This window comes from Mongoliibacter ruber (genome assembly GCF_003003005.1).
Taxonomy (GTDB): domain Bacteria; phylum Bacteroidota; class Bacteroidia; order Cytophagales; family Cyclobacteriaceae; genus Mongoliibacter; species Mongoliibacter ruber.
This window is the reverse complement of record NZ_PVTR01000014.1, coordinates 1-57,671: the sequence shown is the minus strand read 5'-3', so window position 1 is coordinate 57,671 and position 57,671 is coordinate 1. Positions and strand designations below refer to the sequence as shown.

The window sequence follows — 57,671 nt, the reverse complement described above, 5'->3', positions numbered from 1 at the left end:
CAACAAAAAATTTACTTTATGGGAGATTCCGGTAAAGGTCCTCATTTTGAAGACATCAAAAATACGCTTGGTGCACCTGATTTTTGCCTGATGGGAGTTGGCGCTTTTAGGCCAGAGTGGTTTATGAACCAATCACACATCAGTCCAACTGATGCCATTGATGCCTTCAATGTGATGGAAGGAAAGTTCTTTATACCCATGCACTTTGGTACTTTTGACCTTTCAGACGAACCAAGGATGGAACCCTGGGATATTTTGGTGGAACATAGTGAGTTGATTCAAGGCCAGCTGATTGAACCCATGATAGGCCAAAACTTACTGAAATCGGAGGGACAATAAATAATCAGGAATAAGTTCTTCAAGCTTAGTCCTAAAAAAATAAAAATTAATCAATGAAGAATATCAAAGTAATTGCATTTGACGCAGATGATACATTATGGGTAAACGAACCCTACTTTAGAGAAGCAGAAGATAAATTCTGTGAATTGGTAAAAGATTACCTGCCCAAAGAAGAAGCCAACCAAGAGTTGTTTAAAACTGAAATCAATAACCTGCCTTTGTATGGCTATGGTGTGAAGGGATTTACACTTAGCATGATCGAGGCGATAATGAATATAACTGATAAAAAAGGTCCTCTGCATCTTGTAGAAGGGGCTTTGGCAATTGGCAGGGAGATTCTTGGCAAGCCAATCGAGCTGTTGGAAAATGTGGAAAAAACACTAAAATCTCTAAATGGAGACTATAGACTGGTCATGGCCACAAAAGGAGATTTGCTTGACCAGGAAAGGAAATTATTGAAGTCAGGCTTGGCCAGGCACTTCCACCACATCGAAATAATGAGCAATAAAAATAAGGAAGATTTTCAAAAGTTGATCCGTCATTTGGATTGCGCACCTGATGAATTTCTCATGGTAGGCAACTCACTTCGGTCTGATATCCTACCTGTTTTGCAGGCAGGAGGTTCTGCTGTATATGTTCCTTATCATATCACATGGGAACATGAAAAAATCGATCATCACATTGAGCATGACAATTTTCATCAAGTCGACACTATCAATGAAATTATTCCACTTTTAAAAGGTGAGGATTGTTTGAGTAGAAATTGATTGCTGTTTTGAAAATGCTGATTTGATCCGTTGATCAATTTTCTTTTGGGCTACTTCATGAATTAAGTTAATTTACGTTTATGAAGTCAGCCCTCTTTTTATTAGCAATCATTGTGCTATGGACGCCAATCCAAGCTCAAAACATATTGATATACACCCACAATGGTGAGGGTTATGTTCATGACAACGTTGAGGCCAGTACCCAGGCATTGTTAGGGATCGGAGAATCAAACTTCTATACGATGCAGGTAAGTGACGATCCTGATTTTTTCAAACCTGAGAATCTCTCTAAGCTTGATTTGGTAATTTTCAACAATACCAACAATGAGGCTTTTTACACAGATGCACAGCGAAAGGCCTTTAAAGAATTTATAGAAAAAGGCGGGAGCTTTGTAGGCGTCCATATCAGCACAGGTTCCGAAAGAGAATGGCCTTGGTTTTGGGAAATGCAAGGGGGTAAATTCCGAAGCCATCCAGCTTATCAGGCTTTTGACATAAAAGTGATCAACCCCCAGCATCCAGCTACAGCGTTTTTGCCAGACATTTGGAAATGGGAGGACGAATGCTACTATTTTGACCATCTAAATCCTGCCATCACCATCCTATTGGCGGCTGACCTCAGGACCATTGAAGACCCGCAAAAAGATACTTATCCAGGTAGTATTTTCGGCAATTATACCCCACTTTCCTGGTACCATCATTTTGGAAAGGCTAGGGTTTTTTACACTGCACTGGGACACAAAAGCGAGCATTACAGTGATGCGACTTTTTTAAAACACCTGACTGAAGGAATCAAATGGACATTAAGCAAATGAATAGGATTTTGATTTTTGTGTGTTCCATCAGCATTTTGGCCTGTTCTATGCCTGAAAAGGAGGGATTAGGGCATAAGGTCATTGGATACATACAACTTGAAAACTCCATCCTTGAAATCACTGAAGTCATTGACAGTCTTACTGTGCCTTGGGATATAGAAACTGCAAGATCAGGAGAGTTGTGGTTTACAGAAGTAGCAGGAAATGTATACAGGTATGATTTAGAGACGGGTGAAAAAAAGCATGTCCTGACTGTATCTGATATCCTGGCTAAGAAGTCTTATGGATTGTTGGGGATGACAGTACATCCTGAGAAAAACTATGTATTTATACACTATACCTTTGCTATCCCGAGGGAGGGTATGGATGAAAAAGTGAGTTCCAGGTTAGTCCGATATGAAATTGGAAAAGACACTCTGACCAATCCCCGAATCCTACTGGACAGTCTTCCCGGTGCGACCTTTCACAATGGGTCCAGGTTGGTAATTGGTTCAGACGACAAGCTCTATTTTTCTTTGGGAGATGTGGGTAAAACTGACAGGACCCAAGACCTTGATTTTTTGGGAGGTAAGGTCCTCAGGATAGAACTTGATGGAGGCATTCCTGAAGACAATCCTTATCCAAAGAATCCAGTTTGGGCCATGGGATTGAGAAACACACAAGGTTTGGTATTTGGGAAAAACAACCAACTCTATGGTTCAGACCACGGCCCTCTCAATGATGACGAGGTCAATTTATTGGTAAAAGGTGGCAATTACGGTTGGCCTGATGTACAAGGTTTTGCTGATTCTGAGGAGGAAAAAACCTACCAAAAGGAGCATCAAACAATAGATCCACTAAAGGCCTGGACACCGACTATTGCCACTGCCGGGATTTCTTACTTGAAAAAGGGAATCATTCCAGAATGGGACAATAGCCTTTTGCTTGTCAGCATGAAAGGGATGTCATTGCGGGTTTTGCACTTGAATGACGAAGGAACAGCTATTACCGAAGAGGGCATTTACTTACAAAAATATTTTGGCCGGTTGAGAGATGTTTCCATAGCAGAAAATGGCGACATTTTCATCAGTACCAGTAATAGAGACTGGCACCCAAGGTTCCAGCCTTGGATGTATCCCGAGCTTCCTGAAGGGCCAGACAAAATACTTAAAATTAGGATACTACAAGCTGAAAACGCGATAAACCATATTCTCCCCATCTTTCAAAAAGAAAAGGAAACAATGGTCTTGATGGATGAAAACTGGTCTTTTGAGGTCAGTGAGGACCTTGAAAAAGGAGCACAACTCTATACCCAACATTGCCTTACCTGTCATGGTCCCGATGGAAAAGGAGCAGAGGGATTGATACCTCCATTGGCTGCTACAGAATGGGTTACAGGTGATAAAGGGCGCCTGATTCGGGTAATGCTTCAAGGCCTATCGGAAGAAATAACCGTCAATGGACTTGACTACCACCAGGAAATGCCTTCATACCGACACCTCAGCGATGAAGAGATTGCGGAGATCCTGACTTTTATTAGAAACAGTTTTGGCAACAATGCAGGAGCCGTGATTCCAGGGGAAGTTTTCGAAGAAAGAAAAGCACTTTAAAAATTTGTGTTCCCATGATTTTATGCTAGAAGCTAATTTAAGCTAGTCTTTTCAAGATTTCGATATTGGTGGATATTGGGCATTCCTCCTATTGATTTAATTATCAATGATTTAAATGAAATTTAGACTTTGCTGGTATAATTCAGTATTTGCATTTATAAAAAGTGCCGCTAAAAAATAAAGCGGCAGAAGGATAGGTTTCCCAAAAGTTGTGTTCACCCCAAACCGACGGTGGTTTCCCCATTTTACCGTCTGTTCTTAACCATATCCGCTATGCTTAATTATGTTACCTGATTTTGGAAATCTTTTAAAAAATCCTGCTCCTGATTAAATATACATTCTTCAAAAAAGAATTGAAGGGGATAACTGATCTAAGAGAAATGCTTCTGAGTTACTTTATCAATTTACTTTTCCGGCTATTCATCCAGGAATATAAAAAGCCCAGACAAACGAAAAGCACAAACATTCCAAAAATCCAAAAAAACCTCTTTCCTGCTTGAGCCGGCATCATTACCTCTGCCCTGCCGACCAATACATTTCCTGCCCAAAAATAAGGAAGCTGCATCACTGATTCATTTTGATCCATAAATTCCAATTTGGCTTTTTGCATGGCCACATCAGCTGGCAAACCTTTGCTCAGGTATTTGTAAAACAATTCGGTAATCTGATAAGTAGTTTTACTTTCTACTTCCCAAAGTGTTGTCACGCTTGATGGAATTCCGGCTGCGGCAAAACCCCTCGCCAAAGAAAAAATTCCTTCCCCACTTATATTTTTCCCTATTCCTGTATTGCATGCAGCCAATACGATCAGCTGAGTTGACAAGTCTCCCAACAATTGTAACTCTGACAATGGCATAGATTCATCATAAAAATATAGCCTGGGTTCAATGCCTTCAGCATCGGCTACAGCATGGGAATAGAGCTGAACAATAGAGTATTGGGACAAATTATCCAGAAAACTCTGCTTTGTGGCTTTTTCATGCGTCACAAAATGATTCCTTGGAAAAAATGTATTGATCCTTTTCAAGGACAGGTCAGCCCCAAGCAGACTAGCTTGCTGAAGTTCTGCTTTGAATTCAACAGGAGCTAGGCCGAAAACCTGGTGTTTGGCTGTGGGTTTCATGTGCTTTTGCAAGAATCCTGCAGAGTAGCTATAACTCAATGCATGACTTTGAACCATATAGGAATCAGGGTCTTGACGGTCTTTCATCAATAGCTCGAATGGAACAAAATATTCATCTGGCGAGATAATCAACCGGTCAAAATCCTCAGCTGATTCGGGTACTAATTGAAGGTAAAGTTTCGATGCCAATTCCTGAAAACTTGAGAAGTTCTGATTTAACTTTCCTCTGTTTGACACGAGTGCATTTAATTGCTTGATGTTTTCATCCAAGCCAGACCTTTCTTTCTTTTCAAGCACCAACTTATTTTTGGCTACAAGCAAAGCATACTGGGCATCATCACCCAAGAAGTAAGAAATGAAGGCCTGACCATCCCCCAGAACCTGATGCTGAAACTGATCCAAGGAAATGACAGCCGTATCATATTTATACTGGTAGTAATTGGGATAACGGTTTTCCAATTCTTTGATAAAGGCTTCATAATTGGATTGGGCCTCAAACCAATTCACGGAAGCTGTGTAGAATGCCTGATCTTCCTTGTCTGTAGATTCCAAAACCGCTTTAAAAGTCAAAGACTCTTTTTTCAGTTGCTTTTCCCTATAAATATCTTCATCAGATAAAAACTTCAAAGCCCCCATTTCACTGAGCTTATCATTGAGCATCACGGCCCTGCTTTTTTCCATAAAATAAAAAGCTGCTCTGGGGTCATTTTTCTGGTAGGCAGCCTCCAGAGCCATTTCATAAACCGGTTTGGTATAGCCTCTCCAATATGCTTTGGTATTTTCAGCCTGCTGATCCCAGCGCATCAGGTCTATCACCTTATCGGCAAGCTTCAGGGTGGCAAGTGCATGTCTAAGCTGCTCTTGAGACCCACCATTATGCTGAAATTTCCTCAGCATATTTTCTCCCTTATTTTTTAGAATCATGGCAATTTCCATAAAATTGCTTGTCTGCTGGATTTGGGAGATTGTGGGATTTTCGTAGGGGTCAGCTGGGTCAAAATCTTTTACTGCAAGGCGCAGTGCATCTTGAAGGTGTGGTAATGCTTCATCAAAACGTTGCAGACGGATAAATGAAGCCCCTATATGATTGAGTGTGGAGAGGTGCTCTCTAGCTCCTTGGTAAGGTTCCAGATATTTTTGTGAACGGCGAAGGTAAGTCAATGCTTTATTGTCATCCTTTTCTGCCCAGGTGAAATACAGCTCGTCTAGGACATTGAGTACATTTCCCAAGTAGTCCATGGCAAGATAAATTTTTAGTGCCTTATTGAAGTATTCCTCTGCTTCCTCAGGTCTTCCACTCGTGGCAAGGTAAATGCCATAAGAATTATAAGCGAAAGCAGGGTACTCACCGGAATATTCACCACTTTCAAAAACCGCTATGCTTTGCAGGTATAATTTTTCGGCTTGTTCAAACTCCCCCAATTCCAACAAGGCTCTGGCCTTTTTGATCTGCAATAAATTTTCCTGCACAGTTCCCTCTAAACCTTTGATAAAACCAAAGGCATAATCTATGAGGTCCACTGTCCGCTGATACTCTCCTTTATTGAATGTGTAAACCGTCTTCCTGTCAAAAGTCACAAAAGCAGGTATAAAGGTTTCATCAGGAAACCTGCGGTGCAGGTGAAGAGCACTGTCATAATAAGCCTCAGCTTTTTCCTGCATACCAAGCTCCTGATAGGCAATTCCGATGTTACAAAAAGTAAAAGTCAGGTACAGCTCCTCTGCATGTGCTACATTGGATTTGTTGATAGCAATGGCTTCCTGCATCAGATTGATCGCTTCCTGAAATTCCCCCAATATCCGCTTGTAGTCAGCCAATCGGTGGATAATTTTGGCATAAACTCCGTTTTTGTCGTTTTGCATCAAAAACTGTTGCCTAATCAATTCCACTTTATCCTGCTTTTCCTCCCAGCTCAATTCGGGATCAGCATGTATGATATTCACCTGATCCAACCAAAAAGCAGGTTCGTCAACTGACTGTGCCAGCAACAAACCCACTTTTAATAGAAAAATAAAAACAATAAATAATATGCTTTTTAGAAAGTTCACATCAAGGCTGATTGTTTAACCTAATATAGGAAAAACCTCTGTTAACTTGTGAATTAAGTTCTTGATTTTCACGCCTGTCCGGAGGAAAAATATCATCTATCCAATCATATTTAGATTGATATGAAAAATCAATTCTTTCACGCTCGTTATTCCATTTAGCGGCAATTTTACCTGTGAAAATTGCCGTGGCAAAAGATGACCCAATCATCTCCTGCTGTTCTCCCCTCAGAGAAAAAGGCAATGCAAATCCAAAATTATCGTCAAAATCCGAACGAATAGCAACATCAACATGCCTGGGGCTATAATTTTGTTTTGGACTTACATAGTTTCCCTGAATATCTGAAGTAGTTACTGATATGACGTTGTTGATTTTTACTTTCTCATTTTCGCTTAGCACAGCCGGATAAAATGGGTTTTCTTCTAAGTTCCGGACAGTTCCTTGATCTTTTACTTCATTACCGGCAGCTGTAACAAATAGTATTTTGCCTTCATTTGCATAAGTGTTATGCAGGTAGTGCATGATAGGATGCCTACCATTTGTAAATTGAGAATATTCTGTACTGTCATAAAAGCCAAGACTGGTATTTATAATCGAAGCACCCTGGAAAACAGCATAATGAACCCCGCACACAAGAGAAAACAAAGTTCCTTTATTGTCCTCATTTAGCACTTTTACATTTAAAATTCGTGGGACATTAGCTGAATTGGCGTACAATTGTTCCAATATATATAGATTGACCAATGTTCCATGCTTATATGATGTGTTATCAGCAATATCAAAGGCTTCTCCATCTTCTGTAAAATTCCAACCATATTTTTCATTGGGAAAACAGGAATCATCATTTTTTGACTGCCACAGGTATTGATCCCCAAGAGTCTGACTATCTATTCCAGAGTCTAAAACAGCAATTATCAAATCGTCATTGGCTTGTAAACTGGATGTAGAAGCATAGGAATGCTGACTCTGAAATTCGGCAGTTTCATACAGCTCTGTAATGTAATTTAAAGAAATAGATACATTTTCATCACCTGTACTACCTGCTACTCCTGTAGGCGTAGTGCTTCTGATACCACTATGTCCATCCATTAAACTATTCAGTAAACTTTCAATGAAATACTCAATCCCTTCAGCTCTCCACAATTCGGTTAAATTGATGCAGCTTGCACATTTGATTTGTTCCGCATTTTCAAATTCTGCCCTTATCAAGGAGTCTACTTTTGGGGCATAAGTTTTGGCAACATTTCCATCTTTGTAAGCAACTACTATTTCTCCTTTGACAAAAGGAGTCTTTAGCCCTGTCAATGGGCTGCTGCCATTCTCTGCGCCTCTTGTATTATTTTCATTACAAGAGCATACACTAATCATTACCAGCAGCAAGAAGAAGAGGGGGATTTTTGAAAATTGTCTCATGTTTATTTTTTGGTTTTGGTTGGTAAAATGGTGGTTGACATAATAAACCAGGAACTACTAAACAGAATATTATACTATATATACATCAATATACTATAAAGTATTCTATTTTTTTATCCCAATAGGTGGTAATATTCTGATTGAAGCATTAATTTTTATTTGCTAAGGTTATATCCGAAGACTTCGGTAAGTGTTACTTATAAAAATGGAGTAATGCTGTCGGGTTGAACTTATCAATAGGCGATATATTTGTCATTAGAAGCTATAGAAAAAAGTAAGGAGTGAAAATTAAAAATTTGTAAGAGAAGCTTGAATTAACAAGTAAGTGGTATTAATTTCGGTTTTCAATTCGGGGTGTGGCGCAGTCCGGTAGCGTACACGTCTGGGGGGCGTGTGGTCGCAGGTTCAAATCCTGTCACCCCGACAGAATGGGTAATCAAAGCCTATCAAAAGCCTGTAAATCATATGATTTACAGGCTTTTACGTTTTTTAGTATTTTGCCAACGGATACTAATGGATACCTGCACTCCGGGAGGCGTGTTGGATATTTATATTGGCTCTAAATCAGAAGTTAATTCTTGTATATAGGTTCTATTAGTATGAAAGTGGATAATCACATTATTTCATATCTGGCAATTAAATGCATAAATATCAATGAATTTGTTACTTTAATTGCAAGTTTTGGGAAATAGCATACCAATATTTTTACCAAAGTTAACTTTACACATGATGGGTCAAGTTGGTGAGCAAATCAAGCTTGCTGGTCTTCGTAGGAAATTAAGTACCGGTCAGCTCGCTGAAAGGACTGGTATAAACAGGAGGACAATTTATAGCATAGAAAAAGGTTCACCAAGTAATAGAATTGGCTATTATTTAAATGTGCTCAAGGTCTTAGGACTTGAAAAGGATATCCTGAAATTGGCTAAAGATGATGAGCCGGGAAGAAAGCTCATCTATATACCCTCAATTTTCTTTGTTTTCTCAGAAATCAGAAAATGAAATTCTATTGTTGTAAAGGACAATGAAACATCCATTGTACACCAAAATGGTCTGTGCAGCTTCCATAATAATCGCCCCAGAACATATCCTGAAGTTCCATAGTGACTTTACCTTTTTTGGAGAGTGCTGCAAACAACTTCTGGGTTTCTTCTTTGGTATCTAAATGCAAGCTAACGTGTACATTGTTGCCAATTCTGACATCTAGTCCCATACTTGAAGGGCAATCAGAACCCATCAAAAGATGGCCACCCACAATTGGTAATGTCATGTTCATGATTAGGTTTTGGTCTTCTTCCGGCAAAGGGGGTAAACCTTCTGAAGGGGGCATGTCTTTGTACCTATGAACCCCTTCTATAAAGTCTGTCCCAAATACATCTTTGTAAAAAACAAAGGCCTTTTCTGTTTCACGTCTGAAATTGAGGTAAGTGCTTACTGTTGCCATATCATTAATCTTTAGTTTTCACAGATTGATTTTAAGGATTCTAATGCTTTTGGCCATGTTACTTCAAAATACTCATGATATTCTCCATTGGTATCTGTTATGATTTTCAGAAGTGTACCACCTTCTACAGATTCAAACCTGTATTCCTCCAATGCACCTGACCAAATACTTATTTCGGGACCTTCAGTAATTTCCTCACCTTTATCTAAAATCCCGTAGTGTTCTAAGCTTACTATTTCATTAGGAATTGACTTTTTTACCCTCGCAACCATTCCGCCTTCATTTCCTTCACTGTCAGTAGCAATAAAAAGAATTTTCTCCCCCTCTTCCCATGAACCACGGTAAAAAGATCCTGGATAAAATGCATATGTCCATTGGGTATAGGTGTCTTCAGACAACATAGTTTCGTACACTTTTTCTATCGGCGCTTCAATCAGGATTTCAAAATTCATCCTAACCTTTGCCGCCAGATTCTCTGTGTAAGATTTAAAATTATCCAATATTGATTGCCACCCCTGTTTTTGAAGCTCCTCTGAATTATCCTTTTCAGCTTCGAACTCCTGACTAACAACTACAAAGTTCTCTCTTTGCTCAAATTTTACATTAACCCTTCTTCCATCATCCAATACCGATGAAATCGATTCACCTTCCTTAATCTCTGTATACTTCCCTGAAAAATCAAAACCCATGCTGCCATCTTTCGCTTCCATTCTAAAGGAAAATTTCCCATCAGGTTGAAGCTTATTTTCAGCATTGGGGCAATGCCAAGAGTCTGAGGCAAAATTCCAATTGACAATATGATTAGCTAAAGTCCATGACTTCCATACCAAGCTTAATGGTGCGTGGATTGCAGCAGAAATTCGAATAATAGACATACTTTTTTGGATTGGTTTATATTTAAAAAACTATACTCACAAATATACCACTCCATATTGTATACAAATAGTTAAAAAACGACAATAAAAGGGTCAAATACGACAAAATCAACTTAGTTCAAGAAAAGGCCGTACTTGTTTTTATAGTCGACAGGTGAGATTCCAGCATACTTCTTAAAAATATCACGGAAAGATTTAGAATCGGAGTAGCCTACTTCATGCATGATTTCACTTACGGTTTTCCGGGTTTTTTCAAGGTTTCTCTTAGCAGCCTCTACCCTTACCCGCTGAATATATTCCAATACAGTATTACCAGTAGCATGCTTAAACCTCCTTTCCATAGTCCTCCGCACCATATTGAACCTATCACAAAGATCATCGACTGTGATTTTATTTTCAAAATTCATTTCCACATATTCCTGAATATCTATTACTTCCACATCAGCATGGTCTTTTTGTCCCTTAAAAATGATAAATGGAGACTGGGAATTTCTCCCCATATCGATCTGAAAAATTTTGGAACAATACACAGCTGCCTCCCTGTTTATCATCTTTTCTATGACATATAAAATCAGATTTGCAGATGAAAAAGCTCCTCCTCCCGTATAAATGCCATTTTCATCTGTGAGCAGGTGGTCAGGTTGAAGCTTGGTATTGGGAAAAAGCTTTTGGAAATCTGCAGCAGCCTTCCAATGAGTAACACACTTTTTACCATCCAACAGTCCTGTTGAACCTAATATAAAAGCACCCAAACATAGCGTGACCACTTCAGCTCCCATGGCATATTGTCTTCTGATCCATGAAAAAAAACCGCTGTTTTCCTGTAAGGAAGAAGCCATATCTGCTGTCACAGGAGGGATAATTATGATATCAGTTTTAGGTACATCTTTCAATACTTTGTCTGGTTTGACGGTGTATAAGCCATTGTTCAGGGAGACTTCTGATACCAATCCTACAAGGTTGACATGAAACATGGGTGCCTTCCCTTTCACCCTTAAGTATTCATTGGCTTCCAGTAGACCTTGCCTTGCATTTTCTAATCCACCAAGATTTACTTGATGCAACAATAAAATCGATACATGTTTCATACTGCAAATTTATTTTTTAAGTATGTCGTAATCAACCTCATACAATGTCGGATTTACACAGGATAAATCTTTCATATTCCACTTAGTTTTGTGGTCTAGCACTCAAATACTTCTAACAATTTACTAACTATAGACATGATCAAGCAAATTTATCTCAATCTTCCAGTGAAAGACCTTAATAAATCTATTGAATTCTTTTCGCATTTAGGTTTTACATTCAACAGTCAGTTTACAGATGAAACAGCAGCATGTATGGTCTTAGGAGAAAACATCTACGTCATGCTACTTACAGAAGAAAAATTCAGTCAGTTTACGGACAGAAAAATCGCAGATGGCCACCAAACCTCAGAAATGCTTATCGCTATAGATGCGCCAAGCAGAGGAGCAGTAGATGAAATGGTAAACAAAGCGCTTGAGGCCGGTGGATCCTTATATTCCAAACCACAGGACCATGGATGGATGTATCAAAACTCCTTTGCAGATTTGGATGGGCACCAGTGGGAGGTACTTTTTATGGATGAGGAAGCACTTGCGAAACAAACATCCTGAGTATGTACCAAATTGAGCATCTTAATAAAATCAAAGTTCCTACCGAAAAGGTTTTTGGGGCAATCACAACAAAAGAGGGGCTTTCAGCTATCTGGACGCCGAAGCTTAAAGTAGAGCCAATACTCGGTCATGTCAATGAATTTGACTTTGATGAGGGATACGTGACCAAAATGAAAGTGATTGAACTTAAGGAAAGCCAACATGTCGCTTGGCATTGCGTGGCTTCAGATAATGAATGGCTAGACACAATTGTCAGGTTCGATATTAGAGTAAAAAATAATAGTACTGAAATTATCCTTACCCATAGTAATTGGAGGGAAGTCACTGATTATTACCGATGGTGCAACTACCATTGGGGAATGTTTTTATATAGACTGAAAAATTATTGTGAAAAATGAATCGTTGCTAACAGGAAAACAAGTAGAGGTATTTTGCACTAATGTGACAAAACAAGAATCCGCAGATATGATTTTGGCTCAGTCCCAATTGTTTTACCCACAATACAAAGTGAATTTTGACCTAGATGACTGTGACAATATCTTTAGGGTTGAATTTTGTGAGAAAATAAACCTTGAAGTGATCCAGCATGTATTTCAGAAAAATGGATTCAGGGTATGCTTATTGGAAGACCACCAAAATTAAATGAATGAGCATTCCATTAATCTTTTGGACTTTGTCATCAAAAGACCAAAAAATATGGCTAGAAAAAGAATAAACAAGGTGTCTTTTGACAGAAGATCTAAAATTATATTCCAAAATATTAATCCAGTTTTCTACTGATCCCATTTACAATCTCTCTCATCATTTCTTTGGCTGATTCCGGTGCTATAAGCTTGACTGAGTCGGCCATCTGAAGCAACCATCTCACAAACCCTTCACTGGAAGAAGTCATAAACTTCATCTCTACATGGTCCTTATGCCTGGTTTCCATCACCAATCCCATATTGTACTTTTGTACCCTGAGGTACTTTTCCTGCTCAAAAGGAACCGCAATGGTAAACTCAAAAAGATTTTCTGCACTTCTGACTTTTTCAAGATATTCAAGCAAACTTGGATGTGATTTTTGGCTGTATGTTTCAGTACCCAGTTGTAAACTGCTGACCCTGTCGAGGCGGAAATTCCTGTAATCTCTCCTTAATCTGCACCATGCTATCAGGTACCATTGTCCAAATGAAAAATATACCCCAAGAGGTTCTACAGTACGAGTGGAAGTCTTTTCTTCTTCAAAGGTGGTGTAGGTAATTGTAACTATAAATTTACCTGACAGGGCTTGCAGTAGGAGATTCAAGTAATCTTTGCTTTGTACATCCGACAGAGGGTTATGGTGAAAAAGAACACCGATTTGCTGTCCCAAACTCTCCAACTCATCCTTCTGATGATTCTTTAAGACCGACTTGATTTTTATCATCGCTGAGTTCAAGTGTTGGCTACTCCCCTTATCCGATAGCTGAGACACAAGTTTTTCAGCCAATATCAGAGCCATCCCCTCTTCCTGAGTGAACATCACAGGCGGTAACCTGTATCCTTCCACCAATGAATATCCCATACCTGCTTCTCCAATTACAGGAATCCCTCCTTCTTCCAAAGCTCTGATGTCTCTGTAGACGGTTCTAAGGCTAATACCAAACCTTTCAGCAATTTCTTTGCCTTTGACCACCCTTTTCGATTGAAGCTGGGTGAGGATAGCCGTTAACCTGTCAACTCTGTTCATGATATTTTTTTAAAAGTTTAAAAATACTACTGACATACTGTTGTCACAAGTCATATGTTTTTTTGTATAAACAAATTCAAAAACACTATGAAAACACAAGAAACAATGCTCACTCCCATTTCAAAGGATCAATTTTTGAACCACTGGCAGGGTCATCGCTTACTTACCAGAAAGGTAATTGAAACGTTTCCAGAAAAAGAACTTTTTGATTTTTCCATTGGAGGCATGAGGACATTTGCTCAGATGGTAGCCGAACTTTTGGCCATAGCGGCTCCTGGTGTCAAGGGCTTGGCGACTGACCTTTGGGAGGAACTCGATGAAAATGACCGCTCAGGCAACAGTAAAGAAAAATTATTAGAGCTCTGGGATAAATCCACAGAAGAAATCAATCATTACTGGCCACAAATCAGTGATGAAAGATTTCAGGAAGAACTTTTGGCCTTTGGTCAGTACAAAGACAAAGGATACTGTACACTTTTGTATTTCATTGACAACGAAATCCACCACAGGGGTCAGGGTTATGTATATTTGCGTGCTTTAGGTATTGAGCCTCCTGCTTTTTGGGAAAGACAATTTTGAGTTTAACAACAGCTATCCTTTTTATCCTAAATACAAATGCGGTATGGATTGAAAAGCAATGAAATGGTCAAGGAAAAGGAAGTGAATTTTAGAGCAAACTTAAAATTCAGCCTCCAACCTTGGCCTTTTTATTTTCAGTTCCATTTACTCCACCTCTCTTTTTTCCTTCATTAAATGCTTACAGTAATAAACTTAAACGAAGAATCAGCTCTATGGTCGAGGTCCTATCAGATTCAAAACCTAATGGTCAATCTTGAAAAATCCTAAGAATGGCTGACTAATAAAAGAGCAAATAAACGTCTGTTTCCTATATCAATTCATACAGATTTGAAACTTCCAACCTTGCATTTTTTTTGCCTGTTGAAAAAAATCACCAAACATTCAAGACAATAACCATTCAGATAGCGTCTAAAAGTAGTATGGAGAACACGTAGAAAAGATCATAAATTTAATAATTCCATGATTTTTAATTGATTTTACTCTGATAAAATAATTTAATATAAATAAATAGCTAGTAAAATTGCGGATAGATAAATTTAATCAATAACTTAATTTATAATTTTAAAAAATCAGACCCTTTATTTTAGCCAAGATGAACAGAAAAATCATTCACTTTTTCGCAATTGTTTTCTCTATGGTTTTGATGACCCTGATTGCCGGTCATGCCTGGTCACAAGTAGTGATCAATGAAATTATGTCTTCCAATAGTTTTACCATAAGTGATGAGGACGGGGAATTTGCAGATTGGATAGAATTGTATAATACAAGTGAAAATGAAGTTAATCTATTGGGATATGGTCTTTCAGATAATGAAAACAACCCCTTTAAGTGGGTTCTTCCCAATGTGACTATTGCCCCAAAAGGATTTTTACTCATTTGGGCATCAGGAAAAGACAGAAAAAACATAAACCAGCCACTTCATACCAATTATTCAATCAGTGCGGCAGGAGAGGAAATTTTGCTTTCACACCCAGAAGGGTTTGTAATAGATGAAATCCCTCCAATGGCTATACCGACTGATGTTTCCTATGGCAGGCAACCTGATGGAACCGAAAACCTGGTATTTTTTGATATTCCGACTCCAAATCAACCCAATGATTCAAACGGGTTTACAGAATTTCTGAGCAAACCAGAAATTATTATTACAGCACCTAACGTGCACACCATCAGTCTGCAAATCAATAACCCAAATCAAAAGGGCATCATCTTGTATACTTTGGATGGATCAGTCCCCTCTTTGGAAGCTTTTGAGCAAGGACGCACTTTTAAAGTCGATTACTATTTTGAAGGCGAAAATGAGACAAATGTTCTCAAAAATTTCGAACATACGACGTTTACCTATGAGGATCCGGTAGAGCTGGATCTTTCGCAGGAATCTACCCACAAGCTCAGCGATATCATTACAACCTACAACAGGGATTTTGAAATGCATTGGCAAAAACCTTCTGAAAATCACAAAAAAGGAATGGCAATAAGGGCGACAATTTATCATAATGGAAGGTATAGTCCAGTGAGCGCAAAAACCTATTTCCCATCGGAGGTTGTAGAAACACATCATTTACCTATTCTCTCATTGATTGTCGATAATGAAGACTTATTCGGGTATGAAGAAGGTCTATATGTACCAGGAAAAAGATTTATCGAAAATGGGGGTTCACCCAACCAATATATATTGAATGCCAATTATCGGCAGTCTGGAAGACCTTCGGAAAAACCTGTAAGTTTAGAGTTATACCAGAACAGTGATTTGGTTTTTTCACAGGGACTGGGATTAAGAATCCACGGGAGTGGTTCAAGAACCAGGCCGATCAAAAGTTTCAGGCTGTACGCCAGAAATGATTATGATCAGCAAGCTATCATAGATTTTCCATTTATCCCAAATTCCCTTACCGCTCTTGGAAATCCATTAACTTCCTATAAAAGATTGCTCTTCCGTCAAGGTGGGGACAGACTGGATTACTTAACTGATGCAGTACTTCACCGGATTATGGAGCCTATGTATCTTGGTTTACAAAGGTCCGCTCCCATGGTTCACTATATCAATGGAGAGTATTGGGGATTGATCACTGCAAGAGATAGGATAGACAGGTATTTTGTTGGTGACAATTACAATATTGATCCGGACAATGTGGTGATGATAGATTCTCCTTGGGGAGAAGGATCTTCGGCAATGGTTGATGAGGGCTCGCCCAGTGATATCCAATATTACAGAGAATTGAGGAACCTGATCCTCAATACCGATCTTAGCGAAGATGGTTCCTTTGAAACGATTGCTGAAAAACTGGACATTCTAAGCTATATCGATCATGTGGTAGCCTTTGTCTATTGGAACAATGTAGATTGGTACGGTGACAAGCATTTTAGGATTTGGCGCAGTACACAAACAAACTCTTCATTCGATGACGGTAAATTCAGGTTTATCGTTTGGGACTTTGATGCTGCCCTGACCAATGGGGCAGGATTCAATACATTGATCAACTGGATTGACCCAAAAGGAGGAGGAAATGAGTTTGCAACAAATGATCCAGAGAAAACCCGAATTCTCAGGACTCTTCTCCAAAACAGTGCATTCAAAAATTTATTCCTCAATAGGTTCAATGACCTTATCAACAGTGCATTTAAACCAGAAAGAATAAGTGCTATTTCCAACGATTATTATGCTGGAATTGAGCCTGAATTTGAGCGCCATTTTGCCAGATGGAACTTTTACCCCAGCAGCACAAACAGTTTGTACGGTTATAAAAATTATCTGAACAGGTTTCATCAATACGCGCAAGATCGGCCAAATTCACAGAGAGCGCACCTCCGAGAAGCATTTGGTCTAGAAGAGAACCTCATTATACAAATCAACGTGAGGGAGCTTGAAAGTGGTTTTGTCAATATCAACACCTTAAGCTTGGATGAAAATTTAGCAGGCACAGGGGGTAAGGCATATCCATGGGAAGGCACCTACTTTAAGAATATCCCCATTACCCTAGAAGCAAAGGCACATGTGGGTTACAAATTTGATTTTTGGTTGATCAACGGAGAGCAGTATAAGGAGGAACAACTGGAATACACTCCTTCCGAAAACCTTCAGATTTTAGCGGTTTTCACAAAGGATGATGTTGTAGTCAGGGAACTGATGTATTACTGGTACTTTGATACCAACATAGCCAATGATACGCCACTTCTCTCCATTAGTCCTGCATACAGTGCAATTGATCATACCTCAGCCAATATGAGGTTTGAACCTGCCATACATCCCTACCCTCTCAATGAAGGAAATTCCGCTGGAATAATGGATAGGGTGAACGATCCTACCTCTATCAATTTTATTGATGAACCAGCAGATGGCCTTACTCTTGATATGGACAAAATGAGGGGCATTAGAACCAGAAACCCTTTGATGGTGATTGATGGTGAAACAAGCAGGAAAGGCTACCTTATTTTTGACATACCCGCAGACCAATACAAAGACCTGCTTTTTAAAGCAGCGGTTTCCAGAACCAATAATGGTCCCTTACAATTGAAAATTGCTTACAGTACACAAGAGGATGAAAGTTTTGTAGCCCTGCCCAGAGAATTGAGCACATTTGACCTAAACCCTGATTTTAATCTTCTTGAATTGGATTTGACATCACTTGCTGAAATAAATGCCAATAAACATTTCAAATTGAGAATTGGATTTGAGGGAAACACCTCCAATACCAGCGGAAATGCAAGATTCAACAATATTTCTATTTCTGGCAGTAAAGCAGTGGAATCCCCGGGTTCCATTGAAAGCGATACGGATGAAAGAATAATCCTATTGACTTTTCCCAACCCATCAAGCAATGATGTGATGGTACTATTGAATCGAAACAGGATTGATGAAGTAATAGACCTACAGGTAATCAATATGCAAGGACAGGACATGTTTTCCCATTCGAGTCATGGAGATGATTATATAAAATTAGATATCCGCACATGGTTACCAGGAACGTATATCCTTCGGGCTGTTACGAGTAAAAAAGTAGAAATCACCAGAATTATCAAACGATGATCAATAGGTCTCTTTGTTATCCTAAGTAAACTTGGCTTTTGCCTTTTTAATATAATTCTATTATATTAAAATATATTTTTAACTTCTAAAAAATATTAAAAACATAAAAAATTCAATGATAAACCAAAATAAATTTAAAAATTATATAGGAGTTTGCCTTTATATATTTTCGATTATGGCATTTTCTTCATGTCATGATTTTGAACATGTAGCTAATGAAAGCCTGATTGGGAAATGGGAAGTGAATGAAGCTGTTATTACTTTTGGCCCTTCTAATGGGCAGGACAGTGTATGGCGGTTTGAAGGTGATTTGGGCAGTTTTTTATTTGATCAGGAATTTGTCACCTATCAATATGCTCTCGATGAATTTGAACAGTATGGTGAAAGCTCATATGTACTCACCTCCGACAAGGAACGTGCTGGATTTGCCCAAATTCGCAAATGGCGACTTCAACTTTTGGAATCTGAATATGAAATAGAATTTGATGATGGAACCAGAAGGTCACACCAAAATGCAAGTGAAATGACAATGATAAACCAAGAAATAAAGGTGGTTCCAGATGTACATTCTACCATTATTTTACATCTCACTAAAAATTGAGTCAAATAATCTGTGAAATTTTCTTTTATACCTAGATCCTTTCCTGCTTATACCTTCTACCTTGAAACCCATCAGCAAAAATCCCCCGACTTGTTTGGCTGATTTATTACTAATTTTGAAAAACAACAGGGACAAGCAAGTATTACTAAAACTTGAGGTTAAAAATTCCCTGACATAAAAGATTCAAATGGCCATCTCCAAGACCACATACTTGATTACTGATTTTTGAAAAGTATTTTCTGTAACAACAAGCCCATAATTGGAATAGAATTCTGCCTTATTTACCCTTGCATTGCACCAGACTTACTATACAGAATTTTCCTTCAGAAAGGAAAACATATAAACCAAGAGCTTACTTCCATATCCATTTTGGATGTTTTTAATGATTCAAAAGCTAACTAAGCCTTTTGTACAGCATTGTATTTTTTGTAATTTGTCATGATTCAAATCTCATTGATTTAACCATGGCATTTTGGTTCATGCATTTACTTGTTGTCTGGCTTAAAGAGGGTATTTGTTTTAGAGATTCAAAGCTAAAAATCCAGTCTATCTAAAAAATGATACATCTACTTTTAGAACACATTGAAATCTTTACTTCTATAGAAGATGATCTAAAGGAAAGGATTCAAAAGATTTCTTCAATCAAGAAAATTTCTAAAGGTGATTTTTTACATAAGCCGGGAAGAGTATGTGACCGAACATATTTCATCACCAAAGGCCTGTTGCGTACCTATTATGAAAAGGATGGAAAAGAGGTAACAGATAATTTTTCTGCTGAGGGAGAGTGGATAACTTCTATCTATAGTTTTTTGCAAAACGTGCCGGACAGATTTCATATTCAGGCCATAGAGGATAGTGACCTTATTGTAATAAAGTTAGAGGATTTGGAAAAGTGTTTCCATGACTTTCATGCCATGGAAACATTTGGCAGGATATTGATGACCAGGTATTTTCTTAGCAAGTCGGAGAAGGCTATTTCTTTACAGTTCTTTTCAGCCCGGGAAAAATATCAATATTTTTTAAAAACAGAAAAGCACAAAGTGAATAGGATACCTCTGGGAATGGTGGCTTCATACCTTGGCATCACTCAGGAAACGTTGAGCCGGGTAAGAGCGGAAAAGGGATAAATTTAACAGTTGATTTTGGCATATAGATGGCATCATTCTATATTCCAAAGCAGACGGTCCACAGTCCATGGGTGCACTCACTCGATGATTACATATACGAGATACTGATAGTCCATTGCAAATTAGTCCGCGGAGAAAAGACAAAGTCTATGGTAATAGGTTAACAGCTGCACTATTACATTCATTCCGGTTCAAAACACCATTAACCAAACGCTGCTTATTATCAATTACCCCGATTTGCCATCCTTTAAATTTTTTCTTTTCGCCAACAAGCCCGGCGCAATGTCAATAAAAGACCTGTGCCAATACCAACTCCTATATTTTGGATAGCTACCCCTAGTGCAGTACCTATACTGACTCCTATTGGAACCCACATTCCTAGAAAATTTTTATTTTTCATGTGTTTAAAATTGTTTTTAATCGATTACCTGTAATTTTCCCTTAAATTTTTTTTCTTTAAAAATTTAACTAACTGTGTGAAAAACCGCTCCGGCTCGCCATAAAAATATGTGCAATTGGTGTTTCTATAGCCAGTATGAATGAAATGGCAAGAAAAGTAGTGATCAATTTTAGTTTCATATTTTATTTGGTTGTGGACTTGTTTTTCTTGGGTGCAAATTTATGTCTCTTAACCTTTTGAGATTTTGATATAGATCAAAATCTCAAATTGATGATTTGCTTTATTTTGTGGTATCCATCAATTCAAGCTTATGAACACAAGAATCTACGCCATCGCAGGAATGTTAGCCCCAGCTATATTTCTGATCACTTATTTGATCATGTCTATTTCCAGGCCTGAGTATAGCAATTTTACTAAAGCTATTAGTGAACTGGGATCTGTGGATGCTCCAAACAAATTGTATTGGAATTTCTTTGGGTATATCATTCCTGGATTGTTGATAGTGCTATTTTCCTTGGGGCTTAAAAAGCACTTTCAGAATACTCCTGGCAAAGTTCCGTTTATAGCCCTGGCTTTAAGTGGTTTTTTCATGGCAATGGCAGGTGTCTTTCCCGGAGACTTTGATAACAAAGCATCTTTGACTTCGACTCTTCATGCCATTGGAAGTTTTGGAAGCTATATTGCTTTTTTAGTAGCAGCATTCACCTTTCCAAAGCTGTTAAGCTATGTCGATAAGTGGGAAAATCTCAGAAATCCACTTTACCTTTTAACCTTTGGGAGCTTCCTTTTTGGCACGTGGCCATTCATTTTCACTAGTATGCCGTCAATTGGCCAGCGGTTTGTTTTTGCCTGTTATTTTGGCTGGGTGCTTCTTTGTGCCTTTAGTTTGTATGCATGTAGTAAAAGGAAGACAATGCAGCAAAATTTTAGTCAATAGTGTATTAAGCTTTGAAAATTTATAATAATACGCAATGCAAACAGAACTATCCATGGGCACTTCTAAGCAGACGATTTTAGGCATAGCCATTCCGTCAGCTTTTATATTGGCTTATCTCGGAGGTAACTATCTGACCCAAAATCTTAATGTACCGCTTGTCGAAAATGTGCAGGTTAATCAGATTTTTATATTTCAGATTTATGGATTGATTTTAAGTTTCAGTGCGCTGCTTCTAACAATCTGGTTAAAACCTGACAGTAAAAATTTGCTAAAATTTGGCAATATTCAGGACGGAGCCAGGGCAGTCCAATGGCTTGGCATCAAAGAAGGAGAATCCTGGTATGGGGTTGCTGCTTCTTACCTTATAGTGATTACATTAGTCACTACATTATTTATGTACATGGGCTTTGGAGACAAAGCCGACTGGAGCAAACTCACTCCTTTTCTTCCTTTTATTCTGCTATTTTCCATTACCAATTCATTCAGTGAAGAGCTCATTACCAGGTTTTCTGTCGTTGGTTTGTTGCATGAAGTAATGAAACCATCAACAATTATGATTGCTTCAGCATTAATATTTGGGCTGCCCCATTATTTTGGAAATCCAGGTGGTCCCGTAGGGGTAATTATGGCAGGTTTTCTTGGCTGGATCCTGGCAAAATCTGTATTGGAAACAAAAGGAATTGGTGTAGCTTGGGGAGTTCATTTTGTTCAGGACGTTGTTATTTATAGCTTTTTATTAACGTCAAATAATTTACCCAAATGAAAGCCCAACACCGCAACTGAGAAATATACAAATGGACAAAACCGAAAAATCAATACTCCATTAAAAAACACTTCTCCAAATGAAAGGTATTTTTTACCAAAATGGCCAATCATTTCAAATCCGTTTGCACTTGTAAACTTTAGGCACTTAGGGAGTTTCCTTCATGACCTGGGCTTTTTTTATCCATCTACGGCTCATTTATTGGTTATATTAGGTCATTGGTCTTGACCATCCTCTTCTGGGAATCAAAGACATTCACAGACTTATACTTTGGATTGGCCTCCACATACATCAATTCTTCCTTCCCATCCTTTTGCATTGTGACTTGATATTGATAAAGCTAAATGGAAGCCAATTACAGTCAAAATAATCCCAGTTTTGTTCATGTTATTAGATATAAGGAAAAATCTTTACACACTCCTTTGAAATGATTTCCCGAAACCACTCTCCCTTGATCATTAAATTAACCAAGTCCAAGCTTTCTATTGGTTGTTTAGGATTGCATATCCATATGATGCATTAAAAACCAACGTGGTTCAAATATTATGTGATAGCTGAAAATGGAATAGCTGTAAATTCAATGATTGCCCTTTGCTGGGTCATTCCCTACTGTTCTAAAAGAGGTTTTCCTAACACTTAGAGGAATTCTTAATTCAACTTAAAAGCCTGTCTTACCAAAAGTTGCCACTTTCCTTCATTTTTAATCCAAACCATACAATTCCCAATTCGGACCGGTACTATTTCACCGTTTGGCATTACCCCATCTGCTACAAAAACATGCCGGACTATTGCTGTATTGGAAGCTATTGTTATGGTCTCTTCCTCACCAAGGATGTTTTTCAGATGTAGCGGCTTTCGGCTAATGACCTCATTCATAAAGGCTTCTTTGTCTTGGATCAGACCCGAAGAATGACCGTAACTCAGATTTTCAGAAAGTAAACTGCTCAGAAACTCCTCTTCTCCGGACTCCATCACTTCAAACAGTTTTTTTACCGCCAACTCAACCTCCGCAGTTTGCTGAATCCCTTGTGGAAATGCATGCCCCATTGTCAACAAGACCAAAATAAAATTGATGAGAATTTTCATGTGTTGTAATTTTTTTTCGATAAGAATTTATGATTAATATGTATATCCGCTTTAATACCAGTAGAATCTAAATAATAGAATTAACCTGTGATTTCGAACCAATTTCAATAAATATCCAATATCTATTAGTATCCGTTTGCCAATAAACCCTCGTTTAATTGATTAGTGGCATGATTGCGGATAATCATAATGATTAATTTTTCAAACGATGAATAATGGAATCGCACAAACATTATGGTGAAAGTATTGGGTTCAGTGTAGTTTAGGTAACTGTTTCCCCAACCTCTTTAGCGGGAATATCCACAGGTTTTCTATGCCAGTAAGAAGCCAAAATTGAACCCGTTACATTCATGAGTGGTCCAAATACAGCTGGCCCTAAACCTACGGTGGCTATTTTACCCATTTCTTTGGCAATGCCGGAAGCAAGTCCACCGTTTTGCATCCCGACCTCAAGTGCAATTGTCCTACAATCTTGCTCATCCATACGAAACAGCTTACCAGCCCAATACCCCAATGTATAGCCACTAAGGTTGTGGATTGTAACCAATACAATTAATAAAGGCCCAATAGCAAGCAAACTGTCTCTACCTGCCGCTGTGATGATAACCAATATAAGGGCTATTCCCACCATAGATACGACAGGCATCGCATCATCAAGCCATTTGGCTTTGCCTTTAAAAAACTTATTGAACAACAATCCAAAACCTATGGGTATCATCACTATTTTTATAATATCCATCATCATCTTCCACACTTCAACCTCTACAAACTCCCCCGCAAGTAAACCCATTAGCAAAGGGGTAATAAAAGGTGCAAGCATGGTGGTTACCGCTGTGATTGTAATTGAAAGCGCCAAATTGGCCTTAGCCAAATAACTCATTACATTAGAAGCCATTCCACTGGGAGAACAACCAATGAGAATAATTCCCGCAGCGATTTCAGGAGGAAAGCCACTGCCCTTGGCTAGTGCATATCCAACAATGGGCATAATAGTGAATTGACATAGAATTCCGATTATCACGCCTTTCGGCATTTTTATAACGCCTTTAAAATCATTAAAACTCATGGATGTCCCCATACCAAACATGATAATCTGCAACAGGGGAACAATCAAACCTCCCATTTGAAAGCCCTTGATTTCGACAAAAATAGCGGGATAAAACATTGCCGCAGTCACTGAGGCAAATATCATTACTGTATAAGTATAGCCTCTCAGTTGTTTTTTTTGCCTTATAGCGATACTCAATACCATTAAGGCTAGAACCCAAAAAATCCCTGACTCTTCCAGGCTATAAACTGCCCAAACTCCTATTCCAAGAACAAATGAAACAATTGTCGCAATACTCGCTAATTGATATATCTTCCTTTCCAATATTAAGCTTTTTTAAATAAACGGGGTTTTGAAACCCTAAACCAAACAGAATAGGACTGAAATCCAGTGTTACAAAAGGATTCCAGCCGCTTAATTTATGTATTCCAACCATAAGTCCGATCCTGTGATTGCTTTTCATACCATCGAATCATTTGACACATCATGTCACTTTCTAGAAGGATGTGGAATGGCCATGGATTACTCAGCTTTCCAAGCTGAAAATCAGAAACTTATAGAGAAAATTATTTTTATTCAAAGAAAGGAACATCCTTCACTGCGTATTTGCGCATTCCTTCTTCATTGATTTCCACTCCAATTCCAGGTTTTTCAGAAAGTGTAATGAAACTATTCTCCGTACGTGGACCATCGTAAGTCACGATATCCTTCCACATTTGATCTTTGTCCATATATATCTGCCATTCCATTATCTGGAAATTTGGTACTGAAGCGCAAACATGACAAGAGGCCATAGCCCCTAGGAAGGAGGCAACCATATGAGGAGAAAAAGGAACATAATAGAGGTTGGCAAGATTAGCGATCCGCTGTCCTTCACCTAAGCCACCGGCCTTCTGTAGATCTGGCATGATGATATCCACAGCACTCTCAGAAAGTAGCCTGGTAAATCCATAAGCGAGATAAATGTTTTCTCCTGTACAGATGGGGGTTGTAGTCTGACTTGTAATTGATTTGTACACCTCAGGGTTATCGGCCGGAATCGGTTCTTCTAGCCACATCAGGTTGAGATCTTCGTAAAGTTTGGCCATTTTAAGGCCTGAAACTGCATCATATCGGCCATGCATATCCACACAAATATCTATATGAGGTCCAACCTCTTCCCGAACAGCCGCAATAGCATTGTACATGCGCTCAATTTCTGCAGGGCTTGCGGTCCAGTTGAACCTGTCGTATTTGTTTGGGTCTCTTCCATCATCAACATCAAACTTGACTGCATTATAACCTAAGGCGACCGCATCTCTTGCAGATTCAGCGTAATCTGATGGTTGGGGATTTCTAGAAGTATATAGAGCGGTATCACAATAAACCCTGATTTTATCTCTATACTTCCCACCAAGAAGTTGATAAACAGGAACGCCAAAAACTTTACCGGTCAAATCCCAAAGGGCTGTTTCAATAGCGGTCAATACAGCTACATACACTCCGGACTGGGCACCACCAAAAAAAGCAGCTTTACGCAATTGCTCGGCAATGCGGTTGGGATTTAAAGGACTTTCTCCTTTGATCATATTCCCCATACGCTTTACCAAGTGGTAAGTACCATGAATGGCATCCACGGCCTCTCCACATCCCCAAACATCCTGGTTGGTATAGATTTTCACATAAAGAGCACCTCTTACATAGCCGCATTTTATATCGGTAATTTTAAGATCCGCTGGATTAGAATAGCTGTTTTGATTTTGTATTGCACTACCAAGACTTTCGCTCATGCTTCCTATCAAAGCTCCACCTGTGAGTCCAGCTACAAGACTTTTTTGCAGAAATGATCTTCTGCCGTTTTTTACTTCTTTCATAGATTTATAGTTATCATTTATGACTTACCAAGTCCGGTTCTTAAGAATTTCTTGAATTTGTTCTTTGGCCACAGGAAGGTCATCTATGTGCTCGTTTAACCATGCTGAAAAATCCCTTTCTATTTCTTCTGACCAACGCATATCAATCTGACCTGCTGTATACACTCCGGCACGTAAGCGCTCATGGCCAAACATATCACGCAATCGAACTACTTCTGAGGTAATTACGACCCTTTCTGCCAAATGAGGGGGGATAAATGAAACTGCACCATCACGGCCCAATACCACATCTCCGGCCATTACAGTTGCCTGTCTGATTTTGGTCGGTCTGTTGATCCCCAATAGCATGGTATTTAAATTGTCTTTCTGATTATGGTGGGAAGGATGATAGCTGGTGAAAAATGAGGTAAAACCACCTATTTCCTTTAGTCCTACTATATCTCGAATAGACCCATCGTAAACGATGCCGTTGCCTGTTTTAGCATAAATTGCATTTCCTACATTGTCACCGATTGTTGGTCCATCTACATGGATTCCAAATTGATCTGCCACATACACGTCATCTTTGATCAAAACATCGACAGGCCATGAGTTCTGCCCCTTTTTTCCTTCTTTTTTTCCGCGCTCATCTATAGCATCATGGATATCCGGACGCCCAGGCATAAAGGTGGCTGTTACTGCCCTACCCACAAGAACACTATCAGGATTGATCAATTCCCATCCATCTGCATACTGGTATTTGTAACCTGCATTTTTCATCACTGCCCAAGCTTCTTCATGGGTGACATCTTTCATGCGCCGAAGGATATCATCCGAAACTTTAGGTCTGCCATCACTGTATCTTTCGCCCTCCCATAGAGGGGTTAGGAATAACATTTCCTCTCTGGAAATCTGTTGGCCAATACTTTGAAAGGTCATAAATAGACAAGCCAAAATTAAAATCGGGATTCTGTACGTTAAAATCATATTTTTCAGGTTATTGATAATTTCTATTTAACAAATGCGGGCCTGGGTAGTCAAGCCCGCATGAATCATTTAGGGAGTGTGCCACCATACTCTGGTTTCAAGATTATCAGGACCTTGCTGACTGATAGCTTGACTCACATTTTCTTCATTGACAGATATTTCCGAATTAGGATAAGTCAACCTATTGATAAACTCTACTTCCCTGCCTGGATAAGGGTTGGGGGCAAGATTAGGAAAACCACTTCTTCTGAAATTCGCAAAAGCCTCAGGACCGTTCAATAAGGATGAAACCCAGTATTGAGTATTGATAAGTTCCAAAGCTGAGCCTTCATTCAAAGGATTAGCCGCCAAATAAGCAGCTATCTCCTCATCTGGGATAACCGAAGCTTCATCATAGGTTCCTATTTGTTCCATGTGAAGTCTAATCCCTTCAGAATAAAAGCTTCCAGCATCACCAGCTATCCAGCCTCTGCTGACAGCTTCTGCCAAAAGCAGATTTGTCTGAGAAGCAGTGACAATAAAGTTGGGGGCATTGAGCTTGGTGATTCTTCTTCGGTCAATTTGAGTGAAATCATAAAAACTTGCCAAGCCCATGCTAGCAGCTCTTTCAACTGCAGTAACATTGTCTAAACCCATTGGCATACCGATTTGGACTTCAGGGTCAAAGCTTTGTCTATCTACAGTATGTTGCGTGCCTGAGGTAGCTCCCACATATCTTACTGCAATAGCGCTCAACCTAGGGTCATTATTTTCTTTTAGGTAATTTACAAATGGCTCTGTCATGTACACGTTTGATGCCTCAGTGGCATTCAAGGTATTTCCAATTGGGTTGAGAAAGTTATTGTCATGTCTTACCAAGGCATTGTCTTCATTGCTCAGGATCACACCACTGGAAAAGGCTGTTTGGACAATTTGGCCTGCCCGCGAAGGATCAACCCGACTTAACCGCATACCTGCACGCAAGAGGAGTGAGTTGGCAAACCTTCTCCACTGGTCTACATTTCCGCCGTATAGGATTTCCCCTGTCTCGACATTACTACCTGCCGCACCAAGCGCGTTGGATGCTTCTGTGAGCTCCTTGATGATTTCTCCATAAATGAATTCAGGTGAATCATAGGCAGGAAAAAAAATCTGTTGATCAGAAAATCCCAAACCGGCTTGGGTATATGGAACCCAACCATAAGTATCAGTCAATACCATAAAGGCATTGGCTTGGATAATTCGGGTCATTTGATAGAGATCCTGTCTGCTGGGATCGTCCTGAATTCTTCGAATTATATCCTTGGTATTTTTGATAACTTCTCTATAATAAACCTGCCAATTATTTTGTGTTGAAGCCCTGTTATCCTGATTGTAATTGGCTCCTGTTAGTACACCTGAGTTTGGTGAAATCAGTTGTTGTACAATCCCCAATTCATACACCATCGTCCCAAAAGATGAAGCTGAAGAATTGATGATTGCTTGATTCAACTGATACGCTGGGTTGATGTTTGTGGCATCAACCCTATTGGTATTCCACTCATCAAAATTTTGGTCACATGATGAAACCACAAGCAACGTGAAGGCAACAAATAAATGATATAATCGCTTTTTCATGATAGTGTCCGTTTAAAATTTAACATTAAGATTGAAGCCTAAGCCTCTTGTACTTGGCAGACCTGTAGATTCCAATCCTACAAGATTATCTGAAGTATACCCAAAAGATTCAGGGTCTATATTGTCTACCCATTTCTTAAGTAAAAACACATTGTTGGCAACAAAACTCAATTGCATTGAACTGAAATAGCGGTTTTGGGGAATTACCCTTGCCAAATCGTAACCTAGAGTGATTTGCCGCAGCCTCCAGAAGCCTGAGTTATACACAACGGGTTCTACCAAACCTTGTGACCTGACAACTTCCCAATAAGTCTGAACCGGTGCTGCCACAGTATTAACTTCCCCTGTCTCAGTGACTCCTTGCCCCACTACTCCACCTTCACGACCTTCAAGTGTCATCTTGTGTAAGCCATGCCTTACAGCATTAAAATTGGTGCCCGAAAGCATCGTTCCTCCAAGTCGGAAATCGACTAAGAAAGAAAATGATATCCCATTATAATTGAAGGCATTATTAATACCCCCAACCCATCTAGGCAATGCACTTCCGAAATTGACCAAATCCTGAGTCCTTAAAGGCAAACCGTTGCCACCGAAGATTATATTTCCAGCTTCATCTCTTCTGTAACCAAATCCAGCAACCTGCCCCATTTCTTCTCCTACTATTTGCCTCAATTCACCATTAAAAACATGTGTACCCACTGTTATTCTTTCACCTGGAACATCTGTCAATAAACTGAGAACCTTGGTTTTGTTATATGCGCCGTTTATCGAAGCTTCCCATAGAAAATTATCTGTCTCAATAGGAATTATCCTTAACAAACCTTCAATCCCTCTGTTTCTGCTTTGTCCGCTGTTGATTGCTGTTGTTTGAAACCCCGAAGCATCAGAGATTTGAGCACTTACTATCTGGTCAGTCGTGATCTTATTGTAAGCTGCGATGTCAAGATTTACCCTTCCATCTAAAAATGCCAACTCCATTCCAGCTTCAACTTCTGAAATCCTCATAGGACGAAGGTTGGGGTTAGGCAATGTAGAGCCAAGAGGAAAACCTACAGGTTGACCATTGAAGAGATTTGCATTGACTCCATAAAACAACACATTGGAGTAAGGTGCCACATCAGAGTCACTACCTACTTCTGCATAAGCAAGACGGAACTTACCAAAGTTCAAGAAGCGGTTTGTGACCAGGTTTTCTGTAAACACATAACTCAATGCAACTGAGGGATACATAATGCTTCGGTTTTCTTCTGACAATGTAGAAAACCAATCATTCCTCAAGGTACCGTTCAGGTAAATGGTCTTATTGTAAGAGACCTCTGCGAATGCAAATAAAGAATTGACAGATCTTTCAGAGAAATTATAAATTGGATCTTTGACTCTACCATTCTGAACAGTATACAAATCCCTGATAATAAAATCAGTAACCTGCACACTGTTGCGGTCAGAAGACCTATACATATGATTTCCCCCAACATTGAGACTCGTCTCAAATTCACCAAATTCTTTTTGGGCGGACAGAATAAAGTCAGCATTGACTTCTCTGAATCTCCTGGACTCTTGGGTATATACTCCGTTTACAAAACCTACTGGAGCGGGTGCCCGTGATGCATGTCCATGTGGGAAATTGTTAAAATCCTGGTCACGGGACCAATAATCCTGTCCAATTCTGCCCTGAACATACAACCAAGGCAGAATGTCATACTTCAAAGATACGTTTCCGAAAATCCTGTCTCGCTTGATATTCTGAAACTGCTCATTCAACGTAAAGTAAGGATTGGTTCGGTTTCTGAACCTTGAATAAACCGCTTCATTTCCATTGGCATCCAAATAGTTGTCTCTCAATACGTCCAATGGCATGGAGTTAGCCATATTGTAGAGTGCCGTAGGGATTGAGTTGTCTTGTTCTGCGACATTTGGTGGGTTTGTATTCTCTTCAATAGAGTAATTCACGTTCCCTCTAATGGTTAATCTAGGAGTTAAATCATAATTGAAACCTAGATATACAGTCTTTCTGTTAAATGAATTATTGGGTACAATCCCTTTGCTATTCATATCGGCAAAAGAAAAAGTAAGACCACCTTTATCTCCACCTGTAGATATAGAAACGGTATTGGTCAGGTTCTGACCGTTTCTGAAAAACTGATTGATCATTCCACGGTTTGGCACATATGGTACAGTGATACCATCGAACAAAACCTGTGTCATCCCTGATTGAAACCTTTCACCAAAAGACCACTGTCCGGATGTTGGGTTGGGGCTTGTTGGTCTGACACCACCTTCTCCTTGGCCATACTCATATTGATAGTCAGTAAAATCCAAAGGTTGTTCATTGGTGTAATTCACATTGTATGTCACACCTATTCCTTTTGTTTTTGCACTGCTTTTGGTGGTAATCATGATGACGCCATCCTTTGCCCTACTTCCATATAGCGCTGAGGCGGCAGCACCTTTCAATATCGTCATGTCCTCTATATCATCCGGGTTGATACTGGAAAGTCCATCTCCTCCATCTGAGGTCATGCCTCCACCCCTGTTGCCAATAGCACCATCCGCGCCTTGATTACCTGGATTCGTTCCAAAATTTGTATTATCAATAGGAATACCATTGATCACAATTAATGGATTATTTTGTCCTGATAAAGATGATTGACCGCGTATCCTGATTTTTGAAGTCCCGCCAGGACCTGTTCCCATGGGGGAAATATTAACTCCGGCTACTTTGCCAACGAGGGCATTCATCATGTTCGGAGTACGGTTGACTGTAATTTCTTCTGACTTCACACTTGAAGTAGAATAACCCAGGCTTCGGGCAGATCTTTGGATACCCAAAGCGGTAACCACAACCTCTTCCAGTCCTTGAGTATCTTCCTCCATGATGACATCTATGACAGACCTATTGCCGATTTCGATGAATTGAGTACTGTATCCTATATAGGAAAAAACCAATGTAGCTCCATCAGGTGCCAGTATTTGGTAATTACCATCAATATCTGTAATTGCGCCAGTAGTAGTGCCCATCACTGAAATTGCTACCCCTGGAAGTGATTCACCATCTTGATTGGTAACAGTCCCTTTGACTTCTACTTCCAAATCATTGATTTCGATAGCAATAGGACTGGAATCAGATTGTTCTGGTAGGGAACGAACACTGATTACATTGTTTACTTGTTTAAAATGTAAGCGTCTTTGGCTGGCAATATCCATTAAAAAATCTGAGACCTTCCCTTCTTTCGAAGAAAGCCTGATTGAATTTTTATTTTTAAGATTCTTCTGTGTATAAAAAAAACTATACTCAGTTTTATTTTCTATTGCATTTAGAATTTCTTCCAAATTGCCTTCCTGGATCTCAAGTGTGATAAATACTTCATCAATACTTTTGACCTGGTCCATTTTGCTTTCAGCAAATACTGCGGGGGAGGTTATGGTCAGGAAAAGGGTCAGGATTGTGACCAATTTGAAGACCATAATCATTGTTTTGTAAAGGTTAGGTAACATATCTTGGGTTTTGATTGGTTTACAAACTAATAATTATGGTAATGCTCCGTAGACACCTATTTATTGAATACTAGGGCACAGAGTAATGGGGTATTTGTGGTTTAATCTTATTTGTTGTTTACATAGGCTTAATCATTTAAAATTCAGTACGACTTTCTTTTTGTCAATTGAGTAGTCAAAATCAATAGCATGGGATAGTGACTCTAAAACATTGGTCAAATATTCGTTGGGTTTAAATCTCCCCGTACATAGTTCCTTAGGAATACTTTTATTCCTCTCTACTTGAATTTCCACATCATACCAGCGTTCCAGCGTTTGCAGCACTTCATCAAGGGGCATATTTTCAAATTCCAGTATTCCAGACTTCCATTGGCCAATTTTATTGATGTCGATTTCTTTTTTGAAAAGGGCTCCGGATTCCAACCCGTAACCTACACCCTCTCCTGGTTTGACAAGTAATTTCCCGTTTGCGCTTTGCGCAGTTTCTATTACTATTTTTCCACTGGCCAAGCCTATAAAAATTTCCCCTTTGTCTTTGTAAGCATTTATATTAAAGCTCGTACCAAGGGCAATGGTAGAAACACCATCAGTGATGACAGTAAATGGCTTGAGACTATCTGAGACCACCTCAAAAAAAGCTTCACCGTTCAATTTCAGCGTTCGCTCATCTCTAAAGTTGGACAAATAGTGTATTTCACTTTCAGAATTCAGGTAAACCTTACTCCCATCCGAAAGGGTAACTGTAGTTTTTTTGCCCTTAGGTGCGGATTTGACAATATCAGTAGGTTGAATACTGGTCTGATATTCAGCGGGTGGGTCACTGTCTCTGTTTAAATAGAAAACAAAAATTGCTGTAAGTACCAGAAGTACTGCAGCTGCAATATTTTGCCAATACCTTCTGATTTTAATTCCCCCTCTATTTGTTTGGCTTTTTGATAAAGTGATTTTTTGTGGTTCAACTCGGGAGTATGTATCCCAATCATTTTCAAGCCATTTCTGAAATGATTTCTCACCTTCAGGGGATTCAAGCCATTCCAAAAACCTTGTAGCTTCTGTCTTGTCCATCATTCCATTGTGGTACTTTTCAAAATCTCGATAATCAAATTGCATGTATATCAGGCTATGTTCTGTTGTATATAGCCTCAACTCGATATATTTACTCAGTTGGAATTGAAAAAAAGTTGATATTATTTTGAAAAATTAAACCGCAACAGTTTTTAATGGATGTATACCCTTACTTTTATTTTATAATGAAAGCTATTAAAAGTACCATTAGCTTCTTCATGGGTATTGAATACTCTTTACTGATTTCTGCCTGAAGCTTCTTTTTTGCTTGATAAAAATGATTCTCTACTGTCCTTTTTGATAGTCCCAGCTTAGAGGCGATTTCATCAGATGTTAAATTCTCTAATCCTTTCCACAAAAAAATCTGTTTTTGTTGATTGGGTAAATTTTCGATCGCTTTTGTAGATAGTAGTTTTAACTCTTCATACATCACTTCACTTTCGGTAAAGCTACTTTCCCCATCCTTTTGCTGTATTGCATATTTTTGATAAGCTGTTTCCCTGGCATCTGCCTTTACTTTTTTGTAAAGCTTGGACTTCAATATAGTGAGCAAGTAAGCATTAAAGGATAAGTCAGGGTTAAGCTTATTACGTTTTTCCCAGATAAAAATAAAGATCTCCTGAGTCATACCCTCAGCATCTTCTTTTGAAACGAACATCCGTTCAGCGGTGCGAATCAATTTAGGAGAAAACAGCTCAAACAAAGCTGCAAATGCCTTCTGGTCTCCTTCTTTAAGTTGTGATACCAGTTTGGAAATTGATGGGGAATCAAGGTTATTCATAGGTTTAATGAAAGTAAATTATCAATTTAAATCACTGACTTTCAATTGGTTTTAAAAGCATATTTTAAAAGCTCACCGATACAAATACAAACAAGCAGCTTCATAAATGATGACTAATGTTTGTTGAGATGAGAATTTATTTCGACTACTTCTATAAAGTGTGAAAATTACACTTTTTTTAAAAAAATGCCACTTTTATTCCCGAAAAAAATTAAGTTTATGGCACGAAAGCCAATAGAAAAATTAACTCAAACCTAATAACCTGTTCTTTTAACCATGAAACTTTACAAAACAACAAAAGGAATAATAATTGAATACAACCAAAAATTTTATTCTACAAATGCCCAAGATTGGGACAGCTTTGTCAACAGAGATAACCTCTTCCAACAAATCAAAACAGACATTTCTCAACTAAGTGAGACTGAACTTGGAGAAGAAATTCTTGCTCCAATCGGCACTCAGGAAATATGGGCCTCAGGGGTCACTTACATGAGAAGCCGGGAAGCAAGAATGGAAGAATCCAAGGAAAGCGGAGCAGCCGTTTTTTATTCTCATGTATATGAAGCGGTAAGACCCGAGCTTTTTTTTAAGTCGACTCATTTCAGAGCTTCTGGACCCGAGGAAGCTGTTTATATTAGAAAGGATTCACAGTGGAATGTTCCTGAACCTGAGTTGACTTTATTTGCAAATTCTTCTGGAAATATCGTAGGTTATACAATCGGTAATGACATGAGCAGCCGTGACATAGAAGGTGAGAACCCACTGTACCTTCCTCAGGCTAAATGCTATGAACGCGCCGCTGCAATTGGCCCTTGCTTATATGTACCTGAATCCCCTATTGATCCTGATACAACCATCACCATGACAATCAATCGCAATGGTAAGGAGGTGTTTCAAGGACAGATTTCAATCAACCAAATGAAACGGAAACATACTGAATTGATCGAATTTTTGTTCCGTGAAATGAATTTTCCAAAAGGTGTTTATTTAATGACCGGAACCTGTTTGGTTCCTGATGATACTTTCTCTCTTCAGGTTGGGGATCAGGTTAAAATTGAAATACCGGAAATAGGAGAACTGGTTAATACTGTTGAGATGCTCAACAAATAATATCATTGTTTGTATTCGGATCTCTACACATTTATCAAAGGGTAAAGCTTTGATAACATAATCTAAATTCATTTCACATCTGTTAAATAGAATCTATCATGAATAAAACTTTTGATACAATTTTTGAGCAAGCTCAAAGAGCTTTTTTGATGTATAAATCCATTTCAGTTAAAAAGAAAGCACAATTCCTAAGAGAGATTGCCATTGGCTTGGAAAATATCAAAGATAATCTGATCCCTCTGGCATCTTCAGAATCCAATCTTCCTGAAGGAAGGATTACAGGAGAACTTGGACGTACCGTTGGTCAAGTCAGGCTTTTCGCCAATCTCATAGAGGAGGGCAGCTGGGTGGAAGCTACTATTGACCATGCTGATCCTGAGAGATCTCCGGCACCAAAACCTGATATCCGCAGGCACCTCACACCGATAGGCCCCATAGTGGTATTTGGGGCAAGTAATTTCCCCTTAGCTTTTTCAACGATTGGTGGAGATACGGTCTCAGCCTTGGCTGCCGGATGCCCTGTGATTTACAAAGCACACCCTGCACATCCTGAAACATCCAGGCTGGTTGCCAAAGTCATTGAAGAAGCTTTGTCAAAATCAGATTTGCCTCAAGGTATTTTCACTCATGTAGAAGGCGGAATTCCGGAAGGTCAGGAGTTGGTCAAACACCCAATTGCCAAAGCGGTAGCTTTTACCGGTTCACATGTAGGTGGAAAGGCTCTATTTGATATAGCATCCCAAAGAGAAGAACCCATTCCTGTATTTGCTGAAATGAGTTCTGTAAATCCAATTATCACCTTAAAAAATATTCTTAAAAGAGAATTAGAAAGTCTAGCCAAGTCTTATGTTGCTTCTCTGACATTGGGAGCAGGACAATTTTGTACGAACCCGGGACTTATTTTTATTCCGGAAACTTTTGAAAAAGAGTTTGCTGAGCTGGTAAAATCAGAACTCAATGAAGTTGCATCAGCCCCAATGCTACATGAGGGAATTGCAAAGAGTTACTACTCCGCATTGGAATACTTTCAAGAAAGACCTGAACTTGAATGGATTAAAGTTTCCGGAAAAAAGGACATGATAAAAAGTCAGCCTGCGCTGGCTAAGATCAGCTCTGAAGATTGGTTAAAGGACAGCACTTTCCAACAAGAAGTCTTTGGACCTTTTGCATTCATGATAGTGTACAAAGATGAAAATGAGCTTTTGGAAGTAGCAACAAAACTCAAAGGACAATTGACAATCTCAATTTGGGGAGATGAAAATGAGTTGCAGGAAAACCTTATCCTTATTAGCCTTCTACAAGAAAAGTGTGGCCGACTATTATTCAAAGGTGTACCTACAGGTGTAGAAGTAGGCCATGCCATGCAACATGGTGGCCCTTATCCCTCAACAACAGACAGCAGAAGCACATCAGTTGGAGCTTATGCAATCAAACGATTTGCAAGACCAATCGCTTTCCAGGACATGCCTCAATCATTACTTCCTGAAGCTTTGTCGGACTCAAATCCATTGGGGATATGGAGGATGGTGAATGGAGAATTTAAAAAATAAAACCCTCACCAATCATTTGCGATTTGAGTAATAGATTCAGCAGTAACCTGGCGAGTACAATGCTTTTCTATGACAAACAATCGCGTTGCAGAAATTTATTACCTATTGAATATTTAAAATTAAATCTTTAGCCTAATTCGAAACCCTGTGTATATGAAGTCATATCAAAAAACAGTAAATGCAGCTTTCATTGCCAGCTTCATTTTTTGCGCTTCTCAATGTTCTCTTCCTTCTAAGAACTGGGAGAAAAAAAATAATATGCTAATAGAAAAGTATGGTTTTGAAAAAAAAGCTGTTGAAAATAATGTTGACGCTGGAATCTCTTCAAATCTGGAAGCTGGATCAGTTGTCAATTTAAAAAGTTTTGAAGACCAAATACTCTATCAGGGAGTAAAGGCTAAGATTTTGTGGGGAGCAGGCGCAATGGTAACCATACTTGAACTGGAACCTCACGCAAAAATCCCTGACGAACTCGTCCCATCTGAAAAATTTACCTTTTTGTTGGAGGGAGATGTAGAATATCGGATTAATGGTATTTCGCATCCCATGCAGGCCTTGGAAAGAGAAGCGCCAACAGGGATAGATGGAGGAACACCGCGTATTGAATTTGTTTATCTAGAAAAAGACAGTAAACAGGCTGTCAAAGCAGGTGCTTCAGGTGCAAAACTTATAGAGGTATATAGTCCTCAAAGGGCTGATTATATAGAACAAACCGGAATAAAGGTCAATGATGAAACCCCCAAGCATTTCACATCGGAGGCAACACCCAACATCAACTCAAACCAAGTTTACGACCTCTATTCCATGCAGTTAACAAAGATTGGATCAGGAGCATTTACAAGGTTAATTTCAGGAAAAAATATCTTATTAAGCTTTATTTATCTGGATCCAGAAACCGAATTTGAGAATCACATTCACCCAGAAGAGCAAATTCGGATTGCACTTCGGGGTTCCGTCAATGAGATTCTTTTGGATGAACAGTATTTAATGAAAGAAAATGATCTTGTTCGAATACCCGGTAATTTTGTACATGGAGTATCTGCCGGTGATCTGGGATTTGATGGGCTGGATATTTATTGGCCTTCAAGAGCTGAATACATAAAAAGGGAAAAGGAACAAAAAAGTACATTTGAGACCTATATTCCGAAAGACGCTGAATTGGAATTGGTTATTGATGGGAAATCAACTACGCCAGAATTATTTTTTACCGAAGGGCCAAAATGGATGAATGGTAATCTTTATTTTTCAAATATGTATTTTGATGAGGATTTCAACGCGGATCCGACTAGAAGTTCAATAGTAGAAATGAATTCAGAGGGGAATTACAGGAATATTACGGAAGGAAAAATGCAGGCCAATGGGCTTTACCCCTATAAAAACGGGAATCTAATCGTTTGTGATATGATGGGGCATCGGATTGTTGAATTGACTACATCAGGTCAGGTAGTGAGGGTCCTAGCGGATAAGTTCGATGGAAAACCAATTGATGGACCCAATGACATCGTAACAGATGCAAAAGGTGGATTTTATTTTACAGACCCTCAATTCACCATGGAGGAAGAGAAGTTCCAGCCTGGACGTGCAGTATATTATGTTTCGGCAGATGGTGCAATTTCACGTTTAACAGAACCTAACGAATTTGCTATGCCAAACGGCATACTTTTATCTCCTGATGGAAAGACACTTTACATCAACAATACGTATGATAAAGAAACTTGGTATCCGGTACAAAGTGAGAAAGACAATTACATCTGGGCATATGATGTCAATGAAGACGGATCAATCCAAAATGGCCGTCAGTTTGCAAAATTGTTATTGGTAGGAGACGTGTTGGATAGAAAAGGAAAATCCTCCGGTGCTGATGGGATGGCCATAGATATCGAAGGAAATTTGTATGTAGCAACTTATTATGGCGTTCAAATATTCAATTCAAGTGGTGAATTTGTTGGAATGATTAACCTTCCGACATTTCCTATCAGTCTGAGTTTTGGAGATGATGACATGAAAACCCTATATATTGTGAGCTTTAGCAATGTATATAAGATCAAGACCAATAAAACCGGTTATATCAATTACCTCAATTGATCACCTTTTGGCAATTGTAGGTGATTGAAATTATGAGTTAACCTTTAGCAAGTCAGATTGGGACTGAACGTATCAATTTTTCCTTCAAGAAAAGCGGATCTTTTGATCCACCAATATGTATATCCGCTTTCATACCAGTAGAATCTAAATAATAGAATTAACCTGTGATTTCGAACCAATATCAATAAGTATCCAACCCGCCTCCAGAAGGGCAGGTATCTATTAGTATCCGTTTGCCAATAAACCCTCGTTTAATTGATTAGTGGCATGATTGCGGATAATCATATTCAACAACATGTTGACCAGTACATACAAAATTGTCATTACCAATTTTAGGAAATGTTACGGTGAGTTTTATTTGATTTCATCTGATCCCACCACATCGTAGCCTTTCCATTTATAGCCCTTGGCAAGGTCGGTTGCTGCTGGCCATGCTATATCATGCTGCTTACTGGCAACCCATTTTCTCCTGTTAGCCTCTGTATCAAAAACAATCATAATCTGATAGTTATATGTCGTCTGCTCTGCTTCAATTTCTTTGGAAATATCCGGAGAATATATTTTCAACAGTTTTGAGCTGAGGTAGCCTTCTTGTACAGTCATGGCTGGCACATAGATAGAATGATACATATCCTCAAATGCTTTGGCATGTTGGGCTTCAACCTCAAATTCCATTTGCAAGGCCATTGCAGTAGACTCCCCTTCTTTTTTTTGTAGAGCTGAAAACTTGTTTTTTGATGGGGCAATTCCAATAACCAGCAATTCCAAGTCTTCATTGCTTTCATTTGAAAACATAAGTGTCTCACCAATTGAACCGAAAAATGCACTATGTGTAGAAAAAGACGCCTGATCATCATCTATTCGCACACTTCCCTTGCCTTTCGTGACATAATAGACCTCCTCCAATCCATTTAATTGTCTGCTGATTGACTTTTCCCCGGGCTTGATCACGACATGATCCACGTGATTCCAGTCAGTAGCAAAGATTTGAGGTCCAAAAATCTGACGATGCAATACCCCCTCACCACTGTAAGATGAGGTATTCTCTTTCAGCTTTTCACTTTCCAAGCGGCCATTTACAAAGGTAGGGACAGGATCCATTGATACACCCACTCGGGTATCCCCTAAATCGAATGCATCTGTATTGCCTTTTGTACGGCTCACTGCAAAATTTAGCCACGTAAGATTCTTGTTTGTTGCATTATAAATAGCGTGAGAATCACCCATTTTGCAAGGGACAAGGGCTGGAGCTTTAATGGTACTGGTTCGACCGTTGACAGTAAACTCCGCTTCACCGTCCAAAATCACAAACATTTCTTCTATTGAATGGTGAAAATGGTGCCCTATTCCCGATTTAGGATGGATTTTACCTGCATGTAAATAGAGAAAGTTAGAAGCCAAATCATTCCTTCCAATCAATTGGGTAAAACCCATTGAACCTGCACCTTCATGCACTGCTGAAAGTTCTCTGTAAGTTGTAGAATCATTCGAGATGATTCTTTCTTTTAAGGATTGTGCTGACAGCTGCGCCGATAACACAAACAACACTAGGTAAATTACACTTTTCATAATGCTGGTTATTAAAGGTTTAATTATGTAACAGTTTGATATTTTTTTGGTCAATAAATCAACTCAATGAACATTTATTGATTTTCAATGGGATTCAGTTTGTTTTTTGGAAGTGAATAAATGACATAGCCTTTAGGCAATGCGTTGGGCTTTTTGGAATGATTGTAACTGTCTCTGGCAAAATTTGAAGTTGCATTAATTACCAAATATTGATTACCATCAAGTGTATACATGCTAGGTTGGGCATTTATTTCATTGCTGGAAGTTTCTTCCCACAAAATCTCTCCACTTTCAGCATCAAGTGCATATAGTTTACCACCTTTGGCTGTAGTGAATACTACTCCGGTTGAGGTGACTATCATCCCCTTCCTCAGCACACCTCCAGGTGCTCCCAGACTTTGGTTCCCTTGTGCATAAAGGGAGTCCTGCCCAACAGGTCTTCTCCATTTGATAGTCCCATTGTTCAGGTCATATGCAAGAATAGATGACCAAGGAGGGGCTGCCAAACCAGGCCAATCGAGTCCATAATCCGTTGTAAAACGGACATCAGGATGTTCTACATCATTGGGGTAATCAGACATTGCCAAGCTATGGTTTTCATCCGGTAGAATTTTAACACCACCGGAGGCCACAACAGGCCCTTCGACTTCTTGAGCCTCTAGGTTTCTTCTTATATTGAAGGTCCTAGGGTTACCTCCAAGATATCGATACAATGCCTTGAGTGTTTCCTCATCTACATGTACAAATCCTGGCATTTGCCCTTTCCCATTTAGCACAGTGCTTCTGAATTCATCATAAAAAAGGTGCTCTCCGATATTTTGCAATGGAGGCCCAACGCCTCCTTCCATCTCTATACCATGACAGGATTGACACGAGGCTGTGTAAAGGGTTTTGACTCTTTTGATTTCCCCAACAGATAAATCTAATTTTGGTGGTTCGACTTTATTCAATTTGTAAATAGAAGCATGCTCTTGGGTAAGTATATATAAAATACCCTTGTCAGGATCTGCTGCAGTATTTCCATAATTTGAACCTCCTAATGCTCCAGGCATCATTACTGTTTCATATTTATCAGATGGAGGTATATACAAACCCGACTTTGCTTCACTTAATCGCTTTTGCCACACTTGCTTGATACTGTCTGGGAAGTAGGGATTTAAGGTTTCTAAAGTGACTTCATTCCTTGTAAATCTAGGTAGAGAAGATATTGGCTGTGTTGGCCATGCTTCTTCACCAGGCATTTCACTGGCTGGAAAAGGCTTTTCTTCAATGGGAAAAACAGGCTCTCCCGTGACCCGATCAAAAACGAAGACAAAACCATGTTTGGTCGCAATAGCCACCGCGTCAATTTTCTTACCATTTCTATTGAGGGTGAGAAGCTGTGGGGCGGGAGATAAATCGTAATCCCATAAATCATGGTGAACTGTTTGAAAATGCCAAAGTCTTTCCCCTGTTTTGGCATCCAAAGCAACCAATGAGTTCCCAAAAAGATTGCTCCCAAGCCTATCAGCGCCATAATAATCATAAGTCGGAGAACCTATTGGAAGGAAAGCGATTCCTTTTTCACTGTCAACTGTTATTTCGCTCCAGACATTGACTCCTCCTGCGTATTTGTAGGCATCTTTTGGCCAGGTTTCATAACCGAATTCTCCGGGATGTGGAATTGAATGAAATATCCATTCCATTTCACCGGTGATGACATTATAAGCCCGGATATGCCCAGGGGGAGAAAAATAATTCTCTCCTGTAGCAGAACCAATAATCAATAAATCCTCATACAACACCCCCGGCATCATGGGTTGTATTCGGCGAATCGAAGAAGGTACTCTGTCAAGTCCTTCCCTGAGGTCCACATACCCGTTTTCACCAAAACTTAAAATAGATTGTCCTGTCAAAGCATCTATTGCCTGTATGGTATTGTTTATGGTGAATATTAAGCGTCTATCACTTTTATCCTGGCTTTCCCAATAATTGATACCCCTTTTGGTCAAGCCATTGAGGTTGGAATGAATCCATATTTCCTCACCATTTTTTACATTCAAAGCTATAAGTGAAGAGTTTTTACCCATTACATACATGACTGTATCTACTATAATAGGGCTGAAAAAGTATGGTACATTATCCTCAGTAGGATAAAACCAGGATACTTCCAACAGGTGGACATTTTCTGGGGTTATTTGTTCCGATTCAAAATATTTTGACTGATCAGGACTGCCGGCATAATGTGTCCACGTGTTATGAGAAGACCTTTGGGAGCTTTCACTGCAAGACATTTGTGCAGTAAGACAAATGCAGCAAAACAGTAATGGGAAAAGATTTGATTTGATTTTTTTGGGGTTCATTATCAATTGGGATTAAATTTTAATTCCATTTTACAATCAACATGTAAGAATGGTGTATAAGGGAAACATGGAATTTCACTGAGATAAAACAGAAAATTAAAGAATTACTCAATCCTATAAATCTATGGCTAACAGGGCGTTTAGCAAAAGTAATTACATGAAGAATTAACCGCTTATAAACTTTTAGTGTAATTTTGACACTAATTAATAAAATCAATATGATTTTTCAATCACTCCTGCCTTAAAGTAAACAGTCTTGATGTCAAAGAATCAATTTTACTGATTCTGTTATTTTAAAAAATCCAAACACATTCTAAAAACTAAAGAGTTTTGATTGGAACACCTTTGAAATAGTGGGAATGCTTCTATCGATAGCAAAGAGAAGTAAATAGAAATTTAAGCACTCTCTAATCCATTTTTACAATTGCTTTCAATACATTTTCCTTCCCGAAAAATAAGGATTCAAACTGTTTGGGAAGATTTTGGAATTCAAGATAATGACTTACCCAGAAGTCGGTCTGAATGGCATTTTGTTCTATAAGTGTAATGATGTTTTTAAAGTCGGCAGGCAAGGCATTTCTGCTTGCCATTAAGGTAAGTTCCTTTTTATGAAATAAAGGGTCATGAAATTCGAAGTTTCCCTGATACAGTCCTATAAATACAATAGTTGCACCATGCGCTGCTATTTCCAGAGTGTTTTTCATGGAATAGGGATTACCCGTAGCATCCAAAATCACTGTGGGTAAATCTCCCTCAAAAATTTTCCTGAGTGCCTCTACCTGATCGAAGTCACTTTCTGTGATATGAAGTGTATTTTTAAGCGGTAAGTTCTTTTTGCAGGTTTCCAGCCTGCTTTTATTGATATCCATCACTACCACTTCTTTGCTTTTCAATGCTGCAAATTGAGCGGTACCCAAACCAATAGGCCCTGCCCCTATCACCAAGACCTTATCTTCTTTTTGGATCTGAGCTCTTTGGACTGCGTGAAAACCAATGGCCAAAGGTTCTATAAGTGCAAGTTGCTCAAAAGTCAAAATGGCTGAAGCATGAAGGTAATTGGCATCAATCAGGAACTGTTCACGCATTCCTCCATCTTCATGAACTCCGAAAACAGAAATTGCTTCTCCACAATTGGTCTTTCCTCTCCTGACAGCTTGATCTTTGGTTTTGTTGAAATAAGGCTCTACAGAACAGCGGTCACCGGCTTTTAAGTGCTTTACCTCTTCTCCTACCTCAAGAATTTCCACACCCAATTCGTGTCCAAGAATCCTTGGAAAAGAAAAGAAGGGCTGTCTCCCTTTAAAGGCATGTATATCTGTACCACAGACACCTATTCTACGAACTTTCACAAGAGCTTCATGCGGTTTTGGTTTATTGGGAAATTCTGTCTCAATAAGCTCAAAATCTTCAGGTTTATTAAGAATTATGGTTTTCATTCAAGGATGTTTTTAGGTTAGGTTTCCAGGTAATACTCAATACCAATAGAATTTATAAAATAGAATTAACCAATGGTTTCGAACCAATATCAGTAAATAACTTAGCCGTGGTGCATCCAATTCTCCTAATTGAGGGCAGGTAGCTATTAGTATCGGGTCTCCCAAAAACCATCAATCAATTGATTAGTGGTATGCTTGCGGATAATCACTTTACTTAAATTCAAATTTACACAACTCACTATTGGCTTTTGGGCTGTGTTTTAAATAAAGCATCATCAAGTGTTAATTTCCGGATGCTTTCAATTCATAAATCCTGTTTTTTTCAGTACTAATGTCATACACATAGCCCTCAGGAATCCGGAGAAGGTCAAGAACGACATTCCCGGCCACAATTGGTGTAGGTGTATGTGCTACAACATAAAAGGGGTTCTTGTTTTCCCCTTCAGCTTTCGGGATTTTCTCTCCATCAGCAAGTTTCAACGCTATTCCGGAACGGATTCTGAGATTTCCACCTAGTTTTGACTTTATCCTGATGCTTTCTATTTCACCGTTTTGCCAGACCAGATCCAGGATTTCAAAACCACCTCTTGCCATGAGTCCTTTTACCTTCCCTTTGGGCCAGGCGTCAGGTAAAGCAGGAAGCAGATGGACTTCACCGTTTGCACTCTGCACCAACATTTCAGCAATACCTGAAGTACAGCCAAAGTTTCCGTCAATCTGAAAAGGTGGATGAGCATCAAAGAGATTATTGTATGATCCTCCGCCTTCAAATTCCCCCCTGACCGGTGAAAGTTGATTTTGGATAAGGGTATAGGCATGATTGCCATCCAGCAGCCTTGCCCACCAATTGACCTTCCAGCCCATGCTCCAGCCTGTGGAAATATCTCCCCTATGAATCAAAGTCGTTTTGGAAGCAGCTGCCAGTTCTGGCGTTCGCAAGGGAGAGATCTGATTTGAAGGGAATAGTCCATAAAGATGGGAAATATGGCGGTGTTTGTCTTCCGGATCATCAATGTCATCCAACCATTCCTGCAACTGCCCATGTTGTCCGATATGCATGGGCGGTAGCTTCTCCCTGTAGGCCAGTAATGAGTCCAAAAACTCATTGTTTTCTCCGACGATTTTTCCTGCCTGTATGACTGTACTGAAAACATCAAATGCAATTTGATTGTCCATGGTTGTGCCTGCATCCAGGGATGTTCCCTCATGCGCTTTGGGTGCATTTTCCGGCGAAGTTCCGGGGTTTACCACCAGCCAGCTTTTTTCCGGATGCGGTACAAGGAAATCCAGGTAAAAAAGAGCTGTGCCTTTAAGTATTGGGTAGGCGCGATTGAGAAACGCTTCATCTCCTGTATAGAGATAATGTTCCCAAAGGTGCTGACTGATCCAACCTCCGCCACCGTTCCAGATCCCCCAGAAAATATCATCAACAGGCCCCGTTATCCTCCAGATGTCTGTATTATGGTGGGCCATCCAGCCTCTGGTTCCATACATTTCTCTTGCAGTCTGTTTGCCTGTTTCAGCCAACTCTTCTACCATCCTCAAAAACGGTTCATGCAATTCTGACAGGTTAGTCCTTTCTGCGGGCCAATAGTTCATCTGTGCATTGATATTGATGGTGTATTTACTGTCCCATGGAGGGCTAAGTCTGTGGTTCCAGATTCCCTGAAGGTTGGCCGGCTGGCCTCCCGGCTGTGAGGAGGATATCAGAAGGTACCTGCCATATTGGAAATAAAGTGAAACCAAATGGGGATCATTACCTGATTTAAAGGCTTTCAAGCGCTCGTCTGTAGGAAGGCTTGCCGCTTCTGTGGTTCCAAGGTCTAAACTAACCCGATCAAAATATTTTTTATATGCTTGGATATGACGGTTTTTGAGAATTTGATAATCTTCTTGGGCTACTTTTTCCAATGCAGTTTTTGCTGACTTTTTCTCATCTCCGGAAATATCATCATAGCGCTTGAAATTACTCGCCATGGAGATGAATATATAGACAGAGTCAGCGTTGCTGACTTCCATGCCATTCTCTTTTTCTATGAGTTCACCTCCAAATTGCCTGATATTGGCCAAAGCCTGAAACTTCACCAAACCTTCCACACCTTCATGGCTGGAGGTTTTGCCGGAAAGACCCAAAGTAGAAACAGCATCATTATTGGTTATAGAAGATTGGTGCGGGCTTGAAAACTTTGTGTTGAAATTCAGGCCTCCTTTGACATCGGTACTTAATTTGAGGACAATGACATCATCTGCAAGAGAAGCGAAGGTTTCTCTTTGGTAAGATGCGTTTCCAATCTTATACCTGGTAAGCTGGATGGCATTTTCAATATCCAACTCCCTGTAATATTCTCCGGGATCTATATGGTCAGGAAATTGAATATGTAGATTTCCTACAGGCTGGTACATCTGACCATGGGACTTTTTGGATTGGATATTTTCCTTGGCCAACTGTTCTGCTTTTTTGTACTCCCCTTCAAAGATTGATTTTCTGATTTCGGGAAGTGCCTCCAAGGCATAGGGATTATCATTTCGGTTGGGACTACCGGACCAGACAGTTTCCTCATTCAGTTGGATGATTTCCTCAGGCAAATTTCCATAGATCATGGCGCCAATACGCCCATTTCCGATCGGCAGTGCATTTTCCCAGGTTTCACCGGAAGGTTGGAGGTACCAGAGTTTAAGGCCGGGATCAGTCTGTGCCGCACTTTGAAAAATAAAAAGAATAAAAGCCAAGGGGATAAAGGTTTTTTTCAACATGGATTTTGAAAGTGGTTTTTGCATCATGATTCAGGAACTGCCGAAGTTGTTTCACCAAAATAAGGTTGAATTACGTTTTGTTAGCATACCTTAATTGATAAATATAACTGGTATGAGTTGGATTCCTCTACAGCTCATACAATAAAAAAGACAGCGCAAAGAAACAGGCTTCATTTTCTTATTTTTTTAAAGAAATCAAAGCTAATTTTCAATTTATTGACCTAGAAGTAATTTTTTTTGAGGTTCTCAAAATTTTTTTTGGGCGTAATTTCATTGGCTGAAAACATTAAAAATCAAAATCTTCAGATAACTAAGATTGTAATGGATTTTAGTGAAATTCTGATTATCACCACTTTTACGTCTTTTGGAAAAAGAAAAAACAAGTTGATTTTTTTTTAAATACTTCAACACAGAATAATAGCCATTTATCTTATTTTTTTTATTTATAATGGAATTTTGAACCTGAAGAACAAATTAAATTTTTGAATTAAAAACTTTAATTCTTCCATGGGTTCTAAATAAAATTAACTTTATTTGACCATTGAATTTACACATGCCATTGCTTAAAAATACGTGTTTTCATGTATTTTCCACCACCCAAATTCAATAATAAGATTTTATCAATTTACCCATCACACACAGTACATCAACAAGTGATTAAGGCACTGGGAATTGATATAACAGAATAGGTTTGACACCAATTGTCAACCTGAAAATTTGAAAATTAATAGTATCAATAATTTGAATATTCTTATTCATACACTTCTAGTTCTTATATAAAGTAGTCTTCCAATCTTCATTGTCCAATCTATACAAATGAAAAAAAATAGCCGAAGAGAATTTCTTCGATCAGGGTCAGTATTAGCTTCAGTTGCAGCTTTTTCGCCATTCAGGCTAAGCTACTCCAATGCTCTATTGGAAGTTAAATTTGAGGGTCAAACAAGCCATCTCCAAATAGTACATACGGCAGGTCTACACGGAACATATACTAATCCTGATCAAATTGGAGGCTTAAATCCTTTAGGTGAATATTTGAAAAAACTTCAAACCACTCCATTATTCCTTGATGCAGGTAACTTTTTAAATCCAGACTTATCATTGGATGAAAATTTAAAGTTTGCAAAAGACCTAGTCTCAAGTGGAGTTAAAATGGTTGCTTTGGGTAAATCAGAAATGAGTTTTTCAAATGCTGATCTCAAATTCATTATTTCAGAAAGTGGCCTGAAGGTCATTGGGAATAAATTGGAATCAAAAGGACTGAAAAAAGGGGAAAGTTATTTCACAAAAGCCATAGTACAATTTGGAAAATATAGAATAGGGGTTTTATCGACACAGGGTTTGACATTGAGTAAGTTAAATGCGTACGGTATGGAAATGAAACTTCTTCATCAATGCGATGCCTTGATTGGTTTAGGCGATGTTCCAATAAATCTTTCCAACAAGCAAAATCTGAGATTAGACGCTTTTGATCATGAGGTGACCCACTACTTATTAGGGCTTACCGATCAAGTCGGTGTAGGATCCCGAATCATTCATTCACCTTCGGGAAAAGAAGTGTGGATTTCTAAGCCTGCCGAAAAGGCGAAACTGGTCAGTTCCTTTATTTATTCAATGGATAAAGACTATAAAATCAACAACTTAACAAATCTGTCATTTGTCCCTGGAAATGCATCCCGGGATAAAATGTTGGCAATTCAATCAGGTATATATTCAACTAATCAAGCATAAGTATGGAACCATTTCTAGCGGAAATAGTGCTGTTCTCATTCAATTTTGCACCAAAGGGTTATGCTCTTTGCAATGGACAATTACTACCAATTAACCAAAATCAAGCCTTATATGCACTTATAGGAACTACTTACGGAGGAGACGGGCGTGTCAATTTCGCCTTACCGGATTTACGGGGTAGAGCTTTGGCGCATGTAGGAGCTGGTTTTGTATTGGGTCAAAGAGTTGGCGCGCAAACGCATACATTGAACATATCAGAAGTTCCAACCCACTTGCATGAGTCAAATAAATCGCCTGCTGTTGCTATAAACACAAATGCATCCTCATCTGCTAATTCAGGAGATCCAGAGGGACGGTTTTTTGCAGGGAATAGTAACCTCCCCAACCGTTTCGGGGAGAAGTTTGATGAAGGCCTTGCTGAACAATCTTCTGATTCAAATTCCTCTGGTAGTATTGGAGGTAGTGAAGCGCATTCGAATATGATGCCGTTTTTGACACTCAATTATTGTATTGCCCTCCAGGGTATTTTCCCATCTCCAAATTAAAAACCATGAGCGCCACTGATCCATTTGTTGCAGAAATCTGCATATTTCCTTTCAATTTTGCGCCTAGAGGCTGGGCTTGGTGTAACGGTCAATTATTGCCCTTATCCCAAAATACAGCTTTATTCTCTCTCTTAGGAACTACATACGGAGGTGATGGCAAATCTACTTTTGCCTTACCCGATCTGCAGGGCAGGGTTCTTATGCATCCTGGTCAAGGCCCGGGTCTTTCCCTTTACGATCTGGGAGAATCAGGAGGAGAAGGCACAGTAACCCTCCTTGAAAGTCAAATTCCATTTCATACACATGCTGTAGATATTAATATCCCAGTTGGAGCTGCTGCTGATACTGATTCGCCATTGAATGCCTATCCTGCAACTTTTGAGGCAGGAGCTCAAGTGAATGGAAATCCAGCCGAATTGTATTCGGACACTTCTGATGGCAGCATGGCTACTTTCAATTCAGATATCAGCACCGAACCCCTTGGCCAAGGGCAAGCCCACAACAATATGCAGCCATCCCTTTTTGTTTACTATTGTATCGCTCTCCAAGGAGTTTTCCCACCAAGATCTTAACTGCTATGTCTCAACCTTTTATTGGACAAATTCGAATTTTCGCCGGTAACTTCCCTCCAGCAGGGTGGATGTTTTGTGAAGGGCAATTACTGGCCATTTCGGAAAATGAAACCTTGTTTCAGCTAATTGGAACCACTTATGGAGGTGACGGTCAATCTACCTTTGCTCTGCCGGATCTACGCGGTAGGATTCCCATTCATCAGGGAAATGGTTTTACATTGGCAGAATCCGGCGGTGTCGAACAAGTAACCTTAAGCATAGGTCAAATTCCAGCGCATTCGCATAAACTAAAAGGCCCAAGTATGGTAGCTTTGGGATCGAATGCAGGAAATTCGGAAGATCCCTCAGGAAAATACCCCGCCATATCACCTGGAGTAAACCTCTATAGTACAACGGCAAGAGAGAATATAAATATGGCTACTCCCCAGCCTGTTGACAACTTGGCTATCTTGACACCCAAGGGTGGCAGTCAACCACATACCAATATCCAGCCTTATTTAGCTGTTAATTATATAATTAGTCTATTTGGGATATTTCCTTCGCCAACCTGATGAAAAAAATCGGTATTTTACTTCCTAAATCAAGTACGCATCCATATATAGGATATGATTTCTTTTATGGGTTAAATGCATTTTACGCTTTCCATGGCGATAACAATCCTTCCTTTTTCACTTCAAACATTGGATTTGGGATAGATGATGATCTGCTTTATTCAGAAACCGAAAAGATGTTTTTGGAAAAAAATGTAGATGTTGTTGTGGTATTTGCAGAGCATCCTAAAGTGGATAAAATCTTTCCATTGGCATCGCAGTTTCGCAGGCCAATCCTTGTTGTAAATGCAGGTGCAAAGTATCCAGTGAAATGGAAAGCTGCAGAATACGTGATATTTCTCAATTTGGGAGAAATGCTTTCTGCAAAATTAGTTGCTAAAAAAGGGATAGTCCAAAGTGGGATTCAAAAAGGCATAAATGCAACCAATTTTTATGATGGAGGCTATGGAATGGCAGATGGATTTTACCTTGGACAGGAAAGTGCAGGGGCTAACATTTTATTCAACTTTATTTCCAAGCATTTAGAAGCTGATTTTGATTCCCGATCAATAATAGACTTTTTAGAAGAAAATCAGGATCCCATATTGATTTTTTCTACTTATACAGGGGAAATTTTACCCCTATTTCTCAAAGCTGTAGAAGGTTTTGATCCAAAAATAACCTTGGTCTGCAGTCAGGCAACAATCCATGAAATCATCTCAAATGAATTGGGGTCAAAGATGGCACTACCTGAGATCATCGCCTGTAGTTCACTGAGTCCGGAGTGGCCAAGTAAGGGATTCCAACCCATCAATGAATATTTCAAAACTGAAGTCAAGAGAGAAGCTTCCCCATTCTCATATTTGGGCTGGGATGCTGGAGAGGTACTTCAAAAACTTTCTTCTTTAGCAAATACGGGCTGGAAAGAATGTGCACAGAAGCTTGAACAAACTACAATCACTGGAAGTAGAGGTGCACTTCGATTTCATTTGGAAACTGGATATTTTATTGGTGACCAGTATCAGTTCAAAGTCCGTGGAGATAAGTATAAAGTTATAAAAATAGAAGTAGAGGAAGTGCTGAAGGAATGGGAGCAATTGATGGAAAGCAGACCTACCCCCCCTCAAGTGGGTTGGTTCAATACCTATTTGTGTTCTTAATAAAAGTAATCACCCGAAATCGATCTTTCAAATCTGTTTCCGAAAAAAAATAGGTTTTTAGGTCTACACCCACACGAAATGAAAAAATTCTACAAAAGTCTACTGACTTTCCTTGCCCTTTTCCTTCTTGGTTACACTTCAATTTACGCTCAGTGTATCCTATTTCCAGGAAATTTAGTTTTTTCCGGAGTGAATCTGGAAGATGATGGCGTAAATGGAGCGACCCAAAACGATCGGTTTAGCTTTGTTTTATTGCAGGAAGTCAGTGAAAACTTTGAGATTTATTTTACTGATCTTGGCTGGACTGCCTCTAATTCATTTCAAACTCCGGCTAAAGCATTGACAGATGGAGTGATCAAATGGACAGCTCCAGCAGGAGGCGTCCAATCAGGAACTCAAATTACCATAGATGCAAAATACAACTTGTCCGCCAGTTTGGGTTCAATCATTGGCGTTCGTGCTACTCCAAATGATCCCAATATTTATTTGGACCTGGGAAATTCAGGAGATCAACTTTTCGCATTTACAGGCAGTATTGAAAACCCTGTTTTCATAGCTGGAATTAACCTGAATCAAAACTGGTCCAATCTCCCTTCTGATAAGTTAACCTCCTCTGAATCAGCTTTACCAGCTAGCCTCAACATTGCAAATGTGCAAAATGTAAGTTTGTTGAGTGCATTTTCAAATGGATTTACAGATGCTGTTATTTCAGGTGATAGTTTCAATGGACTATTTTCAGATATAGTATCGGAATTTAACCAAAATTCAAATTGGATTTTTGATGAAACGTATCTACCTGATTCCCGTGCTACAGGATTTCAGCTTCCCAAAACACTGTCTTTTTCAGTTACACCTTTCAATTTTCTCAATACCCCTACAGGAACAAATTCAATCACCTACGGTGCAAATACGCAATTCACGGTTTCAAATGTTGATTCTAGGAATATCACTTCATATCAATGGCAAATAAGCACAAATGAGGGCGCTGATTATTCTGATTTAGCTGATTCGGGAATTTATTCCGGAACGACTTCAGCAACGCTAGAAATCTCCAAACCAGAAGTTTCAAATAGCAATTACCGTTATCGCGTAAAAGCGGTAGATGCATGCGGAAATGAGGCAATTTCAAATCATCTTGTTCTCACGGTAAATCCAAGATCTCTTACAGTTAACTTAATTGGCACGGTCGAAAAGGAATTTGATGGGAACACCCTGGCAACCATTACAAATGAAAATCTTGAATTAATTGGCAGTTTGGACGAAGATGATGTTGCAATTGTCAATCCTGGATCGGGAATCTATGCAAACGCTACAGTTGGAACTGCTATTCTGGTAACTGTCAATGACCTTACAATCACAGGTATCGACGCCAACAATTATTCACTGTCCTCAACTTCAGCAGCTGCAAATGTAGGAATTATCAACCTTGCTGAAATCACAGGAGTCACTTTGGATGGTCAGAGCTTTGTCTTTGATGGAAATGAAAAAACTCTCGCGATCAGTGGTGAGCTGCCTGAAGGAACCTCGGTGGCTTATACGAACAACGGTAGAACAATCGTCGGAACGCAGGAAGTAACCGCAACGATAAGCGGCTCCAACTATACAAATCTGATTCTGACAGCAGATCTGACCATCACACCTGCCAGCATCACAGGAATCACATTTGAAGGTGATAGCTTCACCTTTGACGGATCCGTGAAAACAATTGAAATCTCAGGCGATCTACCAGAAGGAACTTCTGTAGCCTATACCAATAATACCCGTACGATTGTAGGTTCGCAAGAAGTGACAGCTACAATATCTGGCGCTAATTACACCACACTGATTCTCAATGCAAATTTGACTATTACTCGAGCAACTGTTACAGGAGTCACGTTTGAGGACATTAGCTTTCCCTTTGACGGTTCCGTAAAAACAATTGAAATTACGGGTACCCTACCTGAAGGAACATCTGTTTCCTATGCCAATAATACCCGAACCAGCTTGGGGTCTCAGGAAGCCATTGCAACCATATCAGGTGCTAATTACACCACCCTGATTTTAAATGCAAACTTGACTATTACTCTTGGTACAATCACAGGAGTTACCTTTGAAGATGGCACCTTCGGCTTTGACGGTACATCGAAAACCCTGGAAATCTCAGGTGATCTCCCAGAAGGAACTTCAGTTGACTATGCCAACAATACCCGAACAAATGCGGGAACGCAGCAAGCAACAGCTACCATTTCAGGGGACAATTATACCACATTGGTGCTCAATGCAGATCTGACCATCACGCCTGCAACAATCACAGGAATCACCTTCGGCGATGACAGCTTTATCTTTGACGGAAATGAAAAGACCATCGAAATTTCAGGTGAACTACCAGAAGGAACTTCAGTTGACTATACCGCCAATACCCGAACCAATGTAGGAACGCAAGCAGCGACAGCTACCATTTCAGGAGACAATTATACCACATTGGTACTCAATGCGGATTTGACTATCACCCCTGCAACAATCACAGGAATCACCTTCAGCGATGGCAGCTTTATCTTTGACGGAAATGAAAAAACCATCGAAATTTCAGGTGACCTCCCTCAAGGAGCCTCTGTAAGCTATGCCGCCAATACCCGAACCAATGTAGGAACGCAAGCAGCGACAGCTACCATTTCAGGAGACAATTACAACGAATTGGTGCTCAATGCGAATTTGACTATCACGCCTGCCACAATCACAGAAATCACTTTCGACGATGGCTCCTTCACTTTTGACGGAAATGAAAAAAACCTTGCGATAGCTGGTACCCTCCCTGATGGCGCTTCAGTGGGCTATGAAAACAATGGAAGAACGAATGTCGGAAACCAGCAGGTAACCGCAACGATAAGCGGCTCCAACTATACAACTCTGATTCTGACAGCAGAATTAAGCATCACCCCTGCCACCGTTACAGGTATCACTTTCGAGGATAAAAGTTTCACCTTTGACGGATCCGTAAAAAGTATTGAATTAACAGGGACTTTACCTGAAGGTGCATCTGTAAACTACGGCAACAATACCAGAACCGATGTAGGAACTCAAGAAGCAACAGCTACTATATCAGGGGCTAATTATACCACACTGATTCTGACTGCAGGCCTGACCATCACGCCATCAACAATCACAGGAGTCACTTTCGGCAATGGCACCTTCATTTTTGACGGAAATGAAAAGAGCATCGAAATCTCTGGTGAACTCCCTGAAGGAACTTCAGTTGACTATGTCAACAATACCCGAACAAATGCGGGGACGCAGCAAGCAACAGCTACCATTTCAGGAGACAATTATACTACATTGGTACTCAATGCAGACCTGACCATCACACCTGCCACAATCACAGGAGTCACTTTCGGCGATGGCACCTTCATCTTTGACGGAAATGAAAAAGTCATCGAAATCTCAGGTATACTTCCTCAAGGAGCTCTGGTTGCCTATGACGACAATACACGAACCGATGTAGGAACTCAGGAAGCGACAGCTACTATATCCGGGGCTAATTATACCACACTGATTCTCAATGCAGACCTGACCATCACACCTGCCACAATCACGGGAATTACTTTCGAGGATGCCAGCTTTGTATTTGACGGAACCGAAAAAACCCTTGAAATAGCTGGTACCCTCCCTGATGGGGCAAAAGTGGACTATGAGAACAACGGAAGGACGAATGTCGGAAACCAGCAGGTAACCGCCAGGATTACCGGTTCAAACTTTAATGATCTGGTATTGACAGCAGAGTTGACCATCACCCCTGCCACAATCACGGGAATCACATTTAGTGAACAGAGCTTTGTGTTCGACGGATCCGAAAAAACCCTTGAAATAGCTGGCACCCTCCCTGATGGTGCTTCTTTGGACTATGAGAACAACGGAAGGACGAATGTCGGAAACCAGCAGGTAACTGCCAGGATTACCGGTTCAAACTTTAATGATCTGGTGTTGACTGCTGAGTTGACCATCACCCCAGCCACAATCACAGGAATCACTTTCGAGGATGCCAGCCTTGTATTTGACGGAAGCGAAAAAACCCTTGAGATAGCTGGCAGCCTCCCTGATGGGGCTTCTTTGAACTATGAAAACAATGGAAGGACGGATGTCGGAAACCAACAGGTGACTGCCAGGATTACCGGTTCAAACTTTAATGATCTGGTATTGACTGCTGAGTTGGAAATCACGCCGGCCACAATCACGGGAATTACTTTCGAGGATGCCAGCTTTGTATTTGACGGAAGCGAAAAAACCCTTGAGATAGCTGGAAGCCTCCCTGATGGGGCTTCTTTGGACTATGAAAACAATGGAAGGACGGATGTCGGAAACCAGCAAGCGACAGCCACCATTACAGGTTCCAACTACAACACATTGGTATTGACTGCTGAGTTGACCATCACCCCTGCAACAATCACCGAAATCACCTTCGAAGACGGTAGCTTTGTATTCGATGAATCCCAGAAAAGTATTGAAATCACAGGGACTCTTCCAGATGGAACTTCGGTCGCCTATGCCGACAATACCCGAACAAATGTGGGAACTCAGCAAGCAACAGCTACTATAACTGGCTCAAACTTCACCACTCTTGTCCTTAACGCTGAGTTGACCGTTACCCCTGCAACAATCACTGGAGTAACTTTCGAAGACGGATCCTTTGTGTTTGATGAGACGGAGAAAACCATTGAAATCACAGGTACACTTCCGAATGGAACTTCGGTCGCCTATGACAACAATACCCGAACAAATGTGGGAACGCAGCAAGCGACAGCCACCATTACAGGTTCCAACTACAACACATTGGTGTTGACAGCAGAATTGACCATTACCCCTGCCACCATCACGGGAATCACTTTCGAAGACGGATCCTTTGTGTTTGATGAATCCGAGAAAACCATTGAAATCTCGGGTACGCTTCCGAATGGAACTTCGGTCGCCTATGCCGACAATACCCGAACAAATGTAGGAACGCAGCAAGCAACAGCTACTATAACTGGCTCAAACTTCACCACTCTTGTCCTTAACGCTGAGTTGACCGTTACCCCTGCAACAATCACCGAAATCACCTTCGAAGACGGTAGCTTTGTATTTGATGAATCTGAAAAAACCATTGAAATCTCAGGTACGCTTCCGGATGGAACTTCGGTCACCTATGCCGACAATACCCGAACAAATGTAGGATCTCAGCAAGCGACAGCCACCATTACAGGTTCCAACTACAACACATTGGTATTGACAGCTGAGTTGACCGTTACCCCTGCCACAATCACTGGAATCACCTTTGAAGATGGGACTTTTGTATTCGATGAATCGGAGAAAACCATTGAAATCTCGGGGACGCTTCCGAATGGAACCTCGGTCACCTATGCCGACAATACCCGGACAAATGTGGGATCTCAGCAAGCGACAGCCACCATTACAGGTTCCAACTACAACACATTGGTGTTGACTGCTGAGTTGACCATCACCCCTGCCACCATCACTGGAGTCACCTTCGAAGACGGATCCTTTGTGTTTGATGAATCCCAGAAAAGTATTGAAATCACAGGTACACTTCCGAATGGAACTTCGGTCGCCTATGCCGACAATACCCGAACAAATGTGGGAACTCAACAAGCAACAGCTACCATTACAGGTTCCAACTACAACACATTGGTATTGACTGCTGAGTTGACCGTTACCCCTGCCACCATCACTGGAATCACTTTCCAAGATGGAAGCTTTGTATTTGATGAAACGGAGAAAACCATTGAAATTTCAGGTACGCTTCCTGATGGGGCAACAGTGGACTATGAAAACAATGGAAGGACGAATGTCGGAAACCAACAGGTGACTGCCAGGATTACCGGTTCAAACTACAACACATTGGTGTTGACTGCTGAGTTGACCATCACTCCTGCCACCATCACTGGAATCACTTTCGAAGACGGATCCTTTGTATTTGATGAAACGGAGAAAACCATTGAAATCACAGGTACGCTTCCTGATGGAACTTCGGTCACCTATGACGACAATACCAGAACAAATGCAGGAACTCAGCAAGCGACAGCCATCATTTCCGGAGCCAATTATACCACATTGGTATTGACAGCAGATTTGACCATCACCCCTGCTACCATCACTGGAATCACTTTCCAAGATGGAAGCTTTGTATTTGATAACACTCAAAAGTCCCTTGCCATAAGTGGTAATCTGCCTGACGGAACTTC

Annotated in this window: 42 protein-coding genes and 1 tRNA gene (1 of these 43 running past the window's edge); 24 read left to right on the top strand and 19 right to left on the bottom strand. The window is 39.8% G+C overall.

Annotated features, from left to right (window positions below):
- From CLW00_RS18570 to CLW00_RS18555, 4 genes are all read left to right on the top strand, one after another.
- Nucleotides 1-339, top strand: partial view of an MBL fold metallo-hydrolase gene (locus CLW00_RS18570; RefSeq protein WP_245917391.1) — the 3' end only. Its footprint begins 639 nt before the window's first position; only the last 339 of its 978 coding nucleotides appear in the window; its start codon lies beyond the left edge, outside the window; the stop codon is at nt 337-339.
- A 53-nt stretch (nt 340-392) separates the two neighbouring features.
- On the top strand, nt 393-1,106 hold the full coding sequence (locus CLW00_RS18565; protein ID WP_106135205.1) for an HAD family hydrolase: 714 nt from the start codon (nt 393-395) through the stop codon (nt 1,104-1,106).
- 80 nt (nt 1,107-1,186) lie between these two features.
- Nucleotides 1,187-1,921: a ThuA domain-containing protein gene (locus tag CLW00_RS18560; protein ID WP_106135204.1), complete on the top strand. Its 735-nt coding sequence runs from the start codon at nt 1,187-1,189 to the stop codon at nt 1,919-1,921.
- The gene (locus CLW00_RS18555) at nt 1,918-3,510 is read left to right on the top strand and encodes a PQQ-dependent sugar dehydrogenase (protein ID WP_245917389.1); all 1,593 of its coding nucleotides are present in this window, start codon (nt 1,918-1,920) and stop codon (nt 3,508-3,510) included. The genes CLW00_RS18560 and CLW00_RS18555 overlap by 4 nt, the downstream gene beginning before the upstream one ends.
- A gap of 391 nt (nt 3,511-3,901) precedes the next feature.
- Here the strand turns inward: CLW00_RS18555 and CLW00_RS18550 are convergent, their stop codons facing one another.
- Nucleotides 3,902-6,682, bottom strand: a complete 2,781-nt coding sequence (locus tag CLW00_RS18550; RefSeq protein ID WP_146131459.1) for a CHAT domain-containing protein — start codon at nt 6,680-6,682, stop codon at nt 3,902-3,904.
- A 1-nt stretch (nt 6,683) separates the two neighbouring features.
- Nucleotides 6,684-8,093 (bottom strand): S8 family peptidase, encoded by a 1,410-nt coding sequence (locus CLW00_RS18545; protein WP_106135202.1) that lies wholly within the window; start codon nt 8,091-8,093, stop codon nt 6,684-6,686.
- 350 nt (nt 8,094-8,443) lie between these two features.
- Between CLW00_RS18545 and CLW00_RS18540 the strand changes: the two genes are divergently transcribed.
- Nucleotides 8,444-8,517: transfer RNA gene (locus tag CLW00_RS18540), tRNA-Pro, on the top strand.
- 302 nt (nt 8,518-8,819) lie between these two features.
- Nucleotides 8,820-9,092 (top strand): helix-turn-helix domain-containing protein, encoded by a 273-nt coding sequence (locus CLW00_RS18535; RefSeq protein WP_106135201.1) that lies wholly within the window; start codon nt 8,820-8,822, stop codon nt 9,090-9,092.
- Between the two features lie 4 nt (nt 9,093-9,096).
- On the opposite strand, the gene CLW00_RS18530 is transcribed toward CLW00_RS18535, so the two are convergent.
- From CLW00_RS18530 to CLW00_RS18520, 3 genes are all read right to left on the bottom strand, one after another.
- A complete protein-coding gene (locus tag CLW00_RS18530; protein WP_106135200.1) occupies nt 9,097-9,534 on the bottom strand; it encodes a VOC family protein in 438 nt (145 codons plus the stop codon).
- 11 nt (nt 9,535-9,545) lie between these two features.
- Nucleotides 9,546-10,409, bottom strand: coding sequence for an SRPBCC family protein (locus CLW00_RS18525; protein ID WP_106135199.1), 864 nt, complete (start codon nt 10,407-10,409; stop codon nt 9,546-9,548).
- Between the two features lie 113 nt (nt 10,410-10,522).
- Nucleotides 10,523-11,497 carry a GlxA family transcriptional regulator gene (locus tag CLW00_RS18520; RefSeq protein ID WP_106135198.1) on the bottom strand — a complete coding sequence of 325 codons (975 nt, stop codon included), beginning with the start codon at nt 11,495-11,497 and terminating at the stop codon, nt 10,523-10,525.
- 135 nt (nt 11,498-11,632) lie between these two features.
- On the opposite strand from CLW00_RS18520, the gene CLW00_RS18515 reads away from it, so the two are divergent.
- Genes CLW00_RS18515 through CLW00_RS18505 form a run of 3 tightly spaced genes read left to right on the top strand, consistent with a single transcriptional unit; the run spans nt 11,633 to nt 12,688 of the window.
- A complete protein-coding gene (locus tag CLW00_RS18515; protein WP_106135197.1) occupies nt 11,633-12,046 on the top strand; it encodes a VOC family protein in 414 nt (137 codons plus the stop codon).
- Nucleotides 12,047-12,048: 2 nt separating this feature from the next.
- Nucleotides 12,049-12,444, top strand: a complete 396-nt coding sequence (locus CLW00_RS18510) for an SRPBCC family protein (protein WP_106135196.1) — start codon at nt 12,049-12,051, stop codon at nt 12,442-12,444.
- Nucleotides 12,434-12,688: a hypothetical protein gene (locus CLW00_RS18505; protein WP_245917387.1), complete on the top strand. Its 255-nt coding sequence runs from the start codon at nt 12,434-12,436 to the stop codon at nt 12,686-12,688. The genes CLW00_RS18510 and CLW00_RS18505 overlap by 11 nt, the downstream gene beginning before the upstream one ends.
- Before the next feature lie 118 nt (nt 12,689-12,806).
- Here the strand turns inward: CLW00_RS18505 and CLW00_RS18500 are convergent, their stop codons facing one another.
- Nucleotides 12,807-13,757 (bottom strand): helix-turn-helix transcriptional regulator, encoded by a 951-nt coding sequence (locus tag CLW00_RS18500; protein ID WP_106135195.1) that lies wholly within the window; start codon nt 13,755-13,757, stop codon nt 12,807-12,809.
- An 87-nt stretch (nt 13,758-13,844) separates the two neighbouring features.
- Here CLW00_RS18500 and CLW00_RS18495 point away from each other — a divergent pair, with 87 nt between their 5' ends.
- The 4 genes from CLW00_RS18495 (at nt 13,845) to CLW00_RS18480 (ending at nt 20,088) form a co-directional block, all read left to right on the top strand.
- Nucleotides 13,845-14,336, top strand: a complete 492-nt coding sequence (locus CLW00_RS18495; RefSeq protein WP_106135194.1) for a DinB family protein — start codon at nt 13,845-13,847, stop codon at nt 14,334-14,336.
- A 592-nt stretch (nt 14,337-14,928) separates the two neighbouring features.
- Nucleotides 14,929-18,360 (top strand): CotH kinase family protein, encoded by a 3,432-nt coding sequence (locus tag CLW00_RS18490; RefSeq protein WP_106135193.1) that lies wholly within the window; start codon nt 14,929-14,931, stop codon nt 18,358-18,360.
- A gap of 175 nt (nt 18,361-18,535) precedes the next feature.
- Nucleotides 18,536-18,961 carry a hypothetical protein gene (locus CLW00_RS18485; RefSeq protein WP_146131458.1) on the top strand — a complete coding sequence of 142 codons (426 nt, stop codon included), beginning with the start codon at nt 18,536-18,538 and terminating at the stop codon, nt 18,959-18,961.
- 557 nt (nt 18,962-19,518) lie between these two features.
- Nucleotides 19,519-20,088, top strand: coding sequence for a Crp/Fnr family transcriptional regulator (locus tag CLW00_RS18480; protein WP_106135191.1), 570 nt, complete (start codon nt 19,519-19,521; stop codon nt 20,086-20,088).
- Nucleotides 20,089-20,335: 247 nt separating this feature from the next.
- Here the strand turns inward: CLW00_RS18480 and CLW00_RS18475 are convergent, their stop codons facing one another.
- Nucleotides 20,336-20,488: a glycine zipper domain-containing protein gene (locus CLW00_RS18475; RefSeq protein ID WP_106135190.1), complete on the bottom strand. Its 153-nt coding sequence runs from the start codon at nt 20,486-20,488 to the stop codon at nt 20,336-20,338.
- A 310-nt stretch (nt 20,489-20,798) separates the two neighbouring features.
- On the opposite strand from CLW00_RS18475, the gene CLW00_RS18470 reads away from it, so the two are divergent.
- Together CLW00_RS18470 and CLW00_RS18465 are read left to right on the top strand one after the other, a co-directional pair.
- Nucleotides 20,799-21,425 carry a DUF998 domain-containing protein gene (locus tag CLW00_RS18470; RefSeq protein WP_106135189.1) on the top strand — a complete coding sequence of 209 codons (627 nt, stop codon included), beginning with the start codon at nt 20,799-20,801 and terminating at the stop codon, nt 21,423-21,425.
- 34 nt (nt 21,426-21,459) lie between these two features.
- The gene (locus CLW00_RS18465) at nt 21,460-22,188 is read left to right on the top strand and encodes a CPBP family intramembrane glutamic endopeptidase (RefSeq protein ID WP_106135188.1); all 729 of its coding nucleotides are present in this window, start codon (nt 21,460-21,462) and stop codon (nt 22,186-22,188) included.
- Between the two features lie 648 nt (nt 22,189-22,836).
- On the opposite strand, the gene CLW00_RS18460 is transcribed toward CLW00_RS18465, so the two are convergent.
- From CLW00_RS18460 to CLW00_RS18425, 8 genes are all read right to left on the bottom strand, one after another.
- Complete coding sequence (locus tag CLW00_RS18460) at nt 22,837-23,274, bottom strand: nuclear transport factor 2 family protein (protein ID WP_106135187.1); 438 nt, start codon at nt 23,272-23,274, stop codon at nt 22,837-22,839.
- A gap of 262 nt (nt 23,275-23,536) precedes the next feature.
- Nucleotides 23,537-24,526, bottom strand: a complete 990-nt coding sequence (locus CLW00_RS18455) for a bile acid:sodium symporter family protein (RefSeq protein WP_106135243.1) — start codon at nt 24,524-24,526, stop codon at nt 23,537-23,539.
- 368 nt (nt 24,527-24,894) lie between these two features.
- The gene (locus CLW00_RS18450; protein ID WP_106135186.1) at nt 24,895-26,175 is read right to left on the bottom strand and encodes a mandelate racemase/muconate lactonizing enzyme family protein; all 1,281 of its coding nucleotides are present in this window, start codon (nt 26,173-26,175) and stop codon (nt 24,895-24,897) included.
- A 24-nt stretch (nt 26,176-26,199) separates the two neighbouring features.
- Complete coding sequence (locus tag CLW00_RS18445; protein ID WP_425437980.1) at nt 26,200-27,093, bottom strand: RraA family protein; 894 nt, start codon at nt 27,091-27,093, stop codon at nt 26,200-26,202.
- A gap of 117 nt (nt 27,094-27,210) precedes the next feature.
- Nucleotides 27,211-28,737: a SusD/RagB family nutrient-binding outer membrane lipoprotein gene (locus tag CLW00_RS18440; protein WP_106135184.1), complete on the bottom strand. Its 1,527-nt coding sequence runs from the start codon at nt 28,735-28,737 to the stop codon at nt 27,211-27,213.
- A 12-nt stretch (nt 28,738-28,749) separates the two neighbouring features.
- Complete coding sequence (locus CLW00_RS18435) at nt 28,750-32,232, bottom strand: SusC/RagA family TonB-linked outer membrane protein (RefSeq protein WP_245917383.1); 3,483 nt, start codon at nt 32,230-32,232, stop codon at nt 28,750-28,752.
- 132 nt (nt 32,233-32,364) lie between these two features.
- A complete protein-coding gene (locus CLW00_RS18430; protein WP_106135183.1) occupies nt 32,365-33,342 on the bottom strand; it encodes a FecR family protein in 978 nt (325 codons plus the stop codon).
- Nucleotides 33,343-33,472: 130 nt separating this feature from the next.
- Nucleotides 33,473-34,078, bottom strand: coding sequence for an RNA polymerase sigma factor (locus CLW00_RS18425; RefSeq protein WP_106135182.1), 606 nt, complete (start codon nt 34,076-34,078; stop codon nt 33,473-33,475).
- 276 nt (nt 34,079-34,354) lie between these two features.
- Between CLW00_RS18425 and CLW00_RS18420 the strand changes: the two genes are divergently transcribed.
- From CLW00_RS18420 to CLW00_RS18410, 3 genes are all read left to right on the top strand, one after another.
- A complete protein-coding gene (locus tag CLW00_RS18420) occupies nt 34,355-35,188 on the top strand; it encodes a fumarylacetoacetate hydrolase family protein (protein ID WP_106135181.1) in 834 nt (277 codons plus the stop codon).
- A gap of 98 nt (nt 35,189-35,286) precedes the next feature.
- The gene (locus CLW00_RS18415; RefSeq protein WP_106135180.1) at nt 35,287-36,738 is read left to right on the top strand and encodes an aldehyde dehydrogenase (NADP(+)); all 1,452 of its coding nucleotides are present in this window, start codon (nt 35,287-35,289) and stop codon (nt 36,736-36,738) included.
- A gap of 153 nt (nt 36,739-36,891) precedes the next feature.
- Nucleotides 36,892-38,823 (top strand): SMP-30/gluconolactonase/LRE family protein, encoded by a 1,932-nt coding sequence (locus tag CLW00_RS18410; RefSeq protein ID WP_245917381.1) that lies wholly within the window; start codon nt 36,892-36,894, stop codon nt 38,821-38,823.
- A gap of 354 nt (nt 38,824-39,177) precedes the next feature.
- On the opposite strand, the gene CLW00_RS18405 is transcribed toward CLW00_RS18410, so the two are convergent.
- From CLW00_RS18405 to CLW00_RS18390, 4 genes are all read right to left on the bottom strand, one after another.
- Nucleotides 39,178-40,392, bottom strand: a complete 1,215-nt coding sequence (locus CLW00_RS18405; protein WP_106135179.1) for a cupin domain-containing protein — start codon at nt 40,390-40,392, stop codon at nt 39,178-39,180.
- A 74-nt stretch (nt 40,393-40,466) separates the two neighbouring features.
- Nucleotides 40,467-42,734 (bottom strand): outer membrane protein assembly factor BamB family protein, encoded by a 2,268-nt coding sequence (locus tag CLW00_RS18400; RefSeq protein ID WP_106135178.1) that lies wholly within the window; start codon nt 42,732-42,734, stop codon nt 40,467-40,469.
- Nucleotides 42,735-43,141: 407 nt separating this feature from the next.
- Nucleotides 43,142-44,170, bottom strand: a complete 1,029-nt coding sequence (locus tag CLW00_RS18395) for a zinc-binding alcohol dehydrogenase family protein (RefSeq protein ID WP_106135177.1) — start codon at nt 44,168-44,170, stop codon at nt 43,142-43,144.
- A 282-nt stretch (nt 44,171-44,452) separates the two neighbouring features.
- Complete coding sequence (locus CLW00_RS18390) at nt 44,453-46,951, bottom strand: glycoside hydrolase family 95 protein (protein ID WP_245917380.1); 2,499 nt, start codon at nt 46,949-46,951, stop codon at nt 44,453-44,455.
- A gap of 888 nt (nt 46,952-47,839) precedes the next feature.
- On the opposite strand from CLW00_RS18390, the gene CLW00_RS18385 reads away from it, so the two are divergent.
- The 6 genes from CLW00_RS18385 to CLW00_RS18360 all read left to right on the top strand — a co-directional run.
- The gene (locus CLW00_RS18385; RefSeq protein WP_146131456.1) at nt 47,840-48,652 is read left to right on the top strand and encodes a bifunctional UDP-sugar hydrolase/5'-nucleotidase; all 813 of its coding nucleotides are present in this window, start codon (nt 47,840-47,842) and stop codon (nt 48,650-48,652) included.
- Nucleotides 48,653-48,654: 2 nt separating this feature from the next.
- Entirely contained in the window at nt 48,655-49,197 is a 543-nt protein-coding gene (locus CLW00_RS18380; RefSeq protein WP_170073249.1) for a phage tail protein, read from the top strand.
- 5 nt (nt 49,198-49,202) lie between these two features.
- On the top strand, nt 49,203-49,769 hold the full coding sequence (locus tag CLW00_RS18375; protein WP_106135175.1) for a phage tail protein: 567 nt from the start codon (nt 49,203-49,205) through the stop codon (nt 49,767-49,769).
- Nucleotides 49,770-49,774: 5 nt separating this feature from the next.
- Complete coding sequence (locus tag CLW00_RS18370; protein WP_106135174.1) at nt 49,775-50,320, top strand: phage tail protein; 546 nt, start codon at nt 49,775-49,777, stop codon at nt 50,318-50,320.
- Complete coding sequence (locus tag CLW00_RS18365) at nt 50,320-51,459, top strand: type 1 periplasmic-binding domain-containing protein (protein WP_106135173.1); 1,140 nt, start codon at nt 50,320-50,322, stop codon at nt 51,457-51,459. Before CLW00_RS18370 ends, CLW00_RS18365 begins: the two co-directional genes overlap by 1 nt.
- A gap of 78 nt (nt 51,460-51,537) precedes the next feature.
- A partial coding sequence (locus CLW00_RS18360; protein WP_146131455.1) for an MBG domain-containing protein occupies nt 51,538-57,671 on the top strand: 6,134 nt, incomplete at its 3' end.

Bases quoted from the DNA above. Each gene is read 5' to 3' on its own strand.
- CLW00_RS18565 (WP_106135205.1), top strand. From the start codon at position 393: ATGAAGAATATCAAAGTAATTGCATTTGACGCAGATGATACATTATGG.
- CLW00_RS18560 (WP_106135204.1), top strand. From the start codon at position 1,187: ATGAAGTCAGCCCTCTTTTTATTAGCAATCATTGTGCTATGGACGCCA.
- CLW00_RS18555 (WP_245917389.1), top strand. From the start codon at position 1,918: ATGAATAGGATTTTGATTTTTGTGTGTTCCATCAGCATTTTGGCCTGT.
- CLW00_RS18545 (WP_106135202.1), bottom strand. From the start codon at position 8,093: ATGAGACAATTTTCAAAAATCCCCCTCTTCTTCTTGCTGCTGGTAATG.
- CLW00_RS18535 (WP_106135201.1), top strand. From the start codon at position 8,820: ATGATGGGTCAAGTTGGTGAGCAAATCAAGCTTGCTGGTCTTCGTAGG.
- CLW00_RS18530 (WP_106135200.1), bottom strand. From the start codon at position 9,534: ATGGCAACAGTAAGCACTTACCTCAATTTCAGACGTGAAACAGAAAAG.
- CLW00_RS18525 (WP_106135199.1), bottom strand. From the start codon at position 10,409: ATGTCTATTATTCGAATTTCTGCTGCAATCCACGCACCATTAAGCTTG.
- CLW00_RS18520 (WP_106135198.1), bottom strand. From the start codon at position 11,497: ATGAAACATGTATCGATTTTATTGTTGCATCAAGTAAATCTTGGTGGA.
- CLW00_RS18515 (WP_106135197.1), top strand. From the start codon at position 11,633: ATGATCAAGCAAATTTATCTCAATCTTCCAGTGAAAGACCTTAATAAA.
- CLW00_RS18510 (WP_106135196.1), top strand. From the start codon at position 12,049: ATGTACCAAATTGAGCATCTTAATAAAATCAAAGTTCCTACCGAAAAG.
- CLW00_RS18500 (WP_106135195.1), bottom strand. From the start codon at position 13,757: ATGAACAGAGTTGACAGGTTAACGGCTATCCTCACCCAGCTTCAATCG.
- CLW00_RS18495 (WP_106135194.1), top strand. From the start codon at position 13,845: ATGAAAACACAAGAAACAATGCTCACTCCCATTTCAAAGGATCAATTT.
- CLW00_RS18490 (WP_106135193.1), top strand. From the start codon at position 14,929: ATGAACAGAAAAATCATTCACTTTTTCGCAATTGTTTTCTCTATGGTT.
- CLW00_RS18485 (WP_146131458.1), top strand. From the start codon at position 18,536: ATGGCATTTTCTTCATGTCATGATTTTGAACATGTAGCTAATGAAAGC.
- CLW00_RS18480 (WP_106135191.1), top strand. From the start codon at position 19,519: ATGATACATCTACTTTTAGAACACATTGAAATCTTTACTTCTATAGAA.
- CLW00_RS18475 (WP_106135190.1), bottom strand. From the start codon at position 20,488: ATGAAAAATAAAAATTTTCTAGGAATGTGGGTTCCAATAGGAGTCAGT.
- CLW00_RS18470 (WP_106135189.1), top strand. From the start codon at position 20,799: ATGAACACAAGAATCTACGCCATCGCAGGAATGTTAGCCCCAGCTATA.
- CLW00_RS18465 (WP_106135188.1), top strand. From the start codon at position 21,460: ATGCAAACAGAACTATCCATGGGCACTTCTAAGCAGACGATTTTAGGC.
- CLW00_RS18460 (WP_106135187.1), bottom strand. From the start codon at position 23,274: ATGAAAATTCTCATCAATTTTATTTTGGTCTTGTTGACAATGGGGCAT.
- CLW00_RS18455 (WP_106135243.1), bottom strand. From the start codon at position 24,526: ATGGTATTGAGTATCGCTATAAGGCAAAAAAAACAACTGAGAGGCTAT.
- CLW00_RS18450 (WP_106135186.1), bottom strand. From the start codon at position 26,175: ATGAAAGAAGTAAAAAACGGCAGAAGATCATTTCTGCAAAAAAGTCTT.
- CLW00_RS18445 (WP_425437980.1), bottom strand. From the start codon at position 27,093: ATGACCTTTCAAAGTATTGGCCAACAGATTTCCAGAGAGGAAATGTTA.
- CLW00_RS18440 (WP_106135184.1), bottom strand. From the start codon at position 28,737: ATGAAAAAGCGATTATATCATTTATTTGTTGCCTTCACGTTGCTTGTG.
- CLW00_RS18435 (WP_245917383.1), bottom strand. From the start codon at position 32,232: ATGTTACCTAACCTTTACAAAACAATGATTATGGTCTTCAAATTGGTC.
- CLW00_RS18430 (WP_106135183.1), bottom strand. From the start codon at position 33,342: ATGCAATTTGATTATCGAGATTTTGAAAAGTACCACAATGGAATGATG.
- CLW00_RS18425 (WP_106135182.1), bottom strand. From the start codon at position 34,078: ATGAATAACCTTGATTCCCCATCAATTTCCAAACTGGTATCACAACTT.
- CLW00_RS18420 (WP_106135181.1), top strand. From the start codon at position 34,355: ATGAAACTTTACAAAACAACAAAAGGAATAATAATTGAATACAACCAA.
- CLW00_RS18415 (WP_106135180.1), top strand. From the start codon at position 35,287: ATGAATAAAACTTTTGATACAATTTTTGAGCAAGCTCAAAGAGCTTTT.
- CLW00_RS18410 (WP_245917381.1), top strand. From the start codon at position 36,892: ATGAAGTCATATCAAAAAACAGTAAATGCAGCTTTCATTGCCAGCTTC.
- CLW00_RS18405 (WP_106135179.1), bottom strand. From the start codon at position 40,392: ATGAAAAGTGTAATTTACCTAGTGTTGTTTGTGTTATCGGCGCAGCTG.
- CLW00_RS18400 (WP_106135178.1), bottom strand. From the start codon at position 42,734: ATGAACCCCAAAAAAATCAAATCAAATCTTTTCCCATTACTGTTTTGC.
- CLW00_RS18395 (WP_106135177.1), bottom strand. From the start codon at position 44,170: ATGAAAACCATAATTCTTAATAAACCTGAAGATTTTGAGCTTATTGAG.
- CLW00_RS18390 (WP_245917380.1), bottom strand. From the start codon at position 46,951: ATGATGCAAAAACCACTTTCAAAATCCATGTTGAAAAAAACCTTTATC.
- CLW00_RS18380 (WP_170073249.1), top strand. From the start codon at position 48,655: ATGGAACCATTTCTAGCGGAAATAGTGCTGTTCTCATTCAATTTTGCA.
- CLW00_RS18375 (WP_106135175.1), top strand. From the start codon at position 49,203: ATGAGCGCCACTGATCCATTTGTTGCAGAAATCTGCATATTTCCTTTC.
- CLW00_RS18370 (WP_106135174.1), top strand. From the start codon at position 49,775: ATGTCTCAACCTTTTATTGGACAAATTCGAATTTTCGCCGGTAACTTC.
- CLW00_RS18365 (WP_106135173.1), top strand. From the start codon at position 50,320: ATGAAAAAAATCGGTATTTTACTTCCTAAATCAAGTACGCATCCATAT.